The 54,952-nt window shown below is 71.9% G+C and carries 57 protein-coding genes (1 of these 57 cut by a window edge); 29 read left to right on the forward strand and 28 right to left on the reverse strand.

Going from position 1 to position 54,952, the window contains the following annotated elements; all coding sequences use genetic code 11:
- The first annotated feature begins 65 nt into the window (after positions 1-65).
- Together brxL and ACUY4T_RS08105 are read left to right on the forward strand one after the other, a co-directional pair.
- Entirely contained in the window at positions 66-2,138 is a 2,073-nt protein-coding gene (gene brxL, locus ACUY4T_RS08100) for a BREX system Lon protease-like protein BrxL (RefSeq protein WP_446018427.1), read from the forward strand.
- A gap of 49 nt (positions 2,139-2,187) precedes the next feature.
- On the forward strand, positions 2,188-4,086 hold the full coding sequence (locus ACUY4T_RS08105; RefSeq protein ID WP_446018428.1) for an RNA-directed DNA polymerase: 1,899 nt from the start codon (positions 2,188-2,190) through the stop codon (positions 4,084-4,086).
- A 399-nt stretch (positions 4,087-4,485) separates the two neighbouring features.
- Here the strand turns inward: ACUY4T_RS08105 and ACUY4T_RS08110 are convergent, their stop codons facing one another.
- The gene (locus ACUY4T_RS08110) at positions 4,486-5,775 is read right to left on the reverse strand and encodes an NINE protein (protein ID WP_446018429.1); all 1,290 of its coding nucleotides are present in this window, start codon (positions 5,773-5,775) and stop codon (positions 4,486-4,488) included.
- A 315-nt stretch (positions 5,776-6,090) separates the two neighbouring features.
- Between ACUY4T_RS08110 and ACUY4T_RS08115 the strand changes: the two genes are divergently transcribed.
- From ACUY4T_RS08115 to ACUY4T_RS08145, 7 genes are all read left to right on the forward strand, one after another.
- Positions 6,091-6,468 (forward strand): hypothetical protein, encoded by a 378-nt coding sequence (locus tag ACUY4T_RS08115; protein ID WP_446018430.1) that lies wholly within the window; start codon positions 6,091-6,093, stop codon positions 6,466-6,468.
- Between the two features lie 149 nt (positions 6,469-6,617).
- Complete coding sequence (locus tag ACUY4T_RS08120; protein WP_446018431.1) at positions 6,618-6,851, forward strand: helix-turn-helix domain-containing protein; 234 nt, start codon at positions 6,618-6,620, stop codon at positions 6,849-6,851.
- A complete protein-coding gene (locus tag ACUY4T_RS08125; protein WP_446018432.1) occupies positions 6,851-8,131 on the forward strand; it encodes a HipA domain-containing protein in 1,281 nt (426 codons plus the stop codon). Before ACUY4T_RS08120 ends, ACUY4T_RS08125 begins: the two co-directional genes overlap by 1 nt.
- A 158-nt stretch (positions 8,132-8,289) precedes the next feature.
- Entirely contained in the window at positions 8,290-9,933 is a 1,644-nt protein-coding gene (locus ACUY4T_RS08130; RefSeq protein WP_446018433.1) for a S8 family peptidase, read from the forward strand.
- 156 nt (positions 9,934-10,089) lie between these two features.
- On the forward strand, positions 10,090-10,455 hold the full coding sequence (locus ACUY4T_RS08135; RefSeq protein WP_446018434.1) for a hypothetical protein: 366 nt from the start codon (positions 10,090-10,092) through the stop codon (positions 10,453-10,455).
- A gap of 49 nt (positions 10,456-10,504) precedes the next feature.
- A complete protein-coding gene (locus ACUY4T_RS08140; protein ID WP_446018435.1) occupies positions 10,505-10,693 on the forward strand; it encodes a hypothetical protein in 189 nt (62 codons plus the stop codon).
- A gap of 141 nt (positions 10,694-10,834) precedes the next feature.
- A complete protein-coding gene (locus tag ACUY4T_RS08145; protein ID WP_446018436.1) occupies positions 10,835-11,227 on the forward strand; it encodes a hypothetical protein in 393 nt (130 codons plus the stop codon).
- Between the two features lie 116 nt (positions 11,228-11,343).
- Here the strand turns inward: ACUY4T_RS08145 and ACUY4T_RS08150 are convergent, their stop codons facing one another.
- The 7 genes from ACUY4T_RS08150 to ACUY4T_RS08180 all read right to left on the reverse strand — a co-directional run bounded on the left by ACUY4T_RS08150 (position 11,344) and on the right by ACUY4T_RS08180 (position 16,242).
- Positions 11,344-11,613: a DUF1876 domain-containing protein gene (locus ACUY4T_RS08150; RefSeq protein ID WP_446018437.1), complete on the reverse strand. Its 270-nt coding sequence runs from the start codon at positions 11,611-11,613 to the stop codon at positions 11,344-11,346.
- A gap of 307 nt (positions 11,614-11,920) precedes the next feature.
- Complete coding sequence (locus ACUY4T_RS08155; protein WP_446018438.1) at positions 11,921-12,337, reverse strand: CBS domain-containing protein; 417 nt, start codon at positions 12,335-12,337, stop codon at positions 11,921-11,923.
- 119 nt (positions 12,338-12,456) lie between these two features.
- Positions 12,457-12,612, reverse strand: a complete 156-nt coding sequence (locus tag ACUY4T_RS08160) for a hypothetical protein (RefSeq protein ID WP_446018439.1) — start codon at positions 12,610-12,612, stop codon at positions 12,457-12,459.
- 152 nt (positions 12,613-12,764) lie between these two features.
- Complete coding sequence (locus ACUY4T_RS08165) at positions 12,765-13,706, reverse strand: DUF1254 domain-containing protein (protein WP_446018440.1); 942 nt, start codon at positions 13,704-13,706, stop codon at positions 12,765-12,767.
- 44 nt (positions 13,707-13,750) lie between these two features.
- On the reverse strand, positions 13,751-14,236 hold the full coding sequence (locus tag ACUY4T_RS08170) for a DoxX family protein (RefSeq protein ID WP_446018441.1): 486 nt from the start codon (positions 14,234-14,236) through the stop codon (positions 13,751-13,753).
- Positions 14,237-14,256: 20 nt separating this feature from the next.
- Complete coding sequence (locus ACUY4T_RS08175; protein ID WP_446018442.1) at positions 14,257-15,171, reverse strand: bifunctional helix-turn-helix transcriptional regulator/GNAT family N-acetyltransferase; 915 nt, start codon at positions 15,169-15,171, stop codon at positions 14,257-14,259.
- A 48-nt stretch (positions 15,172-15,219) separates the two neighbouring features.
- Positions 15,220-16,242, reverse strand: a complete 1,023-nt coding sequence (locus ACUY4T_RS08180; protein WP_446018443.1) for a DUF389 domain-containing protein — start codon at positions 16,240-16,242, stop codon at positions 15,220-15,222.
- Between the two features lie 343 nt (positions 16,243-16,585).
- On the opposite strand from ACUY4T_RS08180, the gene ACUY4T_RS08185 reads away from it, so the two are divergent.
- Positions 16,586-16,801: a hypothetical protein gene (locus tag ACUY4T_RS08185; protein ID WP_446018444.1), complete on the forward strand. Its 216-nt coding sequence runs from the start codon at positions 16,586-16,588 to the stop codon at positions 16,799-16,801.
- Positions 16,802-16,884: 83 nt separating this feature from the next.
- Here ACUY4T_RS08185 and ACUY4T_RS08190 read toward each other — a convergent pair whose 3' ends face one another.
- Entirely contained in the window at positions 16,885-19,191 is a 2,307-nt protein-coding gene (locus tag ACUY4T_RS08190) for an immune inhibitor A domain-containing protein (RefSeq protein WP_446018445.1), read from the reverse strand.
- A 251-nt stretch (positions 19,192-19,442) separates the two neighbouring features.
- Between ACUY4T_RS08190 and ACUY4T_RS08195 the strand changes: the two genes are divergently transcribed.
- Positions 19,443-20,171 carry a hemerythrin domain-containing protein gene (locus ACUY4T_RS08195; protein ID WP_446018446.1) on the forward strand — a complete coding sequence of 243 codons (729 nt, stop codon included), beginning with the start codon at positions 19,443-19,445 and terminating at the stop codon, positions 20,169-20,171.
- Here ACUY4T_RS08195 and ACUY4T_RS08200 read toward each other — a convergent pair.
- A complete protein-coding gene (locus tag ACUY4T_RS08200) occupies positions 20,149-21,015 on the reverse strand; it encodes an MOSC domain-containing protein (protein ID WP_446018447.1) in 867 nt (288 codons plus the stop codon). The two genes, ACUY4T_RS08195 and ACUY4T_RS08200, sit on opposite strands and share 23 nt — an antisense overlap.
- A 48-nt stretch (positions 21,016-21,063) precedes the next feature.
- Between ACUY4T_RS08200 and ACUY4T_RS08205 the strand changes: the two genes are divergently transcribed.
- Both ACUY4T_RS08205 and ACUY4T_RS08210 read left to right on the forward strand, forming a co-directional pair.
- Positions 21,064-24,066: a DEAD/DEAH box helicase gene (locus ACUY4T_RS08205; protein WP_446018448.1), complete on the forward strand. Its 3,003-nt coding sequence runs from the start codon at positions 21,064-21,066 to the stop codon at positions 24,064-24,066.
- 71 nt (positions 24,067-24,137) lie between these two features.
- Complete coding sequence (locus ACUY4T_RS08210; RefSeq protein ID WP_446018449.1) at positions 24,138-24,623, forward strand: GyrI-like domain-containing protein; 486 nt, start codon at positions 24,138-24,140, stop codon at positions 24,621-24,623.
- A gap of 36 nt (positions 24,624-24,659) precedes the next feature.
- Here the strand turns inward: ACUY4T_RS08210 and crcB are convergent, their stop codons facing one another.
- The 3 genes from crcB to ACUY4T_RS08225 are packed head-to-tail and all read right to left on the reverse strand — an operon-like array spanning position 24,660 to position 26,055.
- A complete protein-coding gene (crcB, locus tag ACUY4T_RS08215) occupies positions 24,660-25,040 on the reverse strand; it encodes a fluoride efflux transporter CrcB (RefSeq protein WP_446018450.1) in 381 nt (126 codons plus the stop codon).
- On the reverse strand, positions 25,037-25,483 hold the full coding sequence (locus ACUY4T_RS08220; RefSeq protein WP_446018451.1) for a fluoride efflux transporter FluC: 447 nt from the start codon (positions 25,481-25,483) through the stop codon (positions 25,037-25,039). Before ACUY4T_RS08220 ends, crcB begins: the two co-directional genes overlap by 4 nt.
- The gene (locus ACUY4T_RS08225) at positions 25,480-26,055 is read right to left on the reverse strand and encodes a universal stress protein (RefSeq protein WP_446018452.1); all 576 of its coding nucleotides are present in this window, start codon (positions 26,053-26,055) and stop codon (positions 25,480-25,482) included. The genes ACUY4T_RS08220 and ACUY4T_RS08225 overlap by 4 nt, the downstream gene beginning before the upstream one ends.
- Positions 26,056-26,140: 85 nt before the next feature.
- On the opposite strand from ACUY4T_RS08225, the gene ACUY4T_RS08230 reads away from it, so the two are divergent.
- Positions 26,141-27,790 (forward strand): acyl-CoA dehydrogenase family protein, encoded by a 1,650-nt coding sequence (locus ACUY4T_RS08230; RefSeq protein WP_446018453.1) that lies wholly within the window; start codon positions 26,141-26,143, stop codon positions 27,788-27,790.
- A 35-nt stretch (positions 27,791-27,825) separates the two neighbouring features.
- The gene (locus tag ACUY4T_RS08235) at positions 27,826-28,293 is read left to right on the forward strand and encodes a methyltransferase family protein (protein ID WP_446018454.1); all 468 of its coding nucleotides are present in this window, start codon (positions 27,826-27,828) and stop codon (positions 28,291-28,293) included.
- 13 nt (positions 28,294-28,306) lie between these two features.
- Here ACUY4T_RS08235 and ACUY4T_RS08240 read toward each other — a convergent pair whose 3' ends face one another.
- The 5 genes from ACUY4T_RS08240 to ACUY4T_RS08260 form a co-directional block, all read right to left on the reverse strand.
- Complete coding sequence (locus ACUY4T_RS08240) at positions 28,307-29,728, reverse strand: maltokinase N-terminal cap-like domain-containing protein (RefSeq protein ID WP_446018455.1); 1,422 nt, start codon at positions 29,726-29,728, stop codon at positions 28,307-28,309.
- A gap of 95 nt (positions 29,729-29,823) precedes the next feature.
- Positions 29,824-31,176 carry an MFS transporter gene (locus ACUY4T_RS08245; protein WP_446018456.1) on the reverse strand — a complete coding sequence of 451 codons (1,353 nt, stop codon included), beginning with the start codon at positions 31,174-31,176 and terminating at the stop codon, positions 29,824-29,826.
- On the reverse strand, positions 31,173-33,233 hold the full coding sequence (locus tag ACUY4T_RS08250; RefSeq protein ID WP_446018457.1) for an ABC transporter ATP-binding protein: 2,061 nt from the start codon (positions 33,231-33,233) through the stop codon (positions 31,173-31,175). The genes ACUY4T_RS08245 and ACUY4T_RS08250 overlap by 4 nt, the downstream gene beginning before the upstream one ends.
- Positions 33,230-34,963, reverse strand: a complete 1,734-nt coding sequence (locus ACUY4T_RS08255; protein ID WP_446018686.1) for an ABC transporter ATP-binding protein — start codon at positions 34,961-34,963, stop codon at positions 33,230-33,232. The genes ACUY4T_RS08250 and ACUY4T_RS08255 overlap by 4 nt, the downstream gene beginning before the upstream one ends.
- A 139-nt stretch (positions 34,964-35,102) precedes the next feature.
- Complete coding sequence (locus ACUY4T_RS08260; protein WP_446018458.1) at positions 35,103-35,276, reverse strand: CsbD family protein; 174 nt, start codon at positions 35,274-35,276, stop codon at positions 35,103-35,105.
- 218 nt (positions 35,277-35,494) lie between these two features.
- Here ACUY4T_RS08260 and ACUY4T_RS08265 point away from each other — a divergent pair, with 218 nt between their 5' ends.
- Together ACUY4T_RS08265 and ACUY4T_RS08270 are read left to right on the forward strand one after the other, a co-directional pair.
- The gene (locus tag ACUY4T_RS08265) at positions 35,495-35,878 is read left to right on the forward strand and encodes a YciI family protein (protein WP_446018459.1); all 384 of its coding nucleotides are present in this window, start codon (positions 35,495-35,497) and stop codon (positions 35,876-35,878) included.
- Positions 35,878-37,137 carry an RNA polymerase sigma factor gene (locus tag ACUY4T_RS08270; RefSeq protein ID WP_446018460.1) on the forward strand — a complete coding sequence of 420 codons (1,260 nt, stop codon included), beginning with the start codon at positions 35,878-35,880 and terminating at the stop codon, positions 37,135-37,137. The genes ACUY4T_RS08265 and ACUY4T_RS08270 overlap by 1 nt, the downstream gene beginning before the upstream one ends.
- A gap of 18 nt (positions 37,138-37,155) precedes the next feature.
- Here the strand turns inward: ACUY4T_RS08270 and ACUY4T_RS08275 are convergent, their stop codons facing one another.
- The 3 genes from ACUY4T_RS08275 to ACUY4T_RS08285 form a co-directional block, all read right to left on the reverse strand.
- Positions 37,156-37,977 carry a DUF429 domain-containing protein gene (locus ACUY4T_RS08275; RefSeq protein ID WP_446018461.1) on the reverse strand — a complete coding sequence of 274 codons (822 nt, stop codon included), beginning with the start codon at positions 37,975-37,977 and terminating at the stop codon, positions 37,156-37,158.
- An 18-nt stretch (positions 37,978-37,995) separates the two neighbouring features.
- Positions 37,996-38,769, reverse strand: coding sequence for a lysophospholipid acyltransferase family protein (locus ACUY4T_RS08280; RefSeq protein ID WP_446018462.1), 774 nt, complete (start codon positions 38,767-38,769; stop codon positions 37,996-37,998).
- Between the two features lie 82 nt (positions 38,770-38,851).
- The gene (locus ACUY4T_RS08285) at positions 38,852-39,874 is read right to left on the reverse strand and encodes a TerC family protein (RefSeq protein WP_446018463.1); all 1,023 of its coding nucleotides are present in this window, start codon (positions 39,872-39,874) and stop codon (positions 38,852-38,854) included.
- A gap of 309 nt (positions 39,875-40,183) precedes the next feature.
- Between ACUY4T_RS08285 and ACUY4T_RS08290 the strand changes: the two genes are divergently transcribed.
- Positions 40,184-40,684: a hypothetical protein gene (locus ACUY4T_RS08290; protein WP_446018464.1), complete on the forward strand. Its 501-nt coding sequence runs from the start codon at positions 40,184-40,186 to the stop codon at positions 40,682-40,684.
- Between the two features lie 30 nt (positions 40,685-40,714).
- Here ACUY4T_RS08290 and ACUY4T_RS08295 read toward each other — a convergent pair whose 3' ends face one another.
- Positions 40,715-41,245, reverse strand: coding sequence for a GNAT family N-acetyltransferase (locus ACUY4T_RS08295; RefSeq protein ID WP_446018465.1), 531 nt, complete (start codon positions 41,243-41,245; stop codon positions 40,715-40,717).
- Positions 41,246-41,323: 78 nt separating this feature from the next.
- On the opposite strand from ACUY4T_RS08295, the gene ACUY4T_RS08300 reads away from it, so the two are divergent.
- Genes ACUY4T_RS08300 through ACUY4T_RS08310 form a run of 3 tightly spaced genes read left to right on the forward strand, consistent with a single transcriptional unit; the run spans position 41,324 to position 44,589 of the window.
- Positions 41,324-42,379 carry a permease gene (locus tag ACUY4T_RS08300; RefSeq protein ID WP_446018466.1) on the forward strand — a complete coding sequence of 352 codons (1,056 nt, stop codon included), beginning with the start codon at positions 41,324-41,326 and terminating at the stop codon, positions 42,377-42,379.
- Complete coding sequence (locus ACUY4T_RS08305) at positions 42,372-43,214, forward strand: TIGR03943 family putative permease subunit (protein ID WP_446018467.1); 843 nt, start codon at positions 42,372-42,374, stop codon at positions 43,212-43,214. Before ACUY4T_RS08300 ends, ACUY4T_RS08305 begins: the two co-directional genes overlap by 8 nt.
- The gene (locus ACUY4T_RS08310) at positions 43,204-44,589 is read left to right on the forward strand and encodes a hypothetical protein (RefSeq protein WP_446018468.1); all 1,386 of its coding nucleotides are present in this window, start codon (positions 43,204-43,206) and stop codon (positions 44,587-44,589) included. Before ACUY4T_RS08305 ends, ACUY4T_RS08310 begins: the two co-directional genes overlap by 11 nt.
- Before the next feature lie 16 nt (positions 44,590-44,605).
- On the opposite strand, the gene ACUY4T_RS08315 is transcribed toward ACUY4T_RS08310, so the two are convergent.
- Both ACUY4T_RS08315 and ACUY4T_RS08320 read right to left on the reverse strand, forming a co-directional pair.
- Positions 44,606-44,911: a DUF2510 domain-containing protein gene (locus tag ACUY4T_RS08315; protein ID WP_446018469.1), complete on the reverse strand. Its 306-nt coding sequence runs from the start codon at positions 44,909-44,911 to the stop codon at positions 44,606-44,608.
- On the reverse strand, positions 44,908-45,726 hold the full coding sequence (locus ACUY4T_RS08320) for a sulfite exporter TauE/SafE family protein (RefSeq protein ID WP_446018470.1): 819 nt from the start codon (positions 45,724-45,726) through the stop codon (positions 44,908-44,910). The genes ACUY4T_RS08315 and ACUY4T_RS08320 overlap by 4 nt, the downstream gene beginning before the upstream one ends.
- A 321-nt stretch (positions 45,727-46,047) precedes the next feature.
- Here ACUY4T_RS08320 and cspE point away from each other — a divergent pair, with 321 nt between their 5' ends.
- On the forward strand, positions 46,048-46,251 hold the full coding sequence (cspE, locus tag ACUY4T_RS08325; RefSeq protein WP_446018471.1) for a transcription antiterminator/RNA stability regulator CspE: 204 nt from the start codon (positions 46,048-46,050) through the stop codon (positions 46,249-46,251).
- 176 nt (positions 46,252-46,427) lie between these two features.
- On the opposite strand, the gene ACUY4T_RS08330 is transcribed toward cspE, so the two are convergent.
- Entirely contained in the window at positions 46,428-46,751 is a 324-nt protein-coding gene (locus ACUY4T_RS08330) for a DUF7882 family protein (protein ID WP_446018472.1), read from the reverse strand.
- 153 nt (positions 46,752-46,904) lie between these two features.
- A complete protein-coding gene (locus ACUY4T_RS08335; protein WP_446018473.1) occupies positions 46,905-47,396 on the reverse strand; it encodes a VOC family protein in 492 nt (163 codons plus the stop codon).
- Between the two features lie 164 nt (positions 47,397-47,560).
- Between ACUY4T_RS08335 and ACUY4T_RS08340 the strand changes: the two genes are divergently transcribed.
- The 4 genes from ACUY4T_RS08340 (at position 47,561) to ACUY4T_RS08355 (ending at position 49,863) form a co-directional block, all read left to right on the forward strand.
- Positions 47,561-47,926 (forward strand): ArsR/SmtB family transcription factor, encoded by a 366-nt coding sequence (locus tag ACUY4T_RS08340; protein ID WP_446018474.1) that lies wholly within the window; start codon positions 47,561-47,563, stop codon positions 47,924-47,926.
- Between the two features lie 4 nt (positions 47,927-47,930).
- Positions 47,931-48,416, forward strand: coding sequence for an SRPBCC family protein (locus tag ACUY4T_RS08345; RefSeq protein WP_446018475.1), 486 nt, complete (start codon positions 47,931-47,933; stop codon positions 48,414-48,416).
- Positions 48,417-48,467: 51 nt separating this feature from the next.
- On the forward strand, positions 48,468-48,923 hold the full coding sequence (locus tag ACUY4T_RS08350; protein WP_446018476.1) for a VOC family protein: 456 nt from the start codon (positions 48,468-48,470) through the stop codon (positions 48,921-48,923).
- 82 nt (positions 48,924-49,005) lie between these two features.
- The gene (locus tag ACUY4T_RS08355; protein WP_446018477.1) at positions 49,006-49,863 is read left to right on the forward strand and encodes a PhzF family protein; all 858 of its coding nucleotides are present in this window, start codon (positions 49,006-49,008) and stop codon (positions 49,861-49,863) included.
- A 44-nt stretch (positions 49,864-49,907) separates the two neighbouring features.
- On the opposite strand, the gene ACUY4T_RS08360 is transcribed toward ACUY4T_RS08355, so the two are convergent.
- Positions 49,908-51,866 carry a BCCT family transporter gene (locus tag ACUY4T_RS08360; RefSeq protein WP_446018478.1) on the reverse strand — a complete coding sequence of 653 codons (1,959 nt, stop codon included), beginning with the start codon at positions 51,864-51,866 and terminating at the stop codon, positions 49,908-49,910.
- Positions 51,867-51,928: 62 nt separating this feature from the next.
- Between ACUY4T_RS08360 and ACUY4T_RS08365 the strand changes: the two genes are divergently transcribed.
- Positions 51,929-52,918 (forward strand): aldo/keto reductase, encoded by a 990-nt coding sequence (locus ACUY4T_RS08365; protein ID WP_446018479.1) that lies wholly within the window; start codon positions 51,929-51,931, stop codon positions 52,916-52,918.
- 10 nt (positions 52,919-52,928) lie between these two features.
- On the opposite strand, the gene ACUY4T_RS08370 is transcribed toward ACUY4T_RS08365, so the two are convergent.
- Positions 52,929-53,291: a YajG family lipoprotein gene (locus ACUY4T_RS08370; protein ID WP_446018480.1), complete on the reverse strand. Its 363-nt coding sequence runs from the start codon at positions 53,289-53,291 to the stop codon at positions 52,929-52,931.
- A gap of 87 nt (positions 53,292-53,378) precedes the next feature.
- Here ACUY4T_RS08370 and ACUY4T_RS08375 point away from each other — a divergent pair, with 87 nt between their 5' ends.
- Both ACUY4T_RS08375 and ACUY4T_RS08380 read left to right on the forward strand, forming a co-directional pair.
- A complete protein-coding gene (locus tag ACUY4T_RS08375; protein WP_446018481.1) occupies positions 53,379-54,128 on the forward strand; it encodes a DUF1353 domain-containing protein in 750 nt (249 codons plus the stop codon).
- A gap of 254 nt (positions 54,129-54,382) precedes the next feature.
- A protein-coding gene (locus tag ACUY4T_RS08380; RefSeq protein WP_446018482.1) for a DEAD/DEAH box helicase crosses the window boundary here: on the forward strand, positions 54,383-54,952 show its 5' end (the start). The gene runs 1,989 nt beyond the window's last position; 570 of the gene's 2,559 nt are visible here — the first part of the coding sequence; the start codon lies at positions 54,383-54,385; the stop codon falls past the right edge of the window.

Here is a 54,952-nt window from a genome sequence, read left to right on the forward strand (position 1 = left end):
TTCGGTGCCGCGTTGAAGAAGATCCCCGGACTGGAAGCACCCACCGAATGAACGAGACGAGAACCATGAGCGAGCTCGACCGCAAGATCAATCAGCACTTCGCAGGATCCGTGGTCCGCAAGGATCTCGTGAAATCTGTGAAGGGCAACGCAATCGTGCCGACGTACGTGCTCGAGTACCTGCTCGGCCAGTACGCGGCATCCGACGATGAAGCCACGATCGACGCAGGCATCGAACGGGTGCGCGAAATTCTCGCCCAGCACTACGTGAACCGGAACGAAGGCGGGCTTATCCGCTCCCGTATCCGGGAGAAGGGGCGCTACCGGGTCATCGACAGGGTGAGCGTTGCGCTGAACGACAAGCGCGACCTCTACGAGGCTGAGTTCGCGAACCTCGGCATCAACGAGGTCATCGTCGATCCTGCGACGGTCAAAGCGCACGAGAAACTGCTCGTTGGGGGCGTGTGGTGCATCTGCGACATCGAATACGAGCACTCGGACGACCAGCGCGTCGTTCCTTGGGTGCTCGGATCGCTGAAGCCCATCCAGCTCTCGAACTTCGACTACGCGGGATTCCTCGCGGCGCGGCGTGAGTTCAGCACGGACGAGTGGATTGACCTGCTCGTGCAGTCCATCGGATTCAACCCCGATCTCTTTGGCCGGCGAGCGAAGCTGATTCAACTCGTTCGGTTGATCCCGTTCGTCGAGAGAAACTACAACCTCGTCGAGCTGGGGCCCAAGGGGACGGGTAAGTCGCACATCTTCTCGGAGTTCTCACCGCACGGCATGCTCATCTCGGGGGGCGAGGTGACGGTGCCCAAGCTCTTCGTGAACAACGCGAACGGACGTATTGGTCTGGTCGGGTACTGGGACGTGGTCGCCTTCGATGAGTTCGCCGGCAAGAAGAAGCGCACCGAGAAGGCGCTTGTCGACATCATGAAGAACTACATGGCGAACAAGACCTTTTCACGCGGTGTCGAGACGCTCGGCGCTGAGGCATCCATGGTGTTCGTCGGCAACACGGCCCACACCGTGCCGTACATGCTGAAGCACAGCGACCTGTTCGACGAACTCCCGGAGTCGTATCACGATTCCGCGTTCCTCGACCGCTTGCACCACTACATCCCTGGATGGGAGGTCGACATCATCCGCGGCGAGATGTTCTCGAGCGGGTACGGATTCGTTGTCGACTACATCGCCGAGATCCTCAAGTCCATGCGGGCGAGTGACCGCTCGGATGCCTTCAAAGAGCATTTCTCGCTCGGTTCCGACATTTCCACGCGAGACCGCGACGGGATCCTCAAGACGTTCTCTGGCTTGATGAAGATCCTCTACCCGCATGGCGAGGCAACCCGAGACGAGATCGAAGAGATCCTTCGGCTCGCGATCGAGGGCCGGAAGCGTGTCAAGGACCAGATCCTTCGGATCGACAAGACGATGGCTGATGTCAAGTTTGGGTATGAGGATGCCAGCGGTGCGTGGCATCCGGTTCGCACGCTGGAGGAGGTGGAGTACCCCACTCACTACTCGCCCCGAGGTGGCGGAACGGTTGATGAGCTGGCCGATCCCCTCGAGCCCGAGCATGTCGCTCGCCCTCTGGCGAGTGCGCAGGCCGCAGCCGCGAATCAGCCGGAGACGCTTCCCACGGGCTTCTTCGAGTACCTGGAAGGTCAGAAGGGCGTCTCCTACCGCACGCTGCTGCTGCCCTATCTCAGCGGAGCCAAGGCGATTACTCTCGTGGACCCGTGGCTGCGGATGCCGCACCAGATCCGAAACCTCGAGGACCTCATCGCGCTCATCGCACTCGAGAAGGCGCCGGAGGACGAAGTTGTGTTGAGCGTGACCACGATGCCGGAGAGTGGTGCCGAGATGTATCAGGAGATGCAGCTCAAGGGCCTTTCTGAGCTTCAGGACTTCAGCGCGACCGTCGGTGTCAAACTGAAGTTCCGCTTCGCCGAACCCGGCGAGCTCCACGACCGGTACATCAAGGCTGACAACGGATGGCGGATCGTCCTCGGCAAGGGTCTCGACATCTTCCAGAAGCCCGGCGAGGGCAACCTGTTTGCCAAACGGATGCAGGAGTACCGGGCGACGGCGCACTTCACGGTGACGTACGTCCGCGAGACAGACACAAACTAGAGACGCTTGCGCGAACTGAAATGGCGGGGTGGCATGAGGGGGTCTCAACGTGGGTGAGCAAGAAGGTTTGCTTCCGGACGAGCGAACGGCCATTGAACTGATCGACGTGGCAACGTTTGCCGGCCTCAAGGCCGTCTGGAAGAAGCACATTTCTCCGCAGCTTAACGACGTCAAGTTCAGTTCACGGAACCTCGTAGTGGACCCCCTGCACCACGTCGTCCTGACTCGATACCTTGACGACGCACTTGGACAACTTGTGAGGGAGCTCAACTCCGGTGACTACGCGCCGCAGAGAGCCACGCTACTTCGGAGTGCGAAGGGGTTGGGCTTCACGCGGCCCGTTTGCGTGCTAGCGCCGCGCGACGCGTTGGTCTATCGAGCCATCGTCGCAGTGGCGGAGCCAGACTTGTTGAACACCCGAGCCGAGTGGGCCTCCGCTGCGCGCTCGGGAAAGGGCACCGCGGACGACAGAACCCTCAAGGACGACGACGAATCTGAGAGCGTGGACTGGTTTCAGCGCTGGCTCGAGCACGAGGGGCTCCTGCCTCGATTGAGCAATAGGGAAGATGTCTTGCTCATTGTGCAATCAGATATATCGAACTTCTTCCCCTCCGTTCGACTTGAGCTGGTCCGTGAGCATCTGACGAAGACGCGGCTCAGCACGACGCTTGTGCAGCTATGCACGCAGATTGTTAAGACGGTCGTCCCGAGGGAAGACTACCGTGACGACGCGCGCCTGGGCTTGCCCCAAGAGGAGCATTCCTCGTCGCGAGCTATCGCTCAGAGCGTTCTTGCGCCGGTTGACATGGCCTTTCAAGAAATGGGCCTGGACGACCGATACTCCCGGTATATGGATGACGTCGTTTGGGGTGTGAAGGACAACGAAGAGGCCATGCGCACGCTCGCGCGCTTTCAAAACGCATTGGAGACTCTAGGACTGTATCCAAACATCTCCAAGACAACAGTCTCTACCAAAGAACAGTTCTTCTCTGATCACCTGGTGGAGACAAACGCAAGGATTCAGCGCATTGATGCAGGACTCGGAGAGCTGTTCAGCCAAACGGAACAGATCGCTGAGCCGTCTAGCGCCCTCATTGATGAGGTGAAAGAGGTCTCGATCGCGCATCGGAACATGGAGCAGCGACCTCTTCGCTGGAATCGCGTCACAAGACGTCTGTATACACTTCATCGGCGCCTTGGTATAGACGACTGGGATCAGTATTGGACTCGTGATCTCCAAGGCGATCCTGCTGGCGCGCACGTTTACTTTGAGTACTTTCGCGCCTCGCCGCTTTCTGATGCTCGACTCAAGTCCGCCATTGACGTCGTCGGGACTTTTCATGGGCTGTACGAGGACTTGTCCATCATGGTGGCTGAAGCGATCGCGACCGCACCTGTCGCATCAGACGGTGCTCTTTGGGAACGAATATTCGAGGTGGCGAAAGGCGAGTTCCTGAGCCGAGCGGAGCGACGAGACGCACCGAGCCAACAGATCGCGTCATCGTGGTTTATGCTGGCGGCCAAGTACGGCACGGCTGGTCAATGTATGGATTTGGTTGATAGCGCAATCAGGTCTTGCGGCGACCGCAACCCGATGGTGGTGCTTCAAGCTGTCGCGCTCGACAGTAGTCGACTGCTCCGCGATGCGCTTCGACCCGATCTTTTCGGTGCCGACGAAGCACTCGCAAGCGAATACCTGGAAAGCCTAAAGCGTTCGGATACAAAATCCGTCGCTGTCGCTCGTGCCTTGATCCAACCGCGTAAGCTTCTGCAGCCTGCAAGGTATCTGGTGAAGCCACGCGCCTTCTTGCTTATGTCCAGGCTGGGGACACTCGCGGAAGGTCTGCCTCCAGCTTTTGTGGCTACGGCACTCTCCAATTTGTCGTCGAATTCTTCCCGGTTGCGTGATCATCGGAGTGAGCAGCTGTTCTCGCAATGGCGCCGGTGATGGTGTCCAATCGCGCGCGCGAATGACCGCGTGCGACTTGCGGCGTCGCGGAATGCTGAGAGGGTGTCGCCGGCTCCGCGCTATGCCGCCCTCGGCGCGCACCGCCTCGATCGCGGCGCGGGTGCCCGGGTCGTCGGATGCCGCGATCGGATCGCTCAGCGTGCTGCCTGCGGCCGCGCGCGCCCAAGCGCCGGCCGAGGACGGCAGGGCACGTCGTGTCAAGTGCCGCCCGTCCCAGTACCGCAACTGCTCCAAGGCGTGCGGAGCAGGCGTACCACCCGGCGAGAACCGGCATTGCCCGGGTGTTCGTCATGGGATCCCGCTCGCTCGTGGGTGTGCGTCGGCGCCCACCCGGCGCGGGGCCGACCGCGCAGCACGCGGCCGGCCCCGCGGCATCCGTTACAGCGAGGCGAACGCCTCGAACGTGACGTCGCCCGGCAGGCTGTCGAGGTTCCAGAGCGACGACTCGAACTGGGCCGTGCCGCCCGCCGGGAGGCGCTCGATGAAGGTGAAGTCGCTGCCGACGATCTTGCCCGCGGCGTCGCGCGCGATCACCGACACGGTGACGAGCTCCTGGTCCTCGACGAAGGTCGAGGTGACCTTGCCGGTGACGTCCATCCAGCCGTACTCGGTTGCGGTCGCAAGGTCCGCGACGGTGAACGAGCCGGTCTCGGCTGCGGGTGACGACGTCGCGGCCGCGCTCGTCGGGCCGCGCACGTCGAGCTTCGCGATCGTGCCGGAGCCGACCGAGAAGAAGTCGCCCACGACGACCGTGCGGCCCTGCAGGACCGTGGTGTAGTTGCTGCCCGAGTCGAGGATGGTGCCGTCGGCGTCGAGCGCCTCGACCGTGATGCCCGCCATCGGGAACACGTGGTCGGGGTTCGGGTTGTCGAGCACGACCGCGTACCACCACATGTCGGACTCGATGTCCTTGCCGAACGCGGTCTCGACGACCGCGAGCTCCTGGACGGCGGGTGCCTCCGGCTCGGCCGCGGGTGCGGCATCCGCTGCCGGCTCGGCCTCGTCGCCGGTCTCGGTGTCGGAGGCCGCGGCCGCCGCCCCGGACGCCGCCGCCTGCCCGGCGAGGTTCGCCGCGTTCACGATGTTGAAGATGAGCGACAGCACGACGACCACCGCGGTGACGATCCACGCCACCTTGCGGTGCTGGGCGTAGCCCTCGAGCGGGCGGCCGAACTTGTCGCGCTGCGTGCCAGTGAGCACGAGGATCAGGTCGACCAGCACCCACACGCCGAGGCCGCCGAGCGTGAACAGCTTGGCGAGGCCCGTGCCGACCTTGCCGAGGTAGAACCGGTCGACGCCGAACACGCCGACGAGCAGCGCGAGCAGCCACGTCACGATGAACGACTTCGGGGGCGCGTCGGTCGGTGCGGTCACGGGCGCCGGTGCGGCTGCCGGGTCCGCGAGAGTGGCGGTCGCGGTCGCCGTGGGCGCGACGGATGCCGCGGCGCGGGCGTCGGGCGCAGCATCCGCTGCCGATGCGGTGTGCTCGGTCCAGGCGCTGTCGTCCCAGTACCGCTGGGCGCCGCTGCCGTCGGGGTACCAGCCGGCGGGCGTTCCGGTCTGCTCGGATGCAGGGGCCGGGGAGGCGGCTTCGCCCGTCGTGCCGGGCTGCGGCTCGGTCCGGTTGGGCTGGGCGCCGCTGGGCGGGGTGGTCGTCGAGTCGGTCATCATCGTTCGCTTTCGCTGCGGTGGTTGGATGCGTCGAATGCAGGTCGCATCGCCGTCGGGTCGACAGCTGACCGACGTTACTGAGCCGGGCCGACGCGAGGACGTCGTCAGCGGTCGAGCGGGCAAACGCAGGCGGTGCGGAAACCGCTGCTGATCTGGCCCAGTTGCAGGAGCACCCCCACAAGTGGGCACACGCCACCTCTGACGGTTCGCGACACGAATGTCGGTGGCCCTACCTACCGTCGGAATCTTCGGCTACGGCTGGAGTCAACGAGGAGCACCGACATGGGCTCGGACTCACCCCTCAGCGCACGGATGCACGCCGCGCTCCAGGGCAACGGCATCAACGGCGACCACATCGATCGCGCTGCCTTCCTCGCCGACGTGCAGGCGCTCGAGCTGCGGCTCGCGATCATCGACGACCGGTTCGAACGTCTGGCGGCGCGGCCGGATGACGCCTACCGCGACTTCCGCCGCGACACGCTCGCGCGCATGCGGTCCGTCGCGGATCGCGCCGGCGCGCTCGAGGCGGCGGGGCAGCTCGATCCAAACCGTCGCCGGCATGTGGCAGCAGTGCTGACGGTCGTGCAGCGGCGGATGGCGCAGTTGGATGCGCGGCATGCGATGCACCGGGACCGGCGGGCGCGGCGGCGGGACGGTCCGCTGGTCTCCGCCCTTCAGGCGACTCGGTGATCGGTGCGCCGGATCGTCCCGATATGGAGCGCGGGTCGGCGGCGGAATGCGTCGCGGCCCCATGTGATGGATCGCGCACTTCCATTCCTGTGCGCGATCGATCACAATGGGTGATGTGCGCGAACGCGCACGTCGACGAAGGAGCAGGCATGCGAGTTCGGAGCGTTCTCGAGGTGGGAGCCGCGGCGCGAGATCGCCGGGAGGCGCTCGGGTGGTCCCAGCAGGTGCTCGCCGAGCGGGCGGGCGTCACACGCGAGTGGGTCGTGCGCTTCGAAGGGGGTAAGGCATCCGTCAGGCTCGATCGCGTCTTCGACGTCATCACCGCCCTCGACCTCGTCGTCGACCTGGAGGCGCGCACCCGACCTGAGCCGGACGGCAGCTGATGGCGCGATTCCCGAAGCTCGACGTCTTCCTCGACGGCACGTTCATCGGCGAGCTGTGCCAGGCCGATGCCGGTGCCACGACGTTCACGTACGACGACGAGTACCGCCGGCATCCGGACGCCACCCCACTGTCGCTCTCGATGCCGGTGTCGCGTTCGACGCATCCGCCGCGCGCCGTGCTGCCCTTCCTCCAGGGCCTCCTGCCCGACAGCCCCGGCAAGCTCGACGAACTCGCGAAGGCGTTCCACACCTCAGCCCTGAACCCCTACGGGCTGCTCGCGTTCATCGGCCGCGACGTCGCCGGCGCGGTCCAGATCCTGCCTCCCGGGGAATCCGCCCGCGACGCCGGACCGCGCGAGGAACGCGTCGACGAAATCTCGGCCGACGCGCTCGCCGACCTGGTCGCAGACCTCGTCGGGAACGCCGACACCTGGGGCACGCGTGATGTCGCCGGACGGTGGAGCCTGCCGGGCGCGCAGCCGAAGGTCGCGCTCTTCCGAAGCAGTGCGGGGGCGTGGGGTATCCCGCTCGACGCGACGCCGACCACGCACATCCTGAAGCCCGCCGTTCCACCATTCGTCGAACACGATGTCAACGAGTACGTCACGATGCACGCCGCGTCTCGCCTCGGGCTCGAGGTCGCCGACGCCGAGCTCATGACGACGACCCGCGGCGACCGCGTGTTCGTCTCGAAGCGGTACGACCGCGACCTCGTCGACGGGGTATGGCATCGTCGGCACCAGGAGGACTTCTGCCAGGCGCTCTCCGTGATGCCGGCTCGGAAGTACCAGTCCGATGGCGGGCCCGGGTTCGCGCGGATGGCCCAGCTCGTGGACTCGTTCCCGAACCTGGAGCAGCGCCGGAGGAGCCAGCGGCGGATGTTCGACGCCATGGTGTTCAACGTGTCGGCGGCGAACACCGACGCGCACGCGAAGAACTACTCGATCCTGCTGAACGCCGAGCGCGCCGAGTTTGCCCCGCTGTACGACCTCGGCACCCACCTCGCCTACCCGGCGACTCGCCCGCTCGCGTCAGCGATGAAGGTGGGCGACGCGTACCAGCTCGATCGCATCGGCGTGCGCGACCTCGTCGCGGTCGCTCGCAAGCTCCGCATCCCCGCCGATGAGGCCGAAGCGCGCGTGGACGAGATCCGCACCGGACTCGCCGAGGCGTTCGACACTGCCGCGCAGACCATCGCGTCGGCCACCGAGCGGGCGATCGCGGATCGGATCGCCTCAGCGGTCGAGGCATACGCCGCAGATCGCGGATGGGTCGACTGAGGAACCCGCGTCCGTCGCCTCCGGGCCGACCCCGATGCATCCGCCCCCACCCCCGGCGCATGATCGCCACGTAACGATCGACAATGGCCGGCCGCCCGCGCGCGGCGCCCAGCGCACGCGCGCGCACGACCGCCATCCGCAATGGAGGGGAGCGGATCATGGGCATGATCGACGGCAAGGAGCTCGACCCGGTCGAGGCCCCGGAGGTGCAGCGGCGGGTGGTCGTCAAGGTCACCGATGCGGCGCGGCGCGAGCGGGCGCTCAAGGAGCGTCCGGGTGAACGGCGGGCGGGGGAGCAGGAGGACGACGTCGGCCGCGACATGGTCGATGCGCTCTCGTACCTCGGGGACGTGATCGCGGAGTACCAGGATCGGGTGGCCGGGGAGGCGTACCTCGAGCCGATGGTGGGGCGCGACGAGCGCGAGCGGCTCGGGCGGGGCAGGCGGGCCCGGTTCGACGGGTATGCGGCGATCACGGTGCGGGACGAGGCATCCGCTGCCGAGCTCGCGAAGGAACTCGACGCGCGCGACGACGTCGAGACCGCCTACGTCGAGGGCGGGCCGACGCCGCCGCCGGTGAACGCAGGCGACGACCCGCGCAGCGGGAACCAGGGGTACCTGGATGCCGCGCCCGACGGCATCGACGCGCGGTGGGCGTGGGGTGCGACGGATGGCACGGGCATCGGGTTCGTCGACCTCGAGCAGGGGTGGACGCTGAACCACGAGGACCTCGCGGCGGCCGGCATCACGATCATCTCGGGCGTGAGCCAGGCGTACCACGGGCACGGCACGGCGGTGCTCGGCGAGGTCGTCGCGGTCGACAACACGAGGGGCGGCGTGGGCATCGCGCCCGGGGCATCCGCTCGGGTCGTGTCGCAGTTTCGCACGTCGACGAGCTACAGCACCGCGGCGGCCATCATCTCGGCGGCCGACGCGATGTCGCCGGGCGACGTGCTGCTGCTCGAGGCGCAGACCACCGCGGCCGGGTCGTCGACGACGTACCTTCCGGTCGAGGTCGAGCAGGCGGTGTTCGACGCCATCCGCGATGCGGTCGACGCAGGGCTGGTGGTCGTCGAGGCGGCCGGCAACGGCAACAACGACCTGGACGAGTGGACGGATGCCTCCGGCCGGCACCTGCTGAAGGTCGGCGACGCCGACTACCGCGACTCCGGGGCGATCATGGTCGGCGCCGGGTCATCCGCCGCGCCGCACTCGCGCCTGTCGTTCTCGAACCACGGCAGCCGCGTCGACTGCTACGCGTGGGGCCAGAACGTCGACACCACGGGCGACGGATGGACCGGCACGTCGACCTCGGCCTACACCGGGTCGTTCGGCGGAACGTCCGGTGCCAGCCCGATCGTCACGGGCGCCGCGGTGCTGCTGCAGAGCTGGCAGCGGGCGCGCTCGGGGCATCCGTTCTCGCCGGGCACCGTGCGGTCGTGGCTGTCGTCGTCGCTCAACACGCCGAGCGCCGACCCGGCGACCGACCGCATCGGCGTCATGCCCGACCTGAAGGCGATCTTCGAGCGCATCGAGTGGAACGACCGCTTCAAAGGGATCGACGACCGATTCGTGTACTGGGTGTACATCCTCTTCGGGATCATCAACGACGCGCCCGGGCTCATCTGGGTGCCGGGCAAGGGGCCGGTGCCGGTGGATCCGGACTGGCGGGGCGTCGCGGTGCGCGGGCGGCGGGAGCTGGTCGCGGCGATCGCGCGGGAGGCGCGGGCGTCCGACGGGCGGCTCACGGCGAAGCAGCTGGATCGGATCGCGGAGACGGTGTTCACGCGGTTCGGGCGCTGAGGAGCGGCCGCACGATGCGCGGCTCGAGGCGAACGGATGTCACCAGAACGGGGGCGTCGATCGTCGCGGCCTCGGGGACTGCCGGGACGTAGTCTCGCTACGGACCTACCAGCTCCGCCTCCCCGCTCGCCCGAGCCGAGCCACCAAGGACCCGTTGTGAAGACAGCCCTCGCCGCCCTCGCCCTCGCGATGGCCTCCGTGCCCCTGCTCGCCGGATGCTCGATCGCGCAGCGCATCGACGACGTCGCCGGCCCGGAGGTCGATCAGATCGACGAGGTTCCTGCGCCTGCGGTCGAGGAGGATCCGGTTCCGCCGGCCGCCCCGGTCGAGGTTGACGAGCCGGCCGCGCCCGCCTGGGTGTGCACCTGGGCGCCGACGATGAACGAGGACTGGCACGACGACTATCTCTGCACCAACGGCGTCGACTCCGACCGGCCGTACCTCATTCCCGAGGACGACTTCGTCGAGCGATGGGAGATCGACCAGGCGGCGGCCGCCTACCAGGCGGTGCTGAACTCGTAGGGTGAGGCGACTACCACGTCACCCCTCGGGCTCCGGCTGCAGGGCGATCGTGCTGCTCATCCTCCTGGTGCTCGTCGGCATGGTCATCCGCAGGCGCACGGCGAACGTCGGCGGCGCGCTCGAGGCGGCGGGCATCGCGCTGTACTCGCTGTTCGTCCTGCTGACCTCGACCGCCGTGACCCTCTGGTTCCGATACGCGGCGACGCCCGAGGAGCAGCGGATCCCGAAGCCGCCGTAGGCGTGTTGCTGGATTCATTCGCGGTGCTCGTGGGCGAGCCTAGACTCCGTGCCTCGTGATGGGATCTCCGACGAGGTGTGGGCCGCCGATCTCGACGAGAATGCCGAGCCCTGGACATATGCCGTCAAGAGAGGCTCATCGATGACGCTGGATCTCCACCCCGCCAAGACGGGGAGGCCCACCGCCACCGGGCTGCGACGATTCTCCGCCTACGCCCTGCACACGCTCGGAGCAGTCATCGGGGCCTGCGCAGCCATCTTCACGCTCGCGTTCGTACCGGCGTGGATCGCCAACGCAGCATCCCACACGGAGTACGGCCGAGCCGTCAGTCTGGGCTGGGACGCGTTCTGGCTGGCCATGGTCGTCGTCCCGGCGGCAGCCATCGGGGTGGTGATCGCAACGCTCGCGCTGCTGGTCCTCCGCGGCTACCGTCGCAGCCCGGTCGCCTACGTCCTGATCGGCGTCGCCGGCTCGGGGCTGGTGATCTCGGTCGCCGGGTTCCTCATGATCCAGGCCGAACGCGGCCTCCTCTGATCACGGCGGGCCGGACGGAGTACGCGCCGAGCGAGGCGCACCGCAGCAGCCGGGCCGCAGATGCCACGGCGCAGCGCCGCGCCATCCCCTCGCCGCGAACGAGGCCGAGCCCGGCCTCAGCGGTGCACGTGCGACGGTTCGCCCGTGACGCTCGTGATGTCCTTCTCCGTCGCGTGCAGGAGCCGCTCCGAGAGGTTGCGCAACGCGCGCGCGACCGCGAGCTCGTCGCCGATCTCGGGCACGTTCGGATCGATCGGGTTCCGACCCGCCTTCCCGACGCCGGTCACCTCCAGGCCCGCGGTCGTCCGCAGGTGCGCCTCCGCGCTCGTGTGATCCTCTTCTTCGTCGATCTCGACGCTGACCATCCACTGCTTCGTGGCATCCATGGAACCCACCACCCTCCCCGGTTCGGTTCCACCTTCAACGGTAGCGAGCCGAGGCGCGCGCGGCGAGGGGTCGCGGACACTCAGTCCCGCCACGCGCCATCCGTCGTCTCGAGGGGTTCGACCCGGTCGCCGCTCGGCTCGACCTCCGCCGCGCGGCACCGATCGACGGGAGGTTTGCGCGTATGCGGAACGTCCGGAACCTCCCGCGGACGCGCAAGCCGCACTTCGCGGGCGCGCGAGGGCGCGGGCACACGGGAACGGCCGGGACCCGAGGGCCCCGGCCGTCCGCCGGTGGTGCGTTCGACCGCTACGGCTGCGAGATCTCCTCGACCGTCTCGGCGGTCTCGTCCGCGTCGAGCGCGAGCGCGACATCCGCCTGGGCGATGACGCCGACCAGCAGGCCGCGGTCGATGACCGGCAGCCTGCGGATCCGATGCTGCTGCATGAGGCGGAGCGCCTCGCGCACGTCGTCGTCGGCGCCGATCGTGATCGGCGTTCCGTCGGCGAGCTCGCCGGCCGTCACCGCGTTCGGCGCGCCGCCGAGGGCGACGCACTTCACGACGATGTCGCGGTCGGTGAGCATTCCCGTCAGGCGATCGTCGTCGCCGCAGATCGGCATCGAGCCGATGTCGAGGTCGCGCATGATCCGCGCGGCCTCGGCCAGGGTCTGCTGCTCCTTCACGCAGGCGGGCTCCGGAGTCATGAGGTCGCGTGCACGTGTCATCGTGATCTCCTTTCTCTGGGTCCCGGGATCGTAGGCACGCTCGCGTCGATGCCGCACGGGGGTTGCGGATGCGCGGCCGATGACCGAACCTCCGCCCCCTCGAGCGGATGCCGCGGCCGCTACTCCTCGACGCCGGGCTCGCCGCCCTCCAGGCCGCCGTCGGTCGACTCGCTCATCGGCTCGGCGTTGCCCTGCGCGCCGGGCGTCTCGGGCGACTCCTGATCGCCGGGCTGCTCGTCGCGGTACTCCTCGTCGGGGGTGTTCGTGTCGCTCATGGCTTGCTCCTTCGCGTTCGGGCGTGCTGCTGCCAGCGTCGCGCGCGACCGCGCGCGCCGCCAGAGCTTGACACCCGAGCGGATGGCGCGCCGCCCCCCGACCGGATGCCCGCCCCACCGGATGCCGCCCGCCGCCCGCGCGCGCGAATGCCCTACCCGACCGGCCGCGCCTGCGGGAAGCTCCACGTCCCGTCGACCACCTCGGGCCGGGGGCGGTAGAGCCGCACGATGTAGTTCCAGCCGTCCATGAGGCCGAGCCGGTTGGGGCGCCCGTCGTCGGGCCCGCCGAAGTTCACGGTCACCGACCCGTCGGGGTTCCGGTCGGCGGTCACGCTGTTCACGCTGAGCAGCCCGCCCGCATCCTCGAGGTACCCGTCGCGGTTGTAGATCGTGACCGACCAGAACGCGTCGACCGGCACGTCGTCGACCGTCAGCGCGTACGCGCCGACGGGCAGCCCCGGGTCGTCGTTGACGTAGAACGCCTCGGAGGTCGGCAGGCCGCCCCACCCGGCGGCGGTGCCCAGCAGGTGGTGCACGGGGTCGACCTCGTCGCGCCGGCCGAACGAGCGCCCGAACCCCTGCACGCCGCGGGCCAGGGCGAGCAGCGCGTTGCGGGTCTCCGTGAAGGAGGCGTCGTCGTACTCCGGCATCGGGAACGCGTCGCCGGTGGGGGCGTCCAGCACGATCGCGTCCTGGAGCGCGTTGACCGCGGCGACATCCGCCGGGTCGTCGGGGTCGACGAGGATGCGCGGCACGACGGCGACCCAGTCCGTCCCGAGGTCGTCGGCGTGGAGGCGGTGCTCGCCGGGCTCGTGGGCGACGAGCGGGATGTAGTGGTCCTGGTTCACCACCATCATCGACAGGTACCGGTCGCCGGCATCGGGGAGCGTGACGCTGGCGCCGTTCGAGACGTCGAGGATGCCCATGCTGTACAGCGTGTCGCGGTTCTGCCGGATCACGGGCTGCGCGTCGAGCGGGGTCGGGCCGCGATTGTGGTGGAATCGCCCGGTTCCGCCCGCCTGCGCGGTCAGCGCCGTGAACATGCGGTTCGTCTCGGCGCGTGCGAAGTTGTCGACGTTGACGTGCTCGGCCATCCCCGTCCCCCTCGGTCCGCTGACGGTGCTCGTTGCCCCGCCGGTCAGCCTAGGGCCAGCGGATGCCGCGATCCAGGCCCAACGGCCCGCCCGGGCGCCGTGCTCCACAGCGCCCAGGCGACGAGGACCGGCTGGAGGAAGAGCCGCAGGAACCGCGCCCGGTCGGTCCGCATGAGCGGCACCGACCGGCCGGTGCGCCAGTGGTGCACGTTGCCGGGCAGCACCGCGACGAAGAACGCGGCGATCGCGGCGCCCACGCGCCGCCGCTCGCGGGGCGCGGCCACGACCGCGGCGGTGCCGAGCAGGATCTCGGCGACGCCCGAGGTGAGCACCACGGCGTCCTTGCCCGCGCGGTCGGCGGCGACCCAGTCGGGCACCGCGATGCGGAACCCGCGCCGGGCCCAGAACAGGTGCGACAGCCCGGCGAAGACGAGGAGCCCCGCGAGGCCCCACCGCGCGACGGCGCGGGTCGTGGCGGCCGGGGAGGGGCGGCGGGACGGACGGCGGGCGGGGCGGCGTCGACGGGGCATCGCCCCAGTCTGGCACCGCGTCATCCGATCGCCGCGTCGAGCCGCTTCTCGAACCAGAAGTCGGCGTAGGGCTCGCCGTTGTAGTCGTCGATCTCGACGTACCCGTTCGCGCGGTACAGGCCGATCGCCTCGGTGAGCGTGCGGTTCGTGTCGAGGCGCACGGATGGCGCGCCGAGCCGCGCCGCGGCCGCCTCGGCCTCGCGCAGCAGCCGCGCGCCGAGACCGAGCCCGCGCACGTCGCCCGAGACCCACAGCCGCTTGACCTCGGCGAAGCGCGCGTCGCCGCCCGGCAGCTTCACCCCGACGCATCCGACCGCCGCGCCGTGCAGGAACGCTACGAGGAACGCGCCGTTCGGCCCGCGGAACTCGTCGTCGCTCGTCGGGCGCGACTGCGCCGGGTCGAACCCGAGGTCGAACCGCGCGGCGAGCTCGGCGAAGTACGCGGCGATGCTCGCGCGCGCGTCGTCGTCGCCGGGGTCGACGGTGCGCACCTCGACGGCCGACGCCGTCATCAGCCGGCGCACCTCGTCCATCGCGTCGACGAGGCGGGTGCGCTGCCGTTCGCTGAGCGGGTCGAGGATGCCGCGGGCGAGCTCGTCCGACCCGCGGTCGAGCTCGCGCCGCTCGGCGACGCCGCGGTCGGTGAGCCGGGCGACGCGCACGCGCGAGTCGGTCGCCGCCGGCTCGACGCGCACCAGGCCGTCGGCCTCGAGCGCGCGCAGCTGCCGGCTGAGGTATCCCGAGTCGAGCCCGAGCCGTTCGCGCAGCGCGCGCAGCTCGGCGCCCGTGTCCGCGCCCCCGGCCGCGGCGCCGATCTCCCACAGGAGCCGGGACTGCCCGAGCGGCCGCCCGCGGGCGAGGTAGTGGTCGTCGAGCGCGCCGATGCGCTCGGTGACGGTGCGGTTGAACTCCCGCACCCGGGTGATCGCGTCCATGTCTCTGACCTTAGTCAGAGAATCCGGATGGCGCGAGCCTCAGTCAGCTCAGCCGCCCGCGTTCACGCGCACCGACGGGATCCACTCCACGTCGATGTCCGCCGGATCGATGCCCGCGCTCTCGAGGCGATCGCCGAGCTCGGAGATGTCCGGAGCCGCGTCGCCGCCGGTGATGCGCACGAGGTACGACAGCGCTGAGACGTACTCGACCGAGATGACGTCGAGGTCGCGCTCGAGGCCCCACGCCCGCGCGGTCTGGGTGATCTCCGCCTGCCGGGTGTTGAGCGTGGTGCTGACGAACGTCGAGAGCCCGAGCGGCAGGGCGACGAGGACGAGCATGCCCGCGATCGCGAGGTTCGACCGGCGGCGGTTCACGGTCTTCGTTCCCGGCGGCAGCGACGCGGCATCCACCCGGCCCCACTTCGCCACCCGGTAGACGGCCATGATCACCACGCCCGTGCCGAGGATCGCCGCGACGTTCGCCGTGAACAGCAGCAGCGACCCGATCGAGCTGCCCCAGTCGCCCGATTCCGCTGCGATGCCCACCACGACGAGCGGCGGCACGAGCGAGATCGCGATCGCGACGCCCGGGAGCGTGTCCGAGATGTCCTTGCGCACGAGCGCGATCGAGCCGACGGCGCCGGTCGCGAGCGCGGCGAGCAGGTCGATGAGGCCCGGCGTCGCGCGCGCGGCGACCTGGCTGTTCGTCTCCTCGGTGATCGGCGCCGCGGCGAGCAGGCCGACCAGCCAGCCGATCGCGATCGCGGCGGCCGCACCGCCGATCATCATGAGCACCGAGCGGGTGAGCGCGCGGCGGTCGCCCAGCACGGTCGCGAGCATGGTGCCCTGGATCGGCAGCATCATCGGCGCCACGATCATCGCGCCGATCACCGTCGCGGTCGAGTCGCCCACGACGCCGGCGGCGGCGATCACCGACGACAGGGTCAGCAGGATCCAGAACCGCTGCACCTTCCGGCGGGTGGTCGGGCCCTCGAAGAACACCGAGTCGCGCATGTGCTCGATCGTGTTGAGCGCGCCCGACGGCGGCGGCGGGTACGACGGCTGCGACATCGGTCCTCCTCGACGGGGCCCGGCTCGGGGCCGGTCCTCGAGGCGAGCGTACGACCGAGACGAGCGGATGCCGCGGCACGGCGCCGGACGCGTCGCATCGTGTCGCGCGGCCCCCGCGGGAGGGGGTGCGGCCCGTGGCAGCCCTCAGCCGGAATCAGGGCCCCTGCGGGCGGAAACGAGGGGGTGCCCCGGATGCCGGGCACCGCGCCATCCGCGATCGTGGTACTCGAACGGTCGGGGCGGCGCCCACGGCGCCGCACACCGGACCACGATCCCGACCGATCACCCTGACCACCGACCGGCCCTATCCGGCGTCAATCGAACCACCGGAGGGATCGAGATCATGGACCTCGCCAACCACCACCTCGCGGCCGCGATGCAGTCGTACGACGTCGTTCACGCCGAGCGCGTCAACGAGCACCGCCGCATCGCCGAGGAGCGTCGCGCCGAGCAGGCGCCGCTCGAGCTGGGCGCCGAGCCCGCCTGGTACCGCGCCTGGTACCGCCTGGCCGACGCGCTCACGTTCCACCACTACCGGGGCCACAGCCACGCCCACTGACGTCGGCTCCCAAACGCGGAACGGGCCCGCCCCCGAGGGGGCGGGCCCGCCGTGTCATCCGCGGATGTCGGGCGACCGATCGGCTACAGGGCCGGGTTGGTCACGCTGACGGTCATGGTGCCGCCGGTGTTCTGCTCGAGCACCGTGACGTCGACGCCGTGGCCGGCCACGATGACGCCGCCGAGCGGGTTGCTCGAGTGGAAGAAGGCGTTCGGGTCGGCGTCCGAGAACGTCGCCGTCATCTTGCCCGTCGGCGCGGCCGCGCCGACCCACTCGACCGTCTGGCTCTTGCCTTTGCCGACCGTGACCTCCTTGTGGAGCACGACGCCGTCGGCGTCCTGCAGTCCGAAGGTCGCGTCGAGGGGCTGGCGGCGGTTGCTCGGCGCCGAGCCGTCGGCGTAGGTGAACTTCGCCGGGCGCGCGTCGACCGGGAGCGCGAGGCCGTGGCCCTGGTGCTCGATCGTGTTGTTGTCGCCGTAGGCCTCGTCGATCGCCCAGACGAGCATGCCGTCCTGGAACTTGAAGTGCTCGACCTTGTCGGGCGCGGTCAGGCCGTAGCTGAACTGGTACGGGCCGGTCTCGAGCGTCGCGTCGTAGTCGACGTACGTGCGGTTCTCGACCAGGTAGTAGCGGTCGCCCTCGCTCGTCTCGGTGCCGGTGCTGCGGGTGAACCCGTCGGCCGTCCAGCCGTTGTCGCCCTGCTCGACGTCGTCGGTCAGCAGCGTCGTGCCGCCGCTGGCGACCTTGATGTCGTCGAGGAACGCGCCGGCGTAGTGCACGCCGCCGTCGGTCTGGTAGCGGAACCGGAACTGGATCTCGCTGCCGCCCGGGACGTTGTACCGCAGGGTCGACCAGCGGCCGTTCGACGAGCCGTCGAGCGGGCTGCCGATCTGGGTCCAGTCGGCGCCGCCGTTGGTCGAGTACTCGGCGTACAGGTAGTCGTAGCCGGCCTCGATGTCGTACCAGGCCTTGGCCGACACGGTCGCCGAGCGCACGCCGGTGAGGTCGAGCGTGCGGGTCAGCGTCGTGTTGAGGTCGTCGGCGCTGCCGGTCCACCAGGCGTACGAGCCCGAGGCGGGCGCCGTGTACTCGGTGGTGATGCCGGCGTCGGGGACGTCGACCACGATCGCCTGCTCCTGGCCGTCGGCCTGGCGCGCGGCGGGGCTCAGCGTGAACTCGCCCGACTCGCCGGGGGAGACGACCGCGTAGTCGAGCCAGCCGAGCTGGAGCTTCTCCCACGGACCCATGTAGTTCGGCTTGTTGCCGATCGAGCCGTCGCCGTCGCCCAGCCACGAACCGCTCGACATGAGCGTCCAGAACCCGGTGGAGTTCTCGCCGCCCGCGGTGTCGTAGAAGTCGGGGAGGCCGAGGTCGTGGGCGTACTCGTGCGCGAACACGCCGAGGCCGCCGTTCTCGGGCTCGGTCGTGTAGTCGCCGATCCAGATGCCGGTGTCGCCGATCTGGGCGCCGCCGAACTTCACCTGGGTGCCGTCGACCGTCGGGCCGGTCTTGCCGAAGTCGGTCGCGTTGACGTACCAGCGGTGCGACCAGATCGCGTCGTCGCCCTGGGCGCCGCCCCCGGCGTCCTCGCCCTCGCCGGCGTGCACGGCCTGGAAGTGGTCGAGGTAGCCGTCGGGCTCGTCGAAGTTCCCGTCCTCGTCGTAGTCGTAGCGGTCCCACACGTCGAACTCGGCGAGCTCGGCGCGGATCTCGTCGACCGACTTGCCGGCGGCGACCTGCGCGTCGTACCAGGCGTTGCCGGAGTCCTCGACGAACTGCCACGCGCCGCCCGCGTCCTCGACGCTGTTGTCGCCGTAGGTCGAGGCGTTGCCGGGCACCTTCACCCACTCGCTCACTTCGCCGCTGACCGTGTAGTTGCCCGACGACTGCTTCGTGTAGAAGTCGGCGAACGACGCCGTGCCCTCGGCGAAGAAGAGGTCCTCGTAGTACTCGGTGCTGAAGTCGTCGATCCAGAAGGTGCTGTTGTTCACGCTCGCGTCGGGCTGCGGGATCTCGTTGTGCAGCGGGCCGGGCGTCGTGCCGAGCTTCCCGCTGCCCTGGTCGCCGAACTCCGCCAGGATCGTGAACAGCTTCCCGGTGCCGGTGACGGCGGCCTGGTAGTACTTGTCCTCGGCGAGCTGGACGACGCCGTCCTCGCCGGGCGCGGCCTGCCCCGAGAGGATGAGCTGCTGCGCGGCCTTGCGCCGCTCGTTCTGCCGCTCGGTGAGGGGACCGGGGCGGTTGTCGGGCCGGGCCTCGGCGGCCGTCGCGGGGGCGGGGTTCGGGTCGTTCGCGGGTGCGGCGATCGCGGCCGGGCCGAAGGCGGCCCCGGCGACCATCGTCGCGCTCGCCGCGACCGCAGCGAGCATTCCGCGCGTGCGTGTTCTCACGTGCTCTCCTTACAGGGAAATCGCCCGGCTGCGCGCCGGGCAAACGTGAAGGGAAGCTAACACGCACGCGCGGCGCGGCGGAAGAGTTTCAAGGGTCTTGACTTAACCTCATGATTCGTCGTAGCGCGTTCGGGTGACACCCGGACGCGGGCCGCCCAGGCGGATGCGGGGAGCGCGGGGTCTTGCCCCGCGACCGGCGCGGTCGTAACGTCGCGCTCAGCAGCATCCGTCGACGACGATCGGAGCAGGACATGGCCGCGACCGCACTCCCGCCCACGGGCGATCCGCACGGCGGCGGCGACCGGTCGGCGCCCGGCGCCGCGGAGCCCAAGACCTGCGACGCGCGCGGCATGGTCGAGATCCACCGCATGTACCGGGCGGGCTTCGGCGAGGGCCCCGTGCTGGTCCGCGGCGTGGCCGACGGCGCCGCGGCGCACGCCGACGCGGTCGGCGACCACCTCGCGATGCTCTCGGTCAGCCTGCACGCCCACCACGAGTTCGAGGACGAGCACCTCTGGGACACCCTCGACGAGCGGGCGCCGGCCTGCGCCGGGCACGTCGAGCGGATGAAGGAGCAGCACGCGGCGATGCTCGTGCAGTTGAACGCGCTCGACGCCGCGCTGCCCGCCTGGCGTGCCGAGGGCCGGGCGGCGGATGCCGCGACCGTGCTCGCCGCGCTCGACGGCGTCAACCGCGCGCTCGCCGTGCACCTGCCCGACGAGGAGGGCAACATCGTCCCCGTGATGGAGACGGTGCTCACCCAGAAGGAGGTCGACGCGGCATCCGTGCACGGTCGCCGGGCGACCCCGAAGGGGAAGACGTGGGCGCAGCTCGGCGCGATCCTCGCGGCGCAGCCCGACGGCGGCGACGCATGGCTGCGGTTCCACCTGCCGCCGCCGGTGCGCGCCGCGTGGCGGCTCGTCGGGCGGCGCGCCTACGACCGGGAGCGCGCGGCGATCACCGGCCGGTCGCGGGCCTGACGCCCGGCGCTGCGGCGGTCGCGGGCGACGGCTCGACCTCGTCGCCGACGGCGATGCGCGGCTCGCCCGCCGCGCCGGCGGCGTCGGGCTCGGGGATGAGCCGGATGCCGAACCAGGTCGCGCCGTCCCACTTCCGGTGCCGCGCGAGCGTGCGGATGGGCTCCTTGCCTCGGTCGAGGGTCGTCGGGTCGATCGTGGTCATGACGCAGCGGTCGCAGAGCTCGCCGACCCGGAAGCGCACGCCGCCGATGCGCACGCTGCTCCACGCGTCCTCCGCGAACGGCTCCTCGCCGTCGATCACGACGTTCGGCCGGAACCGGACCATGTCGAGCGGCGGCACGTCGTCGGGGGTCCACGCGTCGAGCTGCGCGAGCGACGCCTCGCTCGTGAGCAGCAGCGGCCCGGCGTCGGCGAGGCTGAGGCCCTCGCCGGGGCGCCCGCCGTGCGCGGGATTCACGGGCCGCCGCGTCGGGTCGGGCTGCCGCACGAGGCGCAGGGGCCGTCGCATCCGCTCGCTCAGCCAGTCGTCGGCCTCGTCGCCGGCCGGCAGCGCCTCGCCCTGGCGCGAATGCCCCACCGGAACGGGCGCGGCCGAAGTCGGCACGTCGACGCGGAACGGCTCGGGGTCGCCGGGCGCCGAGAGCAGCAGGCCGCCATCGGCGAGCGGCTCGGCCGAGAGCCCGAGCAGGGCGTTGCACTCCCGGGCGGTGACGGGGGTGCCGTCGGCCTCGACCACGCCCCAGCGCCGATCGCCCTCGAGCCCCCACGGCTGCACGACCGCCGAGCCGACGTCGCGCCCCGCGAACGACTTCACCGGGTACGCGCGGAGGCGGGTGACGAGCATCCGCTCACGCTAGCCGACCTGTCGGCGCCACGTGCGAGCATGGACGACATGCCCGCCGACCGACCGCACGACTGGCGTGCGGCGCTCGCGGGACTCGCCGCCGAGACGCCGACGACGGGTGCCGAGACGACGACGGATGCCGCGGCGGCGCCCGGCGCGAACGGGTTCCGCCCGCTCGGCCTCCAGTTCGAGCTGCGGCGGCGCGTCGAACGGCGCAGCGGCGAATGGCGCGGCCCGCGCGACGAGCCCGCCCGCCGATGGTCGGGGTTCGACCGGCTCGCCGTGCGACCGGTCGCGCAGGGCGCGCGCGGCGCCTGGATCAAGGACGGCCTGACCTGGCAGAACATCGCCTACCAGGCGTCGTCGGCGGGCGTCGACCCGGCCCAGTCGCGATGGTTCGGCCAGTTCGCCCTGCTGAAGGGGGCGACGCCGTCGGTGCGCGTCTACGGCTCGGAGTGGATCACGTTCGACGAGTTCGAGAGTCCGCTGCTGTGGGCGCTCCTCGCCGAGGCGGGCCGGCTCGGCATCGCCCTGGTGGGGTCGGGGGTCGTGCCCGAGGTGGTGCTCCGCGGCGCCGCGGCGATCGCCCTCGACGCCAGCCGGGAGGACGACGGCGGACTGGTGCTCGCGCCGGTGCTCGACCTCGACGGCGACCGGTCGCCGCTCGACGCCGTGCGCCCCGTCGCGGGGCACGGCGTCTACCGCGCCGACCTCGAGGCCGGCCGCCTCGAGCTCGCACCGGTGCCCGGCGGGATCGGCGCCGCCGGGCTCGCGCTCCTCGATGCGCCCGAGGCGATCCGCGTGCCCGCGCCGGAGCTGCCCGAGTTCCTCGCCCGGCACGTGCACCGCCTCGCGCGCACCCTCCCGATCACGAGCACCGACGGCACCTTCGAGGTCCCGCCGGTGCCGCCCGCGACCCTCGTGCTCGACGCGCGCCACGAGCCGGGCGACGTGCTCCGGCTCTCCTGGCGGTGGGAGCACGCCGACGGGCGCGACACCGCCGTCGACCCGGGGGCCGAGCCCGACCCCGAGCTCGACGACGACCTCGTCGCGCGGGTGGCCGATGAGCTCGGCTGGGTGCCGTTCGAGCCGGTGGTGCTCCGCGGCGTCGACGCGGCCGAGTTCGCGATCGAGCGGATGCCGCGCCTGGAGCGGCTCGCCGCGAGCGACGGCAGCCGGCTGCGGATCGACGAGCGCGGCGAGCGCCCCGACTACCGCGAGGCGACCGAGCGGCCCGAGCTCGCCGTCTCGCTCGTCGAGAGCCGCAAGCGCGACTGGTTCGACCTCGGCGTCGTGGTGACGGTCGGCGGCCGCACGGTGCCGTTCATGCCCCTCTTCCGGGCCCTCGCGACCGGCCGGCGACGCCTCCTGCTCGTCGACAAGTCGGTCCTCTCCCTCGAGATGCCCGTGTTCGACGAGCTCCGCGAGCTCATCGCCGAGGCGGGCACCCTCGACGAGTGGGAGACGGGCGTGCGCCTGCACCGCAGCCGCACGAGCCTGTGGGCCGACTTCGAGGACCTGGCCGACGTCGCCGAGCCCGCCCTCGAGTGGCGGGCCACGGTCGCGGGCCTGCGCGACGGCGCGACCCCCGAGCTCGCGCCCCCGGCCGGCCTCGCCCTGCCGCTGCGCCCGTACCAGCTCGACGGGTTCCGATGGCTGGCCTTCCTCCACGCGCACCGCCTGGGCGGGGTGCTCGCCGACGACATGGGCCTCGGCAAGACCGTGCAGTGCCTCGCGCTCGTGCAGCACGCGGTCGAGCAGGCGACGACGGATGCCGCGGACGCGCGCCGCCCGTTCCTCGTCGTCGTGCCCACCTCCGTCGCGTCGAACTGGGTGCGCGAGGCCGCGCGGTTCACCCCGGGCCTCCGGGTGGCCTCCGTCACCGCCACGTCGGCCAAGCGCGGGCGGCCCCTCGCCGAGCAGGTCGCGGGCGCCGACCTCGTCGTCACGACCTACGCGGTGCTCCGCCTCGACGCCGAGGAGTTCGGCGACCTCGACTGGGCCGGGCTCATCCTCGACGAGGCCCAGGTCGTGAAGAACGCGGCCACGCGCGTGCACGAGGCCGCCCGCGGCATCCGTGCGCCGTTCCGGCTGGCCGTCACGGGCACGCCGCTCGAGAACCACCTCGGCGAGCTGTGGGCGATCCTCCGCCTCGTCGCCCCGGGCCTCTTCCCGTCGCGGCGCGCCTTCGACGAGCGCTACCGGCGGCCGATCGAGGAGGACGGCAACGCCGAGCGCCGCGAGACGCTGCGGCGCCGCATCCGCCCGCTGGTCCTGCGCCGCACGAAGGAGGCGGTCGCCCCGGAGCTCCCCGAGAAGCAGGAGCAGGTGCTCGCGGTCGCGCTCGATCCGCGGCACCGACGCCTGTACGACGCCACGCTGCAGCGCGAGCGGCAGAAGCTGCTCGACCTGCTCGACGACGACCTCGACCGCGAGCGCTTCACCGTGTACCGCTCGCTCACGCTGCTGCGGATGCTCGCCCTCGACGCGTCGCTCATCGACGAGCGGCACGCCGACCTGCCCTCCGCGAAGCTCGACGCGCTCTTCGAGCAGCTCGACGACGTGCTCGCAGAGGGGCACCGGGCGCTCGTGTTCAGCCAGTTCACGTCGTTCCTCGGCCGGGTCGCGGGGCGGCTGGACGCCACGGGGGTGCCGTACGCCTACCTCGACGGGTCGACCCCGGCCCGGCGGCGCGACGACGAGATCGGCCGGTTCCGGTCGGGGGCGGCATCCGTCTTCTGCGTCAGCCTCAAGGCCGGCGGCGTGGGTCTGAACCTCACGGAAGCCGACTACGTGTTCCTGCTCGACCCCTGGTGGAACCCGGCGACCGAGCAGCAGGCGGTCGACCGGGCGCACCGCATCGGCCGCGAGCGACGCGTCATGGTCTACCGGCTCGTCGCCGAGGGCACGATCGAGGAGAAGGTCATGGAGCTGAAGACGCGCAAGGCCGAGCTGGTCGCGTCGGTGCTCGACGCCGATCCCGGCGAGGGGCCGGGCGGGGCGGATGCCGCGATCACCGCCGCAGACCTCCGCGGGCTGCTCGACGGCTGAGGGACGGAAGCCCCGTCCGTCCGACCCGGCCGGACGCAGACTGGGCGCACCACGACTCGCGAGGAGGCGCCATGTCGTACGACGTCCGCATCATCACCGTGCCCGAACGCCACCTCGCCGCGGTGCGCACGACGACCGCGTTCGCGGGGATCCCGGCCTTCATGGGCGACGCGTTCGGTCGCGTCGCCGAGCACCTCGGGCGGGCCCGCATGCCCGTGGACGGCCCGGCTGCCGCGAAGTACACGGGGATGGATCCCGCCGCCGACCGCGTCGAGGTCAGCGCGGGATTCGTCGTCGCCAGGCCGATCGAGGGCGACGGCACCGTGGTGCCCGATGTGCTGCCCGCGGGCGAGGTCGCCACGGCCGAGCACCTCGGGGCGTACGCGCGCGTGTCGGAGGCGTACGACGCGATCGCCGCCGCCATGGCGCTGCACGGTCGCGAGCTCGACGAGTCGGCGATGTGGGAGGAGTACTGGAGCCCGCCTGGGACGCCGGACGACCAGACGAGGACGGTCGTCTTCTGCCCGCTCGTGCCGTCGGGCGCGCCGACGGACTGACCCCGGTCGTGGTCGGGGCCCGACGAGGCCCGACCCTCAGGCGACGAGCGCGCCCACCTGCAGCCCGGCGAGCGCCGCGAGCGTGCAGGCGACGAGCACGCCGAGGCCGTTGACGACGGCCGCCCGGTAGCGGCCCTCCTGCGCGAGCCGCACGGTCTCGACGCTCGCCGTGCTGAAGGTGGTGAAGCCGCCGAGCAGCCCGACCCCGATGACCGTGCCCAGCTCGGGCGGGAGCCATCCGCCAACGGCCGTGCCGACGACGACCCCGAGCGCGAACGAGCCGACGAGGTTCACGACGGCGGTGCCGACCGGGAAGGTCGAGCGCGTGTGCGCGCGCAGCAGGCCGTCGAGGAGGAACCGCAGGGCCGCGCCGACGCCTCCCGCGAGGGCGGTGCCGACGAAGAGCAGGAGCGTCACGGCCGCGCCTCCCCGGCTCGGGGCGGACGCCGGCGCGCGATCGCCCCGCCGACCGCGATGCCGGCCACGCTCATCGCGGCGCCCAGCACGACCGTCCCGAGCGCGTACGCGACGGCCCAGCCGGCGAACCCGCCGACGGCGAGCGCGGCGGTCGCCGTCGCGAGCGCGCTGTAGGTCGTGAAGCCGCCGAGCACGCCGGTGCCGACGAGCAGTCGCACCGTCCGGCGGCGACCGGTCTCGGGGCCGGCCCGCACCAGCGACTCGAGCAGCACCCCGAGGGCGAACGCCCCGACGAGGTTGATCGCGAACGTGGTCGCCGGGAACCGTTCGAGGTCGGGCGCGGCCAGCAGCATCGCCTCGCGCAGTGCGGTGCCGACGGCGCCGCCCGCGGCGACGAGTCCGAGGTGGCTCCAGCGGCGGTACGGCGGGGCGGGCGGCCTCACGGCCGCCGGTCCCGCGGCAGGGCGTCCTCGAATCCGACCGGCGACAGCGGGATGACGACGACCGGGCGGTGCTGCCGGTGGGCCAGGTGCGCGGCGACCGACCCGGAGAACAGCTCGTGCAGGCTGCCGCGCAGGCCGCCCTCGTGGGTGCCGACGACGATCATCATCGCGTCGAGGGCGTCGGCGAGGCGGGCGAGCGCGCGCGCCGGGTCGCCGGCGAGGGCGCGCGTCTCCCAGCTCACCCCGGTGGGGTCGAGGAGCGCGCGCAGGTGCGCCTCGAGCCGAGCGTCGATCCGGTCCGCGGGCGCGGTGCCGGCGCTCGTCGCACCCGACTCGGATCCGACCGCCGCCGCAGCCGCGACCGCGTCGGGCTCGACCAGGTCGGGGTCGAGGGGCGCCGAGCGGATGGCGCCGTCGGGAAGCTCGTCGACCACGTACCGCCCCGCGTCGACGGCCGCGCACACGAGCCGCGCGCCGAGCCGCGCGGCGAGCGCCGCCGCGTGCGTCGCCACCGCGTCGGGCTGCCCGGCCACCACCCCGACGACGAGGGTGCGCTCCGCTGCATCGTTCATGAGGACTCCCTCGGTCAGCCTTCCACAGGGCGGGGTCGTGCGCGACGCCGCCCCGTCGGGAGGACGAGAATCGAGGCGGAGGTCGATGATGATCACGCACGAGGTCGAGAACCAGCCGCCGCCGCGCGTCGACGTGGACGAGTACGCCGCGAACGTGCCGCTCGTCGGGGCGGTGGAGCGGTGGGGCACGGATGCCGCGGCGCCGGGCCTGCACGAGATCGGGCGGCTGGTCGGCTCGGCGTCGTTCCAGCGCGACGCCGAGCTCGCGAACGTGCGGCCGCCGGTCCTCCGCACGCACGACCGCTGGGGCCGCCGGGTCGACGAGGTGGAATACGACGACGCGTACCACCGCGTCATCCGCTCGGCCGTCGCCGCCGGCGCGCACACGTCGGCCTGGGCCGAGCCGCGACCGGGCGCGAACGTCGACCGTGCGGCCGCGTTCCTCCTCTTCTCGCAGGTGGAGCCGGGTCACGCCTGCCCGGTGTCGATGACCCACGCGGCCGTGCCGGTGCTCGAGCAGGCCGCCCCCGGCCTGCGCGACGCGTGGCTGCCCCGCCTGCTCGACCGCGGCTACGAGCCCGGCCTCGGCGGCGGCGACGGCGGAAAGCGCTCCGCGCTCGTCGGGATGGCGATGACCGAGAAGCAGGGCGGCTCCGACGTGCGCGCGAACACGACCCGCGCCGAGCCGACGGGCGACGATGGCCCGTGGGGGCGCGAGTACCGGCTGACGGGGCACAAGTGGTTCTGCAGCGCGCCGATGAGCGACGGCTTCCTCGTGCTGGCCCAGGCGCCCGGCGGGCTGTCGTGCCTGTTCGCGCCGCGGGTGCGGCCCGACGGGTCGCGCAACCCGTTCGCGATCCAGCGCCTCAAGGACAAGCTCGGCAACCACTCGAACGCCTCGAGCGAGGTCGAGTTCGCCGGCACCGCCGCCTGGATCGTCGGCGAGGAGGGCCGCGGCGTCGCGACGATCGTGCAGATGGTGACGCGCACCCGCCTCGACTGCGTGCTGGGATCGGCGGCGGGCATGCGGCAGGCGGTCGCCGAGGCGGCCTGGCACGTGCGGCACCGCCGCGCGTTCGGGGCGCGGCTCGTCGAGCAGCCGGCGATGGCGGCGGTCGTGGCCGACCTCGCGCTCGAGTCCGAGGCGGCGACGATCACCGCCATGCGGCTCGCCCGCGCCTACGACGACGACGCCGACGACGAGGAGCGCGCCTTCCGCCGGCTGGCCACGGCGGTCGCCAAGTACTGGGTGTGCAAGCGGGGCCCGGGCCACGCGTACGAGGCGCTCGAGTGCCTCGGCGGCAACGGCTACACCGAGGCGTTCCCCCTCGCCCGGCGCTACCGCGAGCAGCCGCTGCTGGCGATCTGGGAGGGGTCGGGCAACGTGATCGCCCTCGACGTGCTGCGTGTGCTCGCCCGCGAACCCGAGGCCTTCGAGGCGTTCTTCGCGCTCGCGCGCCGGGCGTCGGGCGCGCACCCCGGCTTCGACCTGGCGCTCGCCGAGGCCGAGTCGGTCGTCGCCGAGCTCGCGCGAACGGATGCCGCGTCGGCGGCCTCGCGCGCCCGGGAGCTCACCGAGCGGCTCGCCCTCGTGCTGCAGGCGTCGCTGCTGCTGCAGCACGCCCCGACGGTCGTCGCCGAGACGTTCGTGCGCACCCGCGTCGAGGGCGGCGGCATGCTCTACGGGGCCCTGCCGCCGGGCGTCGACACGGGCGCGATCCTCGACCGCGCGTGAATGCGCGAGCGCCGGCGACGCGCGATGATGGGGGCGTGAGGGATCGCGCGAACTGGCTCGTCGTCGCGCAGTTCGTGCTGCTCGGCGTGCTGGTCGTGCTGCCGTTCGCGCTGCCCGCCGACCCGCTGTGGTCGGGACGGCAGACCGCGGTCCTCGCGGTGCTGCTCATGATCACGGGCCTCGTGCTGGCCGTCGCCGGAGCCGCCGCGCTCGGACGCGACCTCGTCCCGTGGGTCGCGCCGCGCGAGGGCGCGACGCTCCGCACCACGGGCGTGTACCGGCTGACCCGGAACCCGATCTACGTGGGCCTCATCGTGGCCGCCGCCGGGTGGACGACCTGGTTCGCCCGCGTCGACCTCGTCGTGGTGTGGGTGCTCCTCGCGGTCGTGCTCGCCGTCAAGGCCAGGGCCGAGCAGCATCGGCTCATCGCGGCGTTCGGCGACGACTACCGCGAGTACGCCGATCGCACGCCGCTCATGCTGTGGGCCCGCGGCATCCGCTGACCGCCCGGCCCGCTCAGGCCGAGGTCGGCTCGGCCGCGCCCGCGTCCGCGGCATCCGGCGACGCCTGCAACGGCCCGCCCTCGAGCAGCTTCGCGATCGCCCGCAACGGGATCGGCGCCCAGTCGGGACGGTTGCGCGTCTCGTAGATCGCCTCGTACACGGCCTTGTCGAGCTCGAAGGCGGCCAGCAGGTCGCGGTAGCGCCCGAGGTCCATGCCCGACGCCGACACGTAGCCGTCGAGGAACGCCTGGCGGGCGGATGCCGCCCACGCCCGCGCCTGCTCGGCCGTCTCGGGGTGGACGAGCTCGCTCGCCCCGGCGACGTAGTCGAACGAGCGCAGCATGCCGGCGACGTCGCGCACCGGCAGGTCGGGCTGCCGGCGCTCGTGCATCGGCCGCATCGGCTCGCCCTCGAAGTCGAGGATCAGCCAGCCCCGGCCCGCCGACTTGATCACCTGCCCGAGGTGCAGGTCGCCGTGGATCCGCTGCAGTTCCGGCCAGGCGCCCGCCCGGGCGCGGCCGTAGAACGCCTCGATCGTCGACCGCTCCGGCGCGAGGGCGGGCACCTCGGCCACGCCGATGTCGAGCCGTCGCGCCCACGCTCCGGTGACGGCGTCGACGAGCTCCGGCGAGGCGGGCTCGCGCTCGAAGAGGGTGCCGAGCGAGAGGTGCACCTCGGCGACGGCGGTGCCGAGCGCGCGCGCGTCGTCGGCGAAGTCCTCGCCGGCGGCCGCCGCGAGCAGGGCCATCCGCCAGGCGTCCTTCACGCCCGGCAGGAACTCCTGCGCGAACGCGAGGTGCCCGCGGGCGCGCCCGTCGGTGCGGCCGACGTCGTCCCACTCGCCGACCACGTCGCCGACGCTCGCCGGGACGTGCCGCGACCCCGACCGTGCGAGCGCGGTCTGCAGCGTGACATCCGGGTTCTCGCCGTGGTGCAGCTGGCGGTAGACCTTGCAGATGACCGGGCGACCGCCCGCCGGGTAGTACACGATCGAGGTGTTCGACTGCTCACCGGTCAGCACCGATGCGCGCGCGCCGGCGGTCTTCGGCGCGGCGTCCGCGGCCCCCGAGTAGTGGCCCGCGGCCCACGCGCCGTGCGCGACCGCACGACCTCCGCGGACGATCAGCTCGAGCAGCGCGTCGGTGAACGCGGGGTCGTGCGGCCCGTCGTAGAGGCGCGTCCCGTCGTCGAGCACGCCGATCAGGTGGGCGGATGCCTCCGGCGCGGCCGTCGCGCGTTCCACGATCGGCACCTGGTACAGCACGGGCGGCTGCGACGCGTCGTCCATGAGCAGCACCGACCGCACGCGGGCACCGGGCTCGTCGGTCGGGAGCTCCCACGAGCCGATCTCGCGCAGCCGGGGCGCGTGCCCCTTGCCGCCGAACCACCGCTGGCCCGGCATCCACTCGGCGATCGCGGCCACGGCGCTGTCCATGCCTGAACCCTATGGCCGTGTGGGGTGCGCGTCGAGGAGGCTCGCGCCGTCCGGCGCCGGGAGGGAGCCGCAGCGGCGCGGCATCCGTCGCGGCATCAGGCCTCGGGATCGCGGCCGCGGTCGCGCCGGCGGCTCCGGGGCTCGTCGAGGCCGACGTGCACGCGAGTGCGCTTGCGCTCGATCACGATGAACAGGCTGCCGATCAACCAGAGCGGCACCTGGGTGAGGAACGCCCAGCGGAACGCGTCGAGCGTGTACCGGTCCGGGGTCCCGGCGCCCTGGGCGTCCATCGCGATGCCGATGAGCAGGATCGCGAGCAGCGCCGCGAGGAAGCCGCCCACGTTCGTGATGCCGGTGGCGGTGCTCAGCCGATGCCTCGGGTTGAACGTGCGCGCGTGGTCGAAGCCGATCATCGACGCCGGGCCGCCGGCGCTCATCGCGAACACCAGCCCGAACAGCAGCCAGAGCGGAGCCGGCCCCGGCCAGAGGATGACGACCAGCCACGCGACCGCCTGGACGCCGATGAGCGGCAGCACGAGCAGTCGCGACCGGCGCGTCGGATGCCGGCTCGAGAGGGCCCCGATGACCGGGCCCACGAGGATGCCGAACACGACGTACACCGTGAACAGCAGCGACGCCATGCCCGTCGTGAGGCCCTGCCCGACGGTGAGGAACGGGAACCCCCAGAGCAGCACGAACGCGGTGCCCGAGAACGGCGTGGTGAAGTGCGACCAGAACGCCAGTCGCGTGCCCGGATGCGCCCAGGACTCGCGGAACCCCAGCCGCAGGTCGGCCGAGGAGCGCACGACGTGCACGGCGCCGGTCGCGGTGTCGACCGAGACGTCCCCGACGCGGCCCGGGGGCCGGTTGCGGATGACGGCGAAGGTGAGCACCGTGAACAGCACGCCCAGCCCCGACAGTGACCCGAACGCGACGCTCCAGCTCGTCGCGTGCAGCAGCGCGGCGAGCGGCAGCACCGCGAGGATCTGCCCGGACTGCCCGATGAGGCCCGTCAACTGCACGAGGAGCGGCGCCTGCCGTTCGGGGAACCACACGGCGATCACGCGCAGCACGCTCGGGAACACGGCGGCGTCGCCCGCGCCGAGCAGCATCCGCGCGAAGATCGCCCAGCCCACGTCGGGCGCGAAGGCGAGCAGCAGCTGGCCGACGGCCATCAGCGCCATGCCCGCGGTGATGACCGGTCGTGCCCCGAAGCGGTCGAGCAGCAGGCCGACGGGGATCTGCATGCCGCCGTACACCGCGAGCTGGATCACCGCGAACATCGAGAGCGTCGACGCGTCGGCATCGAAGCGGACGGCGGTGTCGACCCCGACGGCGGCGAGCGAGGTGCGGTTCGTGACCGAGAGCACGTACGCCGCGACCCCGACGCCCCACACCAGCCAGAGCCGCCACGGAGGGGCTACGGGGAGGGGGGTCGGGGTCGTCACTGCCCTTCGAGGCTACCCGTGTCGCTCGTCTCGATCGGCTCCGCGGTGACGGCGGGCTCGCCGAACTCGGCGTCGACGTCGTAGGCGGCCTGCTCGAACTGCGAGTTGTAGAGCCGGTAGTAGGCGCCCTTGGCGGCGATGAGCTCGTCGTGGGTGCCCTGCTCGACGATGTCGCCGTGCTCCATCACGAGGATGAGGTCGGCGTCGCGGATGGTCGACAGCCGGTGCGCGATGACGAACGAGGTGCGCCCTTGCCGCAGCGCCGCCATGGCGTGCTGCACCAGCAGCTCGGTGCGGGTGTCGACCGACGAGGTCGCCTCGTCGAGGATCAGCACGCTCGGCTGCGCCACGAACGCCCGCGCGATGGTGATGAGCTGCTTCTCGCCTGCCGAGACGTTCGACGCCTCCTCGTCGAGCACGGTGTCGTACCCGTCGGGCAGCGAGTGCACGAACCGGTCGACGTACGTCGCCCTGGCGGCGGCGAGGATCTCGTCGTCGGTGGCCGACTCGCGCCCGTACCGGATGTTCTCGCGGATCGACCCGCCGAACAGCCACGGGTCCTGCAGCACCATGCCGGTGCGCGCGCGCACGTCGCGGCGCGTGAGCTCGGAGATGTCCTGGCCGTCGATGAGGATGCGCCCGCCGTCGAGCTCGTAGAAGCGCATGACCAGGTTCACCAGGGTGGTCTTGCCGGCCCCGGTGGGGCCCACGATCGCGACCGTCTGCCCGGGCTCGACGCGGAACGACAGGTCGCGGATCAGCGGGCGATCCGGCGAGTACGAGAACGAGACGTGCTCGAACTCGATCACGCCGTGACCGTCGGGCGGGGTCGGGGCGTCCGCCGCATCGGGGGACTGCTCGTCGGCGTCGAGCAGCTCGAACACGCGCTCGGCCGAGGCGGTGCCCGACTGGACCACCGCGGCCATGCCGCCGAGCTGCGACAGCGGCTGCGTGAACTGCTGCGAGTACTGGATGAACGCCTGCACGTCGCCGAGCCGCAGCTGGCCGCCGGCCACCATGATGCCGCCGAGCACGGCGATGCCGACGTAGGTGAGGTTGCCGACGAACATCATGCCGGGCATGATCACGCCCGCGAGGAACTGGGCCTTGAAGGCGGCGTCGTAGAGCTCCTCGTTCTCGGCGCGGAACCGCTCGCTCGCGTCCTGCTCGCGGCCGAACACCTTCACGAGCGCGTGCCCCGAGAACGACTCCTCGACGCGCGCGTTCAGCCGACCGACCTTCTTCCACTGGATGCCGAAGGCGGCCTGGGACTTGGGCCCGATGACGCCGAAGATGACCGCCATCAGCGGCAGCGCCACGAGCGCGACGAGCGAGAGCTGCCACGAGATCGAGAACATCATCACGAGCACGCCGATGACGGTGAGGATGCTCGTCAGCGCGCTCGAGAGCGACTGCTGCATCGTCTGGGTGATGTTGTCGATGTCGTTCGTCACGCGCGAGATCAGCTCGCCGCGCTGCGTGCGGTCGAAGTAGCTGAGCGGGAGGCGGTGGATCTTCGCCTCGACCTGCTCGCGAAGGCCGTACATCGCCCGGACCATGATCACGTTGATCACGTACCCCTGGATCCAGGAGAGGATCGACGCGAACACGTACAGCAGCAGCACGACGATCACGACCTGGCTGAGCCGGACGAAGTCGATGCCCTCGCCGGGCGTCAGCGTCGCGGCGGAGACCACGTTGGCCAGGTCCTCCTGGCCCGCGGCCCGCAGCTGGTCGACCACCTGCTGCTGGGTGACCCCCGACGGCAGCTGCAGCGAGATGAAGCCCTCGAAGATGATGTTCGTCGCCTCGCCGAGCACGCGCGGGGCGATGACCGTGAGCACGACGCCGATCGCCCCGAGCAGCGAGACGAACGCGAACGACCACTTCCACGGCGCCAGCAGGCCGATCATGCGTCGGAAGCTGCGACCGAAGTCCTGGGCCTTGCCCGGCGCGACCGAGTTCCAGGTGCCCGAGTTGATCCGGGCCTCCTCGGCGAGCTGCTGCTCCTCGAGCTCTTCCGCGGTCAGCTCGCGCCCGTTGACGTCGGCGCTCATGCCTGGGCCTCCACGCCGAGCTGCGACTCCACGATCTCGCGGTACGTCTGGCAGGTCGAGAGGAGCTCGTCGTGCCGGCCCACCCCGACGACCCGGCCGTCGTCGAGCACGACGATGCGGTCGGCGTCGGTGATCGTCGACACCCGCTGGGCGACGACGATCTTCGTCACCTCCGGCAGCTCTCGCCAGAGTGCCTGCCTCAGGCGCGCGTCGGTGGTCAGGTCGAGGGCGGAGAAGGAGTCGTCGAACACCAGGATCGACGGTCGGTGCACGATCGCCCGCGCGATGGCGAGCCGCTGCCGCTGTCCTCCGGAGACGTTGGTGCCGCCCTGGGAGATGCGCGCCGCGAGGCCGCCCTCCATCTCGGCGACGAAGTCGCGGCCCTGCGCGATCTCGAGCGCGTGCCAGAGCTCGGCGTCGGTGGCCTCCTCGCGCCCGAAGCGCAGGTTGTAGGCCACCGATCCGGCGAAGAGGAAGGGGCGCTGCGGCACGAGGCCGATGGTCTTCCACAGCGCGTCGAGGTCGGCCTCGCGCACGTCGACGCCGTTGACGAGCACGGCGCCGCCCGTGACGTCGAACAGCCGCGGGATGAGCGAGACGAGCGTGGTCTTGCCCGCGCCGGTCGAGCCGACGATCGCCACGGTCTCGCCGGGCTCGGCGCGGAATCCCACGCCCTCGAGCACCGCGTGCTCGGCGCCGGGGTACTGGAAGGCGACATCGCGGAACTCGACCGTGCCCGGGGTCGGGAACGACCCGACCGGCCGGTCGGGTCGGGCGAGGGTCGACTCGCTCGCCAGCACGCCGCCGATCCGCTCGGCCGAGACCGCGGCGCGCGGGATCATGATGGTCGTGAAGGCGGCCATGAGGACGCCGCCGAGGATGATGCCGACGTACTGGATGAACGCGAACAGCGTGCCCACCTCGACCTGGCCGGCGTCGACCTCGACCGCGCCGAACCAGATGACGCCGACGACGGTGACGTTCAGCACGAGCATGAACAGCGGGAACAGCGTGATGAACAGCGTGCCCACGCGCCGGCCGACGTCCATGATGTCGTGGTTCGCGCCCTCGAAGCGCTGCTCCTCGATGGGCTCGCGGACGAACGCCCGCACCACCCGGATGCCGGTGAGTTGCTCGCGCAGCACCCGGTTCACCGTGTCGAGGCGCACCTGGAAGGTGCGGAACAGCGGCACCATCCGGCTGATGACGATGCCCGCGACGACGAGGATCGTGAGCACGGCCGCCCAGATGAGCCAGCTCAGCCCGACGTCCTGCTGCAGCGCCATCACGATGCCGCCGATCGCCATGAGCGGGGCGCTGACGAGCATGGTGCCGCCGGTCATCGCCAGCATCTGCACCTGCTGCACGTCGTTCGTGTTGCGCGTGATCAGCGAGCCGGGGCCGAAGTGCGACACCTCGCGCTCGGAGAACCCGCTGACCTTGTCGAAGACGTCGTTGCGGAGGTCGCGCCCGACCCGCATCGCGGCCTTCGCGGCGAAGTAGGTGGCGATCACGGCCGCGATGATCTGCCCGAGCGAGATCGCGAGCATCAGGCCGCCCGCGCTCCAGATGTAGCCGGTGTCGCCCTTGGCGACGCCCTCGTCGATGATGTCGGCGTTGAGGGTGGGCAGCGAGAGGGTGGCGAACACGGAGGCGAGCTGGAACACCAGGACGCCGACGAGGAGCCAGCGGTAGGGCATCAGGTAGCGGAACAGGAGACGGCCGAGCACGAGCAGAGCCAATCACCCGCGTCCGACATCGGCAAGTGCGGGCCCTGCGCCCTCAGCGAACGACCCGCAGCGGGACGCGCCGGACATGACGATGGGGCGCGCACCCCCGCGGTACGCGCCCCATCCGCTTCATGCGCGGTCAGGAACGGAAGGCGTCCTTCACGTTCTCGCCGGCCTGCTTCAGGTTGGCCTTGGCCTGGTCGTTGCGACCCTCGGCCTCGAGGCGCTCGTTGTCGGTCGCCTTGCCGGCGGCCTCCTTGACCTCGCCCGAGAGTTCCTCGGCCTTGTTGCCGATCTTGTCCTCCGTGCCCATGGGGCCCCCCTTTCGATCGGGTCCGCCGCACCGTGGGGTGCGGCTCGCCAGCAACGGTAGGCGCCCGTCGCGCCGCGGCGACAGCCCTTGCCAGCCGCGGGGCGCTCTGCTACCGACCGACCGGGATGCGCCGGGGATGTCGAGGACGCGGGTGTCGGCCTCGACATACTGGTGGGAGCGCATCCGCCTCCCGACGCCGCGAAGCAAGGAGCGAAGCCATGAAGTACCTGATCCTCATCCAGTCCAACCCCGAATGGCGCGCCGCGTTCGCGTCGTTCACGCCTGAGCAGCAGGCCGAGGGCATGGCCCTGTACACCCGCGTCTTCGACGAGCTGCAGGAGTCGGGCGAGCTCGTCGACGCGGAGCAGCTCGCGGGCCCCGAGACCGTGCGCGCCGTGACGGTGGGCGAGCACGGCCCCGTCGCCACCGACGCGCCGCTGGCCGAGACGAAGGAGTTCCTCGGCGGCTACTACCTCGTCGACGTCGAGTCGTTCGACCGGGCGGTCGAGATCGCCGCGCGCTTCCCCGAGGCGGCGCAGGGCATGATCCGCATCCACCCGGTGATGACCGCCGACGCCCCGGCGGACACCTCGGCGGCCTGATGGCCGAGGGGCCGGGGGCGCGACCACGCGACATCGAGCGGATGCTGCGCGAGGCCGCGCCCTCGGCCCTCGCCGTGCTCGCCCGACGGACGGGCGACTTCGACGCGAGCGAGGACGCGATGCAGGAGGCCCTGGTCGCGGCATCCGTGCAGTGGGCGCGCGACGGCGCGCCGGAGCAGCCGCGGGCGTGGCTGGTCTCGGTCGCCCACCGGCGCTACGTCGAGGCCGTGCGGCGGGACGCCGCGCGACGGGCCCGGGAGCACCGCGACGCCCTGCTGGACCCCGACCCCTCCGGCTCGGCGGCATCCGGTCGCGACGACTCGCTCGCGCTGTTCGTGCTGTGCTGCCACCCTGCGCTGCGGCGGCCGGCGCAGCTCGCGCTGACCCTGCGCGCGGTCGGCGGGCTCACCACCGCCGAGATCGCGCGCGGACTGCTCGTGCCCGAGGCGACCGTCGCGCAGCGCATCTCGCGCGCGAAGGCGCGCATCCGCGCCGAGGGGGCGACGTTCCGGATGCCGCGGCCCGAGGAGCTGCCCGACCGCGTCGGCGCGGTCTGCCAGGTGCTGCACCTCATGTACACCGAGGGCCACACGGCCAGCGCGGGGGAGTCGCTCGCGCGCGCCGACCTGTCGGCCGAGGCGATCCGCCTGACCCGGATGCTGCGGGTCGCGACGCCCGCCGGCGCGCGGTGGCGCGGCGAGGTGGACGGGCTCCTCGCGCTGATGCTCCTCACCGAGTCGCGCCGGCCCGCGCGCCTGCGGGCCGATCCGCCCGGTGCGCCGCCCGCGCTGGTGCCCCTCGACGAGCAGGACCGGTCCCGATGGGACCGGGCGCTCATCGACGAGGGGACCGCGCTCGTCGACGCGGCGCTCGCCGCATCCGCTCCGGGGCCGTACCAGTTGCAGGCGGCAATCGCCGCGCTGCACGCCGAGGCGCCCTCGACCGAGGCGACCGACTGGGAGCAGGTGCTCGCGCTGTACGAGCTGCTGCGCCTGACGGGCCCCGGGCCGATGGTCGAGCTCGGCTGGGTCGTCGCCGTCGCGATGGTGCACGGGCCGGACGCCGCGCTCCGCGAACTCGAGGCGGTCGCCCTCGAACCCGCCCTGGCCGGGCACTTCCGCGTGCACGCCGTGCGGGCCCACCTGCTCGCGCGGGCCGGGCGCACCGCCGAGGCGCGAGGCGAGTTCTCACGTGCCGCCGGGCTCGCGCTGAACGCGACCGAGCGCCGCTACCTCGAGGCGAAGGCCGTCACGGGCTGAGCACGGCCGGGCAGCGGCTCAGCGGCGCTGCTCCGGGCGCGCGGGGGCGACGATCGTCGACGGACGGCCGTCGGCGTCGCGGTCCGCGCCGCTCCCGAGCACCTGGCACCGCGACAGCCCGTGCCGAGACCATAGGGCGGCCGTCCAGGCGCAGATCGCGGCGTCGAGGAGGTCCTCGCGGTGCTTGTACTCGCGGTCGGCCTGCGGCGAGGGCTCCTCGACCAGCGAGGCCGTCACCGGATGCGACCGCAGGTCGAGCGGCGGGTCGGCGTCGGCGAGCCGCGACATCCGCTCGATGAGGTCGTCGCACTCGCGCGCCCGGAAGGCGCGCCGCTCGCCGGTCGGCAGCGCCGGGTTCGGCCGCTTGTACCGGGGGCGCTCGAGGTCGTAGCCCAGTTCGGCGGCGCCGACGAGCGTCGCGTAGGGATAGCACTCGAACGCCGAGATCCGGTCGGGTTCCGGCGTTTCGAGTCCGCTCACGACCGCGAAGGACGCGACGGATGCCTCGAGCCGCCGTCGCAGCGCGACGCCCGCGAGCCACGGCGTGCCCAGGTTCGTCGGGTTCGCGGCGACCTTCCAGCGCCCGTACCGCTGCCCGACCTCGCGCTCGGCGTCGCGGATGCCGGTCTCGTTCGTCACGACGAGCGGCGCGTCGATCGCGACGACGTCGCCCGGCGACATCCGCTCGACGAGCCACCCGGCGACCTCGTCGACGCCGCGCGCCCACCCCGCGTCGAGCACGCGGCCGTCCGCCGCCAGGTGCACGAGCCCCGTCTCGTTCGGCGCGCGCGACGGCGTCCCCTCGCCCCAGGCGAGGTCGACGCCGAGGTAGGCCCCCATGCCGGCATCCGCCGCGCGTCAGCGCCCGGACGCAGCCCGCTTCGCCTCGCGGCCCGCGTCGCGCTCCGCGTCGGCCTCGGCGGCCTCCTCGGGCGTCGGCGCGGTCCCGCCGAGGTGCCGCGGCTGCCACCACTGGCCCGCGCCGTCGACGGGGTAGTCGCCCTGCAGGCGTTCGACCATGCCCTGCATGATCCCCCGCAGGTGCTCGGTCGCGATCCGCGGATCCTCCTCGGGCCCGACGGTGATCGGCGCCCCGAACGCGAACGCGACGGGCACGCCGAAGCGTTCGGCGAAGCGGATGCGCCGGCGCTTGGTCATGAGCCGGTGCCCGCCCCACACGGCGACGGGGATCACGGGCACGCCCGCCTCGGCGGCCAGCCGGACGGCGCCGGTCTTGAAGTCGCGCACGGTGAACGACGCGCTCACCCCGGCCTCGGGGAAGACGCCGACGAGCTCGCCGCGCCGCAGCGCATCGACCGCGGCGGAGTAGGCGGCCGCTCCGGCCTTCATGTCGACGGGGATGTGCTTCATGCCGCGCATCACCCCGCCGAGCACGGGCTTCTCGAACACCGACTGCTTGGCCATGAAGCGGATGCGGCGCCGTGCGGTGAGCCACGTCACCCACTCGACGAGGGCGAACTCCCAGTACCCGAAGTGCGTCATCGCGATCACCGCGCCGCCGGCGGCGGGCAGGTGCTCCGTCCCGGTCGCGATGCGCCGGAGTCGGAGGGCGCCGAAGAGGCCGCGGCCGGCGGCGATGGCGGAGTCGTACAGGGGCTCGCGGGTGCTCATTCCCCGAGCGTAGGGCCGATCGCTGGGGCGCAGCCGTGCGGACTGCGCCCCGGCGCGGCGGTCCTGCCTCCCGCCGTGCGGATCAGGTGCGGGTGAGTTCGCGCGAACGCCCGAAGACCGGCTCCGCCTCGGCGAGCTCCTCGTCGGTGGCGACGCGGAACGCGCCGGCGGGGGTGGCCTCGACCTCGTGCCGGCCCTGGCCTCGCGTCGCGATGAGCGAGGCGGTGATCGACACCGTGATGATGCCCGCCACGACCGCGAGGGACACGGGGGTGGGGATGTAGAACACGTCGAGCAGGGCCATCTTGACGCCCACCCAGACGAGCACGAGCGCGAGGCCGAGCTTGAGGTAGGTGAAGCGGTGGATGAGGTCGGCGAGCAGGAAGTACATGGCCCGCAGGCCGAGGATCGCGAACGCGTTGGCGGTGAACACCAGGAACGGCTCGGTCGTGACCGCGAAGATCGCGGGGATCGAGTCGACCGCGAAGATCACGTCGGTGACCTCGACGAGCACGAGCACCGCGAGCAGGGGCGTCGCGACGATCACCCCGGCACGTCGGATGAGGAACTTCTGCCCGTAGTACGCGTCGGTCGTCGGCACGAACCGGCGGAAGATCCTCAGCGTGCGCGACCGCTCGGGGTGCACGTGGTCGTCGCGGGTGAGCAGCATCCGGATGCCGGTGATGATCAGGAACGCGGCGAACACGTACAGCACCCACGAGAAGTTCTCGATGAGGGCGGCGCCGGCGGCGATGAACAGGCCTCGGAGCACGAGCGCGCCGAGTACCCCGAGGAAGAGCACGCGGTGCTGGTACTCGCGCGGGACGGCGAACGAGGCGAAGATGATCGCCCACACGAAGACGTTGTCGACGGCCAGCGACTTCTCGATGAGGTATCCGGCGAAGTACTGCTGGCCGTACTCGGCGCCCCACGAGTTCCAGACGACGATGCCGAACGTGATGCCCGTGAGCACCCACACGATCGACCAGCCGAGCGCCTCGCGCACGCCGATGACGTGCGCTCGCCGGTGGGCGAACAGATCGATGGCGAGCATCGCGACGATCGCGGCGAGCACCGCGAACCACGCGTACAGGGGAACGTCCATGGGATCCTCCAGTTGTCAGGTGTGGCAACCGGAGGTCTCGTCCGAGCCTCGCACCCCGACCGGAGCCGGGCCGTGCGGCCCGGATGCGCCGGGACCCGATGGCGGGTCCGGAATGACGACGCATCCTGCGGGGACTACTCCCCTCCAGGACCCATGAAAACACATGAAGCAGGATTCATGCATCCTGGAACCCCATCCCGGGTCCGACCTCACAGCGAGCTCGAAGGTGCGGGCGGGCGCATGGCGCGGGCCGCGCCTCCACGGCGCAAGGGGTCGACTGCCGGCGCCGGGAGATGGTGCACTGCCGGAATGAGGTTCGAACTGCACGCCGACGACTCCGCAGCCGCTGACACCGACACCGCACCCCTCCCGCTCGGCGCCGACCGCGAGCGCGCGGAGGCGTGGCTCGCCGGACTCGGGGAGCCCCGTCCGTTCCGGCGCGGCCCGGACTCGCCGCCCGGCCTGTGCACGAACCGGGAGTCGGGTCTCGCCGTCTTCCTCGAACTGGATGCCGACGGCGTGCTGCGTGCGATCGAGTTCGGCCGCCCGGACGACCCGACCGACGTGGTCACGGTCGCCGGGGTGGACGTGTTCGCCGGCGACGCCGAGGAGGTGATGGCACGCCTCGGCGAGAGGACCCGGGTCCGCGAGGAGGAGGGCGGCCGCACCGCGGTGGTCGACGCCTGGACCGTCGCGCTGTGGCGACCGACCCTTCCGGAGGTCCCGGACGATCAGGAGGGCCGCCGATTCGAGAGCGCCCTGGTCGGCGTCGAGGCGTACTTCGACGACGTACCGGAGGCGTCCGCGTAGGGCAGTCGGTCGCGCCGGTGGCCGCGCGCGTCAGAGCGGTCGCGTGAAGGCGACCCGGTGCTCGCCCGGGCCGTCGTAGTCGCGCCAGGCGAGCACGCCTTCGATCTCCATGTCGCCCGTGAGCTCGAACCCCAGGGCGCGGTGGAACCGCTGCGAGCCGACGTTGCCGGGTCCCGTGATCGCGTCGACGCGGCGGCATCCGCTCGCCCGCACCGCGGCGAAGAACCGCTCGTAGAGCGAGCGCGCCAGGCCCGAGGAACGGAGGTCCGGCCGGACGCCGACGAAGTGGATGTACGCGACCTCCGGCTGCGACGACGAGCGGAACCCGATGAGGAAGCCGGCGAGCTCGCCGCGGTCGTCCTCGACGATCGTCGACGTGTCCGCGAAGTGCTGGAAGAACAGCCGCGGCAGCAGCAGGCCGAGGTTCGCGGTGCCCGGAAGGTCCCACCACGACGGGATGACGCCCACGACGCGCGCGTGATCGGCTGCCTCGGGGAGGCGGAAGCCCAGCCCCGGGTGAGCGGGGTCGGCGACGAGGCTCGGGCGCGTCGGGTCGGTCACGGCACGATCATGGCCGACGGATGCCACGCGCGCACGCGTTGCGGGATCTTCGAGCTCGGTTGTCTACCCTTGTTCGCGATGACCTCCCCCGCGCACGCCCCGGCGCGGCCCGCCCCCACCACCCGACGCACGGTCGGGTTCGCCGTGGGCGTGGCCGCGGTGCTCGCGCTGCTCTCGGTGCGCCTGTTCGCGCCGGCCGAGACGGGCGAGGCGCTCTCCGACGGGGTGCGCGACGGCATCACGCTCGCGATCAGCGTCGTGATCGAGTCGCTGCCGTTCGTGTTCCTCGGCATCGTGCTCTCGATCGCCGTGCAGCTGTTCCTGCCGGCCGACTTCCTCATGCGCCGCCTGCCGCGGACGCCGTGGCTGCGGCGCGCGATCGTGTCGCTGTTCGGCGTGCTGTTGCCGGTCTGCGAGTGCGGCAACGTGCCCCTCGCGCGCGGACTGATGCTGCGCGGACTGTCGGTGGGGGAGTCGATGACCTTCCTCCTGGCCGCGCCGATCCTGAACCCCGTCACCATCGTCGTGACCTACCAGGCGTTCGGCTGGGAGGACGGGATCCTCGCCTGGCGCATCATCGGCGGGTTCCTCGTCGCGAACCTCATCGGGTGGCTGTTCAGCCGGCATCCCGACCCGATGCGGCTGCTGACGCCGGGCTTCCGGGCGACGTGTGCGCACGCCGCCGACGAGGCGTCCGCCCACGGGGCCACGGGTGGCAGCGGGAACGCCCTCGCGAAGGCACGTCAGGCGGTCCGCATGTTCGCCGACGAGACCTCGGCGATGCTCCCGGCCCTCATGGTCGGCTCGGCGATCGCCGGGGCGATCCAGATCGCCGTGTCGCGCGACGTGCTCACGGCCGTCGGCCAGGACGCAGTCTGGTCGGTCGTCGCCCTCATGCTGCTCGCGTTCGTCATCTCGATCTGCTCGAACGTCGACGCGTTCTTCGCGCTCGCGTTCAGCTCGACCTTCCTCCCGGGCGCGATCATCGCGTTCCTCGTGTTCGGCCCGATGATCGACATCAAGATGCTCGCGCTCATGCGAACCACGTTCACTGCCCGGACGCTCGTGCAGGTCACCGCGGTCGTGGCGCTCGCGTCGGCCGCGATCGGGCTGGGGGTGAACGCGTTTGCGTGAGTTCCTGCGCCGCTGGCAGGGCGTGATCCTCGCCGCGATCGGCGTTGTCGCGACCCTGTGGCTCGCCGCCACGAACCGGCTCGGCTTCTACATCCACCCGAGGTACTTCGTCTTCACCGTCGTCATGTCGGTGATCGCCGTCGTCTTCGTCGTGGGCGCGTTCGCCGTGGTGCCGCTGCTGCGGCGACGGGCGACGGATGCCACGGAGCCGGGGCCCGACGGCGAGCCGCTCGTCCTCGACCCCCACGACGACCACGACGACCACGGTCACGACCATCACGGCCACGGCGACGACGAGCCGGCGACCGGCCCCGCGGCATCCGCTCGTCGTCGTCTCGCCACCGCGGCCGGGGTCGCCATCCTCGTGGGCACCGCGCTGGCGCTGCTCGTCCTGCCGCCGGCCACGCTGACGACCGCGACCGCCGAGAACCGCGAGCTCAACGCCGCCGCGGTCGGACCCGACTCGGCTGCGCCCGACCTCGTCGGCGGAGACACGTCGTCGTTCACGGTGAAGGACTGGGCGCTGATCCTGCGCCAGGACCCTGACCCGGCCGATTTCCCCGATGCCATCGAGGTGACCGGGTTCGTGCTCCCGTCGCCCGACGACGAGGACGTCTTCTACGTCGCCCGGTTCACGGTCACCTGCTGCGCCGTCGACGCGCAGCCGGTCGGCGTGCCCGTGCACCTGCCCGGCTGGCAGGACCGCTTCGCGGCCGACGACTGGGTCACCGCGAACGGCCGCCTCGGCGACGACCCCGCCGGCGGTTCGTCGCCGGTGCTCCTGCCCGACACGGTCGAGCCGACCGAGCAGCCGGAGCAGCCGTATGTCTTCTGACGCCGTGGCGTCGCCCGATCCGTCGACCCGCTTCACGCGACTGGTCGTCGCGATCGTCGCGACGCTCGCAGTGCTCGTGGTCGCCCTCGGCGCCGCGAACGCGGTGCGCGGTCCCCGCGTGCTCGATACGGTCGCCGCGGTCGACGACGCCGTCCGGCTCGCCGGGACGGCCATCGAGTTCCGCCTCAACCAGCCGATCGCCGACCTCGGAGACGGTGCCGTCGCGGTCGAGCCGTCGGCACGAGCGACGGTGTCGGTCGATGACCGGACCGTGCGCGTCGAGTTCGCCGCACCGCTCCGGCCCTCGCAGGACTACGTCGTCGAGGTCGCCGGCGTGCGCGCGACGGGAGGCGGACCCGAGTCGACGCTCCGGCACGCGTTCCGTACCGCCGACGAGAGCCTGCACGTGCTGCAGCGCCGGGGGACCGAGGGCGACGACACGGTCGTCCGCGCCGACACCGGCGGCGGCGAGCCGCAGGCGGTGCTCGCGCTGCCGCGCATCGTGTCGTTCGCCGAGGCGGCCGGGGTGGTGGCGGCGATCGAACTGCTCGACGACGGCACGAACGCGCTGCGCATCGCGGGGGCTGGTCAGGACACCGAACCCGCACGCCTCGCGCTGCCGGAGGAAGGCGACCTCCGAGATCTGCAGGGCTCCACGACGCATCCGCTCCTGGGCTTCCTGCAGGACTCGGGAGACGGTTCCGGCACCCTCCACCTGCTCGACGTCGCCGACGGGGCGACGGCGTCGCCCGAGCCCGTGCTCGCGCTCGATGGGACGCCGATGCGAGTCGCCGAGTACGTGTTCGTGCCCGGATCGGCGGCGGCGGTGGTCCGCGACGTCGATGGGGCGATGTTCCTCGTCGACGCGACCGGCGCACGTCCGCCGAGCCCGCTCGGCTCGCACACCGAGTTGCGGGGCGTCCTCCCGGGCGCCAGCATCGTGGTGGTGGCCGATCCCGACCGCGGGTCGACCATCGACCTCGCCACCGGTGAGACCGGGACGCTCGAGCTCCCGCCCGCCGACCTCCCCGACGGGGCGTATCCGGGGCGCGTGTCCGCCCTCGACGCCGACGGCACGCACCTGCTGAACGTGCTGATCTTCGGCGGCGACGGCGGGCAGGCGTCGCTGGTCGCGCGAGCGGATGCCACGGGCACCGCGATCCTCCACGCCCCGCCGGAGGGCACGTCGGTGCTCGACCACTGCGTGTCGCCGGGCGCATCCCTCGTCGCGGTCGAGACCGGCGCCGCCGGAGCGCCAGGTGACGGGTACGAGCAGGATCCGTGGATTGCCGACACCCTCACGACGCTCGTCGAGGTCGAGACGGGCCGCGTCCTGCTGAGCCTCCCGGGCGGGCTCACCGACTGGTGTCGCTGAGCCCGAGCCGTCCGCGTCAGCCGAGGAGCGCGACCGCGAGCGCGGCCGTCGCCACGAGGAGCGCCGCCGCCGCGGTGATGGTCCCGCCGTTCGCGAGTGCGGCGCCGGCGCGGGCGACGCGTATGCCGTCGGGCGGGGGAACGGGCACGGTGGTGTGGTCGGACGGGGCGCTCGCGAGGCGCACCGTGCGCTGCAGCGCCTCCGAGTGCGCGGCGGACCGGGCGGTGGTGTGCGGCGTCCATCCGGAGCCATCCCAGTAACGCAGGAGCGCGGCATCCGTCTCGTCGGGGTGCCAGCCCGCCGCGCGCACGCTTGCGGTCACGGGCCTTCCGACCGCCGGGCGCGGATGGCGCGGACCGTCAGCTGGACGGCGGCGGCGGTGAGGAGCGCCGCGAAGAGCCACGCGGCGACCGTCGGCGGCAGCAGGAAGGCGAGCGCGACGCCGGGCAGTGCCGCGACCGTCGCGGCGATCCCGACGATGAGGCCCTCGCGGGCGGACAGCAGGCGGCCGCGAAGGTTGGCGACGGTCCCGGAGATCGAGGTCGGGATCATGGCCGCGAGCGACGTGCCCTTGGCGAGGAGGTCTCCCATGCCGAACACCGCGATGAACGACGGCACCATGATCAGCCCGCCGCCGATGCCGAACAGGCCCGCGGCGATGCCGACCAGGAAGCCGATCCCGACGTACGCGGCGCCGACGCCGAGGTCGAGCTCCGCGGGCGCCGACGCCCGCTCGGGCGGGGCGATCACGAGGCGCACGGCGACCAGCACGAGCAGCGCGATGAATCCCCATCGCAGCCAACCCAGCGGGAGCCGTCGGAGCAGGTGCGAGCCGATCCAGGATCCGGCGATCCCGCCGGCGGCGACGAGGCCCGCCGCGGCCAGGTCCACCTCGCCGTTGGCGAAGTACGCGATCGAGCCGACGACGGCGGTCGGCACGATCGCGCCGAGGGACGTGGCCGCCGCCCGGCGCTGGTCCATGCCCGCGAGCACGATCAGCAGCGGCACCATCAGGATGCCGCCGCCGACGCCGAACGCCCCGGAGAGCAGTCCGCCGAGCACGCCGACGATCGCGAGTCGTACGGTGGCGGCCGGGCGCGGGCCGGGCGCGGGCTGGTCGGCGGGCTGGTCGGACATCCGTCCAACCTTATCGACGCCCTGACGGCCGGCCATGGGCAGCCGTGCCCGAGACGTTACGACGACGTATTGCGGACCCACAGGGAGGATGGACTAGCCTGAAGGTTCCTCCAACTTGCGGGCGCCCGCCCGTGTCACGACTGATTGCCCGGAGGCGGCACGATCCGCAGGCATGACCCGAGACCGAGGGATCGCAGCCGGAACGGCGCAGCACCCTCGGACATCGTTCGTCGGCATCCGTCGACGGACTGCGGACGGCCGCCTGGCCGAACGTGACGGGCCGAACCGTTCGGCCCGGTTCGAAGCAAGGGAATACACAGCATGGCAACCGGAACCGTCAAGTGGTTCAACGCCGAGAAGGGCTTCGGCTTCATCGCCCCCTCCGACGGCAGCGCCGACGTCTTCGCGCACTTCAGCGCCATCGCGGGCAGCGGCTACCGCTCGCTCGACGAGGGCCAGAACGTGGAGTTCGAGGTCGTCCAGGGCCAGAAGGGCCCGCAGGCCGAGAACATCCGCGCGATCTGAGCGCACGACGCGCATCGCGCGTCACCCCCCGAACGCCGGGCCGGACTCACGTCCGCCCGGCGTTCGCCGTTCCGCCTCGCCCGTCCGCTGGGTGGCACGGGCGCGCCGGCGCGCGAAACGGGCCCCTCGCCGCCGGAGCGGTGGGGGCCCGTTTCACGCGAGGCGACCGTGCGGCGTCAGCCGACGAGAGCGAGCGGCGGCTCGGTGACCTCGGTGTCGATGTGCATGCCTCCGGCCGAGTTGGCCGCGGCGACGAGGCGCTCGAGCCATTCGCGCTCCAGCGGCCCGCTCTCCTCGGAGTCGAAGACGAAGCGGAGCGGGATGGCCGGCTCGACCCAGACGGTCTCGGCGGCGTGGCCCATCGTCGCGTGCCCGCGGAGCGTCAGCGCGAACGGCTCCCGGCGACGCAGCTTGGCGAAGATCGCCGCGCGCAGGTGGCGGAGCGTGCGATCGTCGATGACGTAGTTGTGGCCGTCGAATCCGTAGACCAGTCGTCCCATCGTGTCCCCTCGATCGAGGACGGGACTGTTCGTCCCGTCGTGCTGTTCGGTGATGCGAGCCTAGCGTTTTACTAGATCGTCTAATGAAAATTTGTGGCGGACGTTCCGATTTCGGATGCTCGCGCTGAGCGCGGCGGCGATCCGCGCTTCGGATCAGGCCGATTCGGACGCGCCGCCGTCCTCGTCGACGCCCTCGTCGACGTCCTCCGCCGGGGCGGTCGGAGCAGGCGCCTCCGGCCGTCCGATGTCGATCATCCACTGCACGCCGTAGCGGTCCACGACCATCCCGAAGATGTCGCCCCACGGGGTGTCCTCGAGGTCGAGCGTGACCTCGCCGTCCTCGATCAGCCGGTCCCAGTACTCGCGGAGCCGTTCCTCGTCCTCGGGCCCGCCGCTCAGCGAGATCGCGAAGTTCGTGCCCGCCTCGAAGGGCATCTCGTTCGGGGTGTCGGCACCCATGAGGTTCAGGTCGCCAGAGACGAGGTGCCCGTGCATGATCTTGTCGGCCTCCACGGGGTTCTCGTTCGCGTGGAAGTCCGCGAACGTGCTGAGCGTCAGGTCGCCCCCGAAGATCGACTGGTAGAACTCCATCGCCTCTCGGGCTTCGTCTCTGAAGCTGAGGTACGGGGTGAGCAGCACGGGCATGGGAGCCTCCAGGTCGGGCGGTCGCGACGGTCCGGCGCGATCCGGTGCTGAGATTCTGCACCGGGCGAGGCCGACGGCGCGAGTGGAGCACGCGCGGCCTTGACGGGTCGAGGTGCCCGGCGTATGTTATCAACCATATGGTTGAGCAACTGGGAGATTGAATAATGGATGCCGCAGCCGCCGACGAACGGCTCGACCGCGCCTTCATGGCGCTGGCCGACCCGGTGCGCCGCGGCATCGTCGCCAGGCTCAGCCGAGGGCCGGCGACCGTGACCCAGCTCTCCGAACCGTTCGACATCACCACGCAGGCGGTGTCGAAGCACATCCGGGTCCTCGAGTCCGCGGGGCTCGTCACCCGGAGCCGCGACGCGCAGCGTCGCCCCGTGCACCTCGACGCGGCCGCGCTCGAGACGCTCACCGAGTGGATCGACCGCTACCGCCTCATCCACGAGCAGCGATTCCGTCGACTCGACGCGCTGCTCGCCTCCGCCGACGGCGGCGACGCCGCGGCATCCGCCGGACAGGACTGACACCATGACCACCGAGACCACCAACCCGGTCACCATCGAGGCCCCCGAGGGCCTGCCCTACGTCGACATCGAGCGCGTCTTCGACGCGCCCGTCTCGGCCGTCTTCGACGCCCACCGCGACCCCGAGAAGGTCAGGCGGTGGCTCGGCCCGAACGGCTACGACATGCAGATCGAGCGCTGGGACTTCGGCCCGCAGGGCGGCTACCGCTACGTGCACGTCGACCCCGACGGCGGCCGCTGGGCCTTCAACGGCACCTTCCACTCGATCCGCGAGAACGAGTTCGCCGTGCAGACCTTCGAGTTCGAGGGCGCGCCCGACGTCGTCAGCATCGAGTCGATGACCTTCGAAGACCTGGGCGACGGCCGCACGCGCCTGCGCGGCCACGCCGTCTACCCGAGCCTCGAGGCGCGCGATGCCATGGTCGAGCACGGCATGGCCAAGGGCGTCACCGAAGGCTACGAGCGGCTCGACGCGCTGCTGGCCGGCTGAGCCGCGGCATCCGTAGACCGCCCCGAACCCCGCCGAGAGAGGAACGAGACCATGGACTGGACCCTCGAGGTCGTCATCGTCCCCGTCGCCGACATCGACCGCGCGATCGCGTTCTACCGCGACCGGGTCGGCTTCGCGCTCGATCACGACACGCGCGCCGACGAGCACCGGTTCGCGCAGCTCACGCCGCCGGGCTCCGGGTGCTCGATCGTGATCGGCACGCTGCCGGCGCAGAACGAGATGGCGCCGGGATCGCTGAAGGGCCTGCAGCTCGTGGTCGCCGACGCCGAGGCGGCGCGTGCGGAGCTCGTCGCGCGCGGCGTCGACGCGAGCCCGATCCGGGTCATCGACCCGCGCGACGGCGGCACGCTGTTCGGGTTCGCCGACCCGGACGGCAACACCTGGGCCGTGCAGCAGATCCGGGCGCGCGGCGAGCGGCCGCTCATCCCCGTCGCGGCGCGCGGTCGATTCGGCGACGAACAGGGTGCCGACGGCCCGACCGGATGACGCGGCGGGTCCGCGCACGTGCAGGCCACCGGTCCCGAATCGGACCGCGACGGATCGGCGGCCCCCGCGCGAGCATGGATGGATGGCCCCACCCGATGTCCTCCGCTACGCCGCCTTCACCACCGACCCCGACGGGGGCAACCCCGCCGGGATCGTGCTCGACGCCGCCGGTCTCGACGACGCGGCGATGCTCGCCGTCGCCGGCGAGGTCGGCTACGCCGAGACGGCGTTCGTGACCGGAGACGCGGGCGGGGTCCGGGGCATCCGCTACTTCTCACCGGTCGCCGAGGTGCCCTTCTGCGGGCATGCGACCGTCGCGACGGCCGTCGCGCTCGCCGAGCGCGAGGGGCCGGGCCGGATCCGGTTCGCGACCCCGGTCGGCGAGGTGGCCATGGAGACCACCGAGGTCGGCGGGCGCATCGTCGCCTCGTTCACGAGCGTCGAGCCCAGGGTCGAACCGATGCGGGCGGAGGTCCTCGCCGAGCTGCTCGACCTCGTCGCGCTCGGCGGCGATGCGCTCGACGAGCGCCACCCGCCGCGGATCGCCTTCGCCGGCAACCGGCACCCCGTCCTCACGGTCGCCGACGCCGCGGCGTTCGACGCCTTCGCCTTCGACCCGTCTCGCGCTCGCGCGCTCATGGACGAGCACGGCTGGCCCGCGACGATCACGGTGCTCCACCGCCTGCCCGACGCGACCGGCGGTGGCCTCCGCTTCGAGGCACGGAACATCTTCCCGGTCGGCTCGATCGTGGAGGACCCGGCGACGGGAGCCGCCGCGGCGGCGGTCGGCGGGTACCTGCGCGAACTCGGCGCCGTCGAGCCGCCCGCGCGCGTCGTGATCTCGCAGGGCCGTCACGTCGGGCGCCCGAGCGAGCTCGTCGTCGACATCCCGCCGGCCGGCGGCATCGTCGTGAGCGGGCCGGCCGTGCCGATCGGCTGAGCGTCGCCGCGCCTCCGACCCATCGGCCGACGGCGCCCGCCGGTTCAGTGCAGCGGATCGCGCCCGTCGTCGTCGGTGGTCCGGTCGGGGACCTCGGCGACGTCGCCGCGCGCCCGCGGGTCGTGGTCGACGATGCCGTCGACGTCGTCGGTCGGCACGCCGGTCGACTCCGCGTTCAGCGTGTCCATCGCGCGCTGCGACGCATGGCGCGGCACGAGCTCGTCGTCGATATGGGTGAGCACGGGTCGCAGCGGCGGTTCGACGCCCGGCACCTTCTGGATCGGCGCCGTCGGCAGGTCCTGTCTCAGGCCGAACCGTCGCTGGAGCTGCCGCATCCACCTCGGGCCCCGACCGATCGCCCCGGCCTCGAGCGGGCCCTCGACCTCGAGCCCGTAGTACTCGCCGATCTGGTCGACGAACTGCGCCCGTCGCGCGAGCTCGTACGCTCGCCGTTCGCGGCTGAACGCGATGATCGTCGACCAGCAGATCAGCAGCATGATCACGCTGAACGGCAGGGCGATGATGATGGCCGCGGTCTGCAGCGCCCGGAGCCCTCCGGCCAGGAGCAGGGAGATCGCCAGCAGCGCGGTGATGAGCGTGAAGAACGTGCGAACCCACTTGCGGGGGTTGATCTGGCCGCCGGTCGCGATCATGCCCATCACGAGCGCGCCGGAATCCGACGACGTGACGAAGAAGATCGTGACGAGCAGGATGACGCCCGCGGTGAGCACCCCCGACGCGGGGAAGTACTGGAGCAGCGAGAAGAGGGTGCTCTCCACGACGACCTCGCCGTCGGGGCCGAGGAGGCTGCCCGGATCGGTGAGTTCGAGGTAGAGAGCCGAACCGCCCAGGACGCTGAACCAGAGGATGCCGATGAGCGTCGGCACGAGGATGACGCCCGCGACGAACTGCCGCACCGTGCGACCGCGCGAGATCCTGGCGATGAAGATGCCGACGAACGGGGCCCACGAGATCCACCAGCCCCAGTAGAACGACGTCCACGACGCCTGCCACTCCTCGCCCGCGGTGCCCTGGAACGCGCTGACGTTGAAGGAGAGGCCGATGAAGTTCTGGATGTAGGCGCCGATCGACTGCACGAACTCGCGCAGCAGGAACTCGGTCTGGCCGAACACCAGCAGGTACAGCACCAGGACGCCGGCGAGGACGAGGTTCGTCGACGAGAGCCACTTCATGCCCCGCGTGACGCCGGAGAGCACCGAGGCGAGCACCAGCACGGAGATGACCAGGATGATCGCGACCTGGCTGAACGGGCTCGGCTCCACGAGGCCGATCGCGTCGAGCCCGGCGCTGATCTGCAGCACGCCCAGGCCGAGCGACGTGGCCACGCCGAAGAGCGTGCCCGCCAGCGCGACCACGTCGATCACGTTGCCCCACGCGCCCCTGACGCGCCGGCCGAGGAGCGGCTCGAGCGTCCAGCGGATCGAGATGGGTCGCTTGCGGCGATGGATGGCGTACGCGAGCGCCAGTCCGACGACCACGTAGATCGACCAGGCGTGCACGCCCCAGTGCAGGTAGGTCTGGCTGAGCGCGGCCTGCGCGAGCTGCTCCGGCGTTCCGCTCACGCCCGGTCGCGGCGAGACGAAGTGGCTGAGCGGCTCGCTCGCGCCGTAGAACACCAGCCCGATGCCCATGCCGGCGGCGAACAGCAGCGAGAACCACGCCCCGAGCGAGAACTCGGGGCGCTGGTCGTCGGCGCCGAGCCGGATGTCGCCGAAGCGGCTGAATCCGACGAAGAGGCTGAATGCCACGAAGAACGCGGCGATGAGCACGTAGTACCAGTTGAAGGCGTTGACGATCGACGATTGGACCGCGCCGAACGCCGCTTCAGCCGCCCGCGGGGCCAGCAGGGCGAAGGCGCTGAACGCGATCACGACGACCGCGGCGGGCCAGAACACCCAGCGCTCGATGCTCGTCCTGGGGAGCCGCAGTCGTCGGCGGCCGTGCGGATCTTCGGTGGGCATGGTGGTGGGGGTCCCGTCCATGCTCCTCCACGATACGCCCGAGGATAGGCTCGGACGAGGACTCCGCCGGAAGGATCGCCCACATGCAGACCCGCACGCTCGGCCGGACCGGCCGCACCGTCTCGGCCGTCGGCCTCGGCACCTGGCAGCTCGGCGCCGACTGGGGCGACGTCGACGAGGCCGACGCGCTCGCCGTGCTCGACGCCTCGCACGAGGCCGGCGTCACGGTGTTCGACACGGCCGACGTCTACGGCGACGGGCGCTCCGAGTCGCTCATCGGGCGATGGCTCGCGGCGAACCCCGATTCGGGCGTGACCGTCGCGACCAAGATGGGGCGACGGATGCCGCAGGAGCACGGCAACTACGTGCTCGAGAACTTCCGCGCCTGGACCGACCGGTCTCGTCGCAACCTCGGGGTCGAGACGCTCGACCTGGTCCAGCTGCACTGCCCGCCGTCGTCCGTGTTCGTCGACGACGCGGTCTACGACGCCCTCGACACCCTGGTCGAGAGCGGGGCCGTCGCCTCCTACGGCGTCAGCGTCGAGAAGGTCGACGAGGCGCTCGCCGCCATCGCGCGACCCAACGTGGCGACGGTGCAGATCATCCTCAACGCCTTCCGGCTGAAGCCCGTCGACGAGGTGCTGCCCGTCGCCCGGCAGTACGGCGTCGGCATCATCGCCCGCGTGCCGCTCGCGAGCGGCCTCCTGTCCGGCCGGTACACCGTCGACACCGAGTTCGCGCCGAACGACCACCGGTCGTACAACCGGTACGGCGAGTCGTTCGACGTCGGCGAGACCTTCTCCGGGGTCGAGTACGCGACCGGCGTGCGCGCGGCATCCGAGTTCGCCCGGCTCGCCCGCGAGGCGGTCCCGGATGCCACGCCGGCGCAGGTCGCGCTCGCCTGGGCCGCAGCGCAGGACGGCGTCTCGACGGTGATCCCGGGCGCCCGGAACCCGGAGCAGGCCCGTGCGAACGCCGGGGCCGGGTCGATCGAGCTCCCGGAGTCGTTCGATGCGGCGGTCCGCGACCTGTACGACCGGGAGATCCGCGCGTCGGTGCACCACCGCTGGTGACGCGGGCCGGTCAGCCACCGCCCTCGGGACGGAGGAGGACGAGCTCGCGATCGACCGGGGCCGCCGGACACCCGGCCCACTCGAGGCGGAACCGCTGCGCGAACCTGAGCGAGCCGTCCTCGGCTCTCGCGGCGAGCGTGACCGTCTGGGGCCGCCCGGCCGCGAGCGGGACCGTCCAGCCGTCGGCGCCCGTTCGTTCGAGCAGCCTGACGCCGTCCGCGCACCCCGACCAGCACTGGACCGAGGCCGTACCGGGCTTGGCGGCGCGCACCTCGACGACGACGGCGGGCTCGGGCGTGCAGTCCGCGTCCGCAGCGCACCCCGACAGCAGCGGCAGGCCGACGAGGACGATCGCCCACCGCATCCGCCGCATGGGCCCACCGTACGTCGACCCGACCGCTCGGCGACGCATGCCGGACGGCGGGGCACGGCAGGATGGGCGTGACCCGAAGGAGACCCCATGCCCTTCCTCCGAGAAGACGGCGCGCCGCTCGACGAGCTGGAGCTCGCCCAGCGCCCGGCGGCCGGCTACCGCTTCGAGCTGCGCGCCCCGATCGTCTACGTCGACGACGAGACCGGGCGGCGGTATCGCGCCCCCGCGGCCGGCGAGGCGCCCCTGCCGGCCGGGATCACCGATCTCGCGTCGGTGCCGACGCCGCTCTGGGGATTCATCGCGAGCTACGGACGGCAGTCCGCGCCCGCCGTGCTGCACGACGCGCAGTCGCTGGCCGCCGCTGCCCTCGGCGACCGCGGGCGCGCCCTCGTGCAGCGCCGCGACGACGACCTCGTCTTCCGCCGGGCGCTGATCGAGCAGGGCGTGCCGCGACTGCGAGCCTGGCTGATGTGGGCCTGGGTCTCGGCCGACCGCGAGCGCACGTACGCGGGGGCGGCGGGATGGCTGCTCCTCGGGCAGGTCGGGCTCGGCGTGCTCGCGGTCGCGGCATCCGTCGTGCTCGCGGTGCTCGCGGGGCCGTGGTGGCTGGCCCTCGCCCTCGCTCCGGCCGCGGCCGCGTTGCCGTGGCGCGAGCGTGCGCCGCTCCTGCTCGTGCTCACCTATCCGCTTGCGGCCTTCGGTCCGCTGCTCGTCGTGCACGTCGCCGCGCTCGTGCCGTTCCGCCTCGTCGAGGCGGTGGTCGAGGTGTTCACCGGGGGAGATCCGGGCTCGGTCGTCCGCCCCACCGTGGCCCGCCCCGACGCGGATCGGCCGTGATTCAGGGTTTCCCCTGAGGCAACGACGCCGTGGAGTCCGTACCGTGAGTCGTGGTCGGACACCACGGACTGCAGGGGGAACTGTCACCGCGGGTCCGGCTGTGAGCCGGCCAGCGCATGCCGACCCGAACCGGCGGCGCCGGCCGGCTCCCCCTGACCGGCCGTGAGCGGCGGGAGCCTTGGGGGAGGCCCCGCCGTTCACGGCGTCTGGCCGCGCATTCGCCGCGCGCCGCCGCATGAGGCAGACTCGGACGGATGACCCCCACCCTGCTCGACGCGGCCCCGCGACCGTACGACGCCGACGCGATGTACGACGCCTTCGTCGACTGGGCCGAGGGTCGCGGATTCGCGCTGTACCCCGCGCAGGACGAGGCGGTCATCGAGCTCGTCTCGGGCGCGAACGTGATCCTGTCGACGCCCACGGGCACGGGCAAGTCGCTCGTCGCGGTCGCGGCGCATGCGGCATCCGTCGCCCGCACCGCCGCCGACCGCGAGGCCGGCCGGCCGTGGGGGCGCACGTACTACACGGCGCCGATCAAGGCGCTCGTGAGCGAGAAGTTCTTCCAGCTCGTCGAGATCTTCGGCGCCCAGAACGTCGGCATGGTCACGGGCGACAGCTCAGTCAACGCCGAGGCGCCGATCATCTGCTGCACGGCCGAGATCCTCGCGAACCTCGCACTCCGCCAGGGCGCGGATGCCGCGGTCGACCAGGTCGTCATGGACGAGTTCCACTTCTACGGCGACCCCGACCGCGGGTGGGCGTGGCAGGTTCCGCTCATCACGCTGCCGCACGCGCAGTTCGTGCTGATGTCGGCGACGCTCGGC

This window comes from Agromyces arachidis, assembly GCF_052805135.1.

Coding starts and splice junctions, on each gene's coding strand:
- brxL (WP_446018427.1), top strand. CDS start 66: ATGAGCGAGCTCGACCGCAAGATCAATCAGCACTTCGCAGGATCCGTG.
- ACUY4T_RS08110 (WP_446018429.1), bottom strand. CDS start 5,775: ATGACCGACTCGACGACCACCCCGCCCAGCGGCGCCCAGCCCAACCGG.
- ACUY4T_RS08115 (WP_446018430.1), top strand. CDS start 6,091: ATGCACGCCGCGCTCCAGGGCAACGGCATCAACGGCGACCACATCGAT.
- ACUY4T_RS08120 (WP_446018431.1), top strand. CDS start 6,618: ATGCGAGTTCGGAGCGTTCTCGAGGTGGGAGCCGCGGCGCGAGATCGC.
- ACUY4T_RS08125 (WP_446018432.1), top strand. CDS start 6,851: ATGGCGCGATTCCCGAAGCTCGACGTCTTCCTCGACGGCACGTTCATC.
- ACUY4T_RS08130 (WP_446018433.1), top strand. CDS start 8,290: ATGGGCATGATCGACGGCAAGGAGCTCGACCCGGTCGAGGCCCCGGAG.
- ACUY4T_RS08145 (WP_446018436.1), top strand. CDS start 10,835: ATGACGCTGGATCTCCACCCCGCCAAGACGGGGAGGCCCACCGCCACC.
- ACUY4T_RS08150 (WP_446018437.1), bottom strand. CDS start 11,613: ATGGATGCCACGAAGCAGTGGATGGTCAGCGTCGAGATCGACGAAGAA.
- ACUY4T_RS08155 (WP_446018438.1), bottom strand. CDS start 12,337: ATGACACGTGCACGCGACCTCATGACTCCGGAGCCCGCCTGCGTGAAG.
- ACUY4T_RS08160 (WP_446018439.1), bottom strand. CDS start 12,612: ATGAGCGACACGAACACCCCCGACGAGGAGTACCGCGACGAGCAGCCC.
- ACUY4T_RS08165 (WP_446018440.1), bottom strand. CDS start 13,706: ATGGCCGAGCACGTCAACGTCGACAACTTCGCACGCGCCGAGACGAAC.
- ACUY4T_RS08170 (WP_446018441.1), bottom strand. CDS start 14,236: ATGCCCCGTCGACGCCGCCCCGCCCGCCGTCCGTCCCGCCGCCCCTCC.
- ACUY4T_RS08175 (WP_446018442.1), bottom strand. CDS start 15,171: ATGGACGCGATCACCCGGGTGCGGGAGTTCAACCGCACCGTCACCGAG.
- ACUY4T_RS08180 (WP_446018443.1), bottom strand. CDS start 16,242: ATGTCGCAGCCGTCGTACCCGCCGCCGCCGTCGGGCGCGCTCAACACG.
- ACUY4T_RS08185 (WP_446018444.1), top strand. CDS start 16,586: ATGGACCTCGCCAACCACCACCTCGCGGCCGCGATGCAGTCGTACGAC.
- ACUY4T_RS08195 (WP_446018446.1), top strand. CDS start 19,443: ATGGCCGCGACCGCACTCCCGCCCACGGGCGATCCGCACGGCGGCGGC.
- ACUY4T_RS08200 (WP_446018447.1), bottom strand. CDS start 21,015: ATGCTCGTCACCCGCCTCCGCGCGTACCCGGTGAAGTCGTTCGCGGGG.
- ACUY4T_RS08205 (WP_446018448.1), top strand. CDS start 21,064: ATGCCCGCCGACCGACCGCACGACTGGCGTGCGGCGCTCGCGGGACTC.
- ACUY4T_RS08210 (WP_446018449.1), top strand. CDS start 24,138: ATGTCGTACGACGTCCGCATCATCACCGTGCCCGAACGCCACCTCGCC.
- ACUY4T_RS08225 (WP_446018452.1), bottom strand. CDS start 26,055: ATGAACGATGCAGCGGAGCGCACCCTCGTCGTCGGGGTGGTGGCCGGG.
- ACUY4T_RS08230 (WP_446018453.1), top strand. CDS start 26,141: ATGATGATCACGCACGAGGTCGAGAACCAGCCGCCGCCGCGCGTCGAC.
- ACUY4T_RS08240 (WP_446018455.1), bottom strand. CDS start 29,728: ATGGACAGCGCCGTGGCCGCGATCGCCGAGTGGATGCCGGGCCAGCGG.
- ACUY4T_RS08250 (WP_446018457.1), bottom strand. CDS start 33,233: ATGAGCGCCGACGTCAACGGGCGCGAGCTGACCGCGGAAGAGCTCGAG.
- ACUY4T_RS08260 (WP_446018458.1), bottom strand. CDS start 35,276: ATGGGCACGGAGGACAAGATCGGCAACAAGGCCGAGGAACTCTCGGGC.
- ACUY4T_RS08265 (WP_446018459.1), top strand. CDS start 35,495: ATGAAGTACCTGATCCTCATCCAGTCCAACCCCGAATGGCGCGCCGCG.
- ACUY4T_RS08270 (WP_446018460.1), top strand. CDS start 35,878: ATGGCCGAGGGGCCGGGGGCGCGACCACGCGACATCGAGCGGATGCTG.
- ACUY4T_RS08275 (WP_446018461.1), bottom strand. CDS start 37,977: ATGGGGGCCTACCTCGGCGTCGACCTCGCCTGGGGCGAGGGGACGCCG.
- ACUY4T_RS08280 (WP_446018462.1), bottom strand. CDS start 38,769: ATGAGCACCCGCGAGCCCCTGTACGACTCCGCCATCGCCGCCGGCCGC.
- ACUY4T_RS08285 (WP_446018463.1), bottom strand. CDS start 39,874: ATGGACGTTCCCCTGTACGCGTGGTTCGCGGTGCTCGCCGCGATCGTC.
- ACUY4T_RS08290 (WP_446018464.1), top strand. CDS start 40,184: ATGAGGTTCGAACTGCACGCCGACGACTCCGCAGCCGCTGACACCGAC.
- ACUY4T_RS08300 (WP_446018466.1), top strand. CDS start 41,324: ATGACCTCCCCCGCGCACGCCCCGGCGCGGCCCGCCCCCACCACCCGA.
- ACUY4T_RS08310 (WP_446018468.1), top strand. CDS start 43,204: ATGTCTTCTGACGCCGTGGCGTCGCCCGATCCGTCGACCCGCTTCACG.
- ACUY4T_RS08320 (WP_446018470.1), bottom strand. CDS start 45,726: ATGTCCGACCAGCCCGCCGACCAGCCCGCGCCCGGCCCGCGCCCGGCC.
- cspE (WP_446018471.1), top strand. CDS start 46,048: ATGGCAACCGGAACCGTCAAGTGGTTCAACGCCGAGAAGGGCTTCGGC.
- ACUY4T_RS08330 (WP_446018472.1), bottom strand. CDS start 46,751: ATGGGACGACTGGTCTACGGATTCGACGGCCACAACTACGTCATCGAC.
- ACUY4T_RS08335 (WP_446018473.1), bottom strand. CDS start 47,396: ATGCCCGTGCTGCTCACCCCGTACCTCAGCTTCAGAGACGAAGCCCGA.
- ACUY4T_RS08340 (WP_446018474.1), top strand. CDS start 47,561: ATGGATGCCGCAGCCGCCGACGAACGGCTCGACCGCGCCTTCATGGCG.
- ACUY4T_RS08345 (WP_446018475.1), top strand. CDS start 47,931: ATGACCACCGAGACCACCAACCCGGTCACCATCGAGGCCCCCGAGGGC.
- ACUY4T_RS08350 (WP_446018476.1), top strand. CDS start 48,468: ATGGACTGGACCCTCGAGGTCGTCATCGTCCCCGTCGCCGACATCGAC.
- ACUY4T_RS08355 (WP_446018477.1), top strand. CDS start 49,006: ATGGCCCCACCCGATGTCCTCCGCTACGCCGCCTTCACCACCGACCCC.
- ACUY4T_RS08360 (WP_446018478.1), bottom strand. CDS start 51,866: ATGGACGGGACCCCCACCACCATGCCCACCGAAGATCCGCACGGCCGC.
- ACUY4T_RS08365 (WP_446018479.1), top strand. CDS start 51,929: ATGCAGACCCGCACGCTCGGCCGGACCGGCCGCACCGTCTCGGCCGTC.
- ACUY4T_RS08370 (WP_446018480.1), bottom strand. CDS start 53,291: ATGCGGCGGATGCGGTGGGCGATCGTCCTCGTCGGCCTGCCGCTGCTG.
- ACUY4T_RS08375 (WP_446018481.1), top strand. CDS start 53,379: ATGCCCTTCCTCCGAGAAGACGGCGCGCCGCTCGACGAGCTGGAGCTC.